The sequence below is a fragment of the Aquirufa lenticrescens genome (assembly GCF_019916085.1).
In the GTDB taxonomy this organism is placed as follows: Bacteria; Bacteroidota; Bacteroidia; order Cytophagales; family Spirosomataceae; genus Aquirufa; species Aquirufa lenticrescens.
On record NZ_CP049834.1, the window covers coordinates 1,023,033 to 1,080,703 of the forward strand.

Below are 57,671 nucleotides of genomic sequence, written 5' to 3' on the forward strand. Positions count from 1 at the left end.
CGTGGGAATTTATAGCCCCAGGTCACACTTAATAAGTGTTGGTTATCCCAGCTGGAGGCGATTAAATTGCCATCAAAACCGCTGTACATACTGCGGTAGTAGGTGTAAGACAAAATTCCGAAGGACTTGTCGGTCAATTTCTTTTGAGCAAATAACTCAAATCCGTAGGCACGACCTTTACCAGATGTGGTCACATCTTCGTTCCCTAGAATGTTGAAGTCCCCTCCCAAATTAGCCAATGAAATAGCCTTAGCATTTGAAATAGGCACATTCGCATATTCCTTCACGAAGGCTTCCGCTGTGAAACGCAAGGATTCGTCGTATAAGTATTCTAGTCCTGCAACGTAGTGATCACTTTGCTGATATTTCGCGTCTTGATTCATCAACACGGGTGTAACAGGAGCGAAACTGGAATAGGTCGGATAAGGGAATGCCGATGAAGCATAGCCCAAAATCGTATACGGTGCTAACTTAAAGTAGCGACCCACGGAAGCATTGGCTGTCCATTTTTCTGATAATACGTAACTAGCAGATACGCGGGGAGAGATCGTTTCCAATGGATCCATACCTGTGGTTGTGAAGCTATTCATATCCGTGCGCAGGCCGGCACTTAGACCTAATTTGGAGTCAAAAAAGGTCTTCGAAACTTGCGCAAACGCCCCGTATTTCCAAAGCGAATTTAGGGGACTCGTGTAAGAAATAGTCGTTGTTGGATAAGCTAAACGTATGGCGGGGTTTGGAATCGTATTATTCAAAACTTGGTAGGTACTATTCGCATATTCCACGAATTGCGCAGAAAGGCCATAATTGATCTTCCAGCCATTTGTATTTTTGTTCACATCCACGCGCAACTTATTTTCCGTCTCGCGAGACGAATAATCAAAGTTTAATTCTGAAGGATCTTTCTTTAAATTGTCCTCATAACGCAAGAAATTGTTGTCAAAGACGTTTCTAGAAAGCGCCACATTCACATAGCCATTATCCAGCAATTTCTTTAATGACATTCCCAGCGTATAATTCCATTGATTGATCAATGGGTTTGAGTTATAAATGTATAATTTTTCTGGTGTGGCTTTCTTTAGTGTCCCAAAGGAGAAGTCATCAATCGCCCCCAATCCCATCAATGATAAGGTGGTCGTTGAGTTGATTTGTTTCGTGATTTTAAACTGTCCGTCCCAGAAATTTGGGCGAATAGGGATATCTAAAGCCTGAAAAAGGAATTGCAAATACGAACGGCGAACAGAGGCTAAAAACGTTGTTTTACCTGATTTAGAAAGTGGCCCCTCTGTTGTTAAAGCGAATTCAGTCGCACTTAGACGCGCATTACCTTGGAATTTGTTTGGGTTTCCCGTGCGCTGTTTGAACTGGAATACGGAACTTAAGGCGTTGTCATAACGGGCATCAAAGGCAGAAGAACTTAGTTTCACATCCTCAATAAAAGACACGTTTAGCATTCCTTGTGGGCCGCCGCTGCTTCCTTGGGTTTGGAAGTGATTCAATACAGGGATTTCAATTCCATCCAGGTAATAGACGTTTTCGTTCGGGCCTCCTCCGCGAATGATGATGTCGTTTCTGAAGCCTCCGCCCTGTGGGCCTCCGCCTACGCCGGGAAGGGTTTGGATAACTTTGCTGACATCGAAGTTTCCGCCTGGGTTGCTCTTGATTTCCTCCGCTGTTAAGCGTTGAACGCTGAGTGGAGATTCAAGGGTAGCGGCTTTCGCGGTGCGGCGGTTTTGAGTGACCACCACCTCCGTTAATTCTTGGTTTGAGGGCAATAATTCAATGTTCAAGAAGTTCTCATTTCCCGCATTGATGATCACGTTGAAGGCCGTGTATTTCTCATAGCCTACTGCGGAGAAGGAAATGTTGTATGTTTTTAGGGCCAAACCTGTTAAACGGAAAGTTCCTTTATCATCTGCATTTACCCCTTTTGTAGAACCATCCAGCGTCACAGAAACCCCAGCAATCGGCTTTTGCGTTAATTGATCAACGATTTTTCCGGAGATGCGGCCGTTGTTTTGGGCCAAAACCGAAAAGGAAAACAAAAGTAATAGTAGTGTCTGTTTCATTTTTCCTAAACGCCTAAATGGCAAGAATTGTTTCAAATTAAGGCTGAATCAACACCTTTTGAGTAACAGAGCCTTTAACGGATTCATATTTCAATAGATAATTCCCAGCCCCTGGAAGAGGCGCAGGAATGCGCAAGGTTTCCCCTGCATCGACCGAAATCGCACCGCCTAAAACGCGACCTGAAAGATCAAACCAGTGCAATGTTCCTATATTTTTCACTCGAATATTAATGAGCGATGTGGCAGGATTAGGCCACACATACAATTCCTCCGAGGGAATTAAAATATCCGAGGTATTTTGGAGCAATTGAACTCCGCCAGAGGCAAGTCCGACTACGATATCGACTTTACCGTCACGATTGAAATCAGCAGTGGTGATTTGGGCATTTTGGCCTACCTGAAAAGGCAAACGCTGCACTTCCAGCCCTAAACCGGACACATATAGATAACCTGAAGCATCAATGGTGATTTGCTCTGCATTGCCATCTCCCGTGATATCTGCATAAGCAATGCCGCGTAATAGGGTTTCGATTCGCTGGTAAGGTTTGGCCAAATCCGACCAATCATACACTCGTGTGCCACCTAAATAATCCAAAACCACGAGTTCCAGCGATCCATCCTGGTCGATGTCATAAAGACGAGGCGTTTCGCGAAGACTCACGACATTCAATGGCTTTTCTTCACCCAGCTGACCACCTGAATAGATACGATAAAACACGGCTGAACCCTTTATATAATACAGCATCAGGCGACCATTCACTACTTGTAATTGTACCGAGGAAGCTCCGGCTAAAGGCAAAAAATCGCGGGTTTTCAACGTTAACGTCCCATTCGCATTTTCATAAAAAGTGACACTGCCACTTCCAATCAATAAATCCAGGTCGCCATCTCCCTCCACATCAAAGAACACAGGCGAGGCATTATCTCCCACGTCGATCATTTCTTCTTGTAAAAAGGCTTTGGTTTTTAGCACCAAAGTGCCATTTTCAGACCGGTAATAAGAGGCCGTTTCCAAAGCCGGATTCAAATCTGGCAAATGAGACGACGCGATCAAATCCAGAAAGCCATCGCCATCCAAATCGATGGGCGATCCGCTGGCAAGAGATGGAACCGTATGAGGTGCCCCAGCCGGGAAATTATAATCGGCAGCACGGAATTTAGGTTTTGCACGAGTCCCCTCGTTTTTCATCAAAAGAAAGCTAGAACAGTTTACATGCCCTATAATCAGATCATAAATGCCATTTTTATCCGGATCCCAAAGGGCTAACGTACTTCCGGCATGTTGCACTGCCGCAGTGGATTGCGTGCTTAAAACAGATTCTGGAACCACCCCAAACGTAATATCCTGGCAATCGTTTAAAAAGAAATTGCCCCAATTCAGAGACTTGGTGACATACTTCAAATCTCCCGTATTCTCATAATACGTGATAAAATGCCCAGCAGATTCAAAAGCTAAAATATCTAAATCTCCATCCCCATCGATATCCGCAATGGCAGGAATATCCGTCGCACTGACGTAGATATTGATGAGGCCATTGAGGCCGGTAGATTTGAGGGTGCCCGTTGACTTAGGGAAATTATTACCGACGTTCGGATATACCTGAATCCCACCCGGAGTGGAGGTAAACAAATCTTTGTCTCCATCCCCATCGTAATCCAATAGGTTCATCCAGTTTTCGATGAGTGGAAAACGTTTTTGATAGCCGGGGGAATACGTAAAACTACCGGAGGCGTTTCTTAAAAAAGTCTTCAAGTGTTGCGCACTGCGATCGAAAACGACGAGGTCTTCCCGGGCGCCGCCATCGAGGTCAATGGGAAAAAATTGCACCGAATTAATTCCGCCAGCCCAAGGATTTTTTAATCCGGAAACGGGGAGATTGGTGATTTGGTCAAAGGAAATCTGCTGCGCTTTCAGGTGAAATGCACAAAAAAAAACCAAAAAGACCCATCCGGATTTCCTCATAAAATCAAAGATAGCAACGGACCTAGAACAAATAACTTAAATGGGTAGAAAATCGGCCAATTACTACTTTTTTGATTTTAAGTCTGCCTCATACATTTCTTGGCAATGTGCAGAGCAAAAAGAAACTGATTGATTTCCATATACTTTGGTGATGAAAATATCTTCAGGTGTTAATTTCATTTTACAAATAGGATCTAAGACCTTATGTGTTTTTGGACTGACCTTAGCTATCGATTTCCCTACAATAAACCCGGCAGATGGATCCCATTTATCATATTCGATTGCTCTTGCAATTTTCTGCGCTTCTGCAGAACCTCGCAACTCATTGACTAAAAACAAGGCTCCATCCAGGCCTGCGGAAACACCTGCGGTTGTTAGTAACTTCCCATCCAATACATACCGAGCATTGTCTAGAATAGTAGATTTAGGAGCATACTCCTGCAACATATGAGTCGCCCCCCAGTGCGTAGTCGCTTTTTTTCCATCTAAGATTCCCGCTTTGGCAAAAAAAGCGGCACCGGTACAAATCGACATAGCCATTTTAGACGTAGCATAGACTGAATTAATCCAAGCAATATTCTCGGGCTTATTGACTGCCGTCATTAAAGATTCGCCTGCACCAGGAATGACTAATATATCTACTTTGGGAACTGTTTTGAAGTTATAATCAGGAAGTATAGTAAGCGATTTACGCATGGAATAAAGCTTCCCTGTATCTGCTGCAACGGTAAAAACCTGCATATCTTTTGCATTAGCAAGCACTTCCAATGGACCCGCAAAATCCAACAGCTCTACTCCTGGATACAAGAAAATAGCAACGTTTAATTTTGTCGTATCCTTTTGTGCCTGTAACAAAAAAGAATGAATGAATAGAAATAATACGATTAAGACTCTCATATGTTTATTTTGAAATAACTTGAACCACTTGATTTACCTCCTCTTTAACCGCCTCATAAGCAATGATCCAGGATTTTCCACCCCAAATAATCGCTGGATAAGAGCAATCAAAGGCAGGGTCTGAAACATAGGATTTGGTCAGTTTTCCAGACAAATCCTTTACGACGAAGCCAATTTGCTTGTAATAACGATCGCCATCTTGCTTGATTTCGGCGAAAACGAGTGCCGTTTCACCTTTCGGATTCGAGGCTAACTGAGGCATCCTGATTTTATCACCAGGTAAATGGAGAATCATCTTTTTAGATCCTTGATACGCCCATTTTACGCCAGAAGAACCCTCTGCGCCGGTATACCAAGCGGCTTCTAGGCCTTTTGACCCACGAACTAAAGACGGTCCTGCGTGAGGACACGCATTTACTTTCCAGTGATCTTCATACAAGGGCACTGATTCTGAATAGGTTTTGCCAAAATCATTAGAATGAATGTACCCCATATCGCGTTCTCCTTTGTCGTTCAGATCGCGGTAAATCACATCAACATTTCCTTTTGTATCAGCTAAGGCATCGATCCGGCAACATTCGCAGGTTTGTTTGTCGAGAATTTTCATGTCCCCAAAACCTAAACCAGGCGCAGTAGAAGCCGTAACGAGCGTCCGGCCTTTTGGCCCTACTTTCACATCTAACCAATACGCACCCACCTGACCATTCGGCAGAGAAATGATCTTCCCAAACGAGTGGCTCAGTCCTGCCGCGGTATCTTGGTGAATGTGTTGTGGTTTTTGCCAAACCCCATTCACCTCCATTGCATATAGCAAATCTCCATTAAATCGAGACGCTGCTGTAGGGCGATTCATCTCATACAAAAGGATACACGTGCCATCCGCTTTATAGGCCAGTTTAGGCATACCCTCTGCATGAGTTGACGCTTTTTTATCAATAGGGACCTGCTCAGCAGGCCCCTGATTGACTTTTCGAAAGAACAAAACCCCATTGGCTGATTTCTCTACCCAAGATAGAACGACATCGCCGTTTGATTTCAGTGCAAAAGAGGGGTCTAACGCCTGATTACCAGGATTAGACACCGTTTGCGCGAAAGAGATCTGCGCAAAGAAAACGAGCAAAAGGATTAATTTTTTCATTTTTTGAATAGTTGGAATACGTCGATTTGTACACCGGCAACCACTGTACGAGGAGCCGCTGGCGTATAGGTTGATTTATCTGTAGCGTTATTTCCACGAGTCGCCGTTGTGGCATATAAAGCATCACCTAGATTCAAGATGTTAGTGAAGAATTGATATGCTTTGTAGTTATAACCCATTCTTAGATTGAAAACAGATACGCCTTCGAAGCTTACTTTGTTTACTTGATCTTGGAACCAAGGCCCAATTTTTTGCCATTCTAAGGCAATACGCGCTCCTTTGTACTTGTACGTTACTTCTGAGTTTGCAATGAAGTTAGGCGCTTGTGGCATCTCTTTTCCATTCACATTTTTCAATGCGTCTGATGCACGCGTACTTAACACAAAATCCACAAACGTATGTTTTGCATTCGTTCCTCCAAAGCGGAAGTTCCACGAATCGTTCGGTCGGATCGTAATTTGGTACTCAATCCCCTCGTGCAAAGTCTTACCCGCCGATTGATAATCCGTCGTGTTATCCGGTTGGCGGATTCCTAAAAGCTCATTATTACCCTCTAAACGATAGAATGTGTAATCAAAGAAGACTTTATTTTTCCAAAGTGAAGCCCAACCTCCCACTTCGTAATTCGAAAACACAGCTGGGTCAATGCTTAAATAGAATTTCTCCCCAGTTGCTGCCGCTTGTGCCGCTGGTCTAGCGCGGAATACAGCTGAAAGGGCAGGTGGCGAGAAGCCTTTGGAGAAATTACCATAGAAACCTAGAGCGGAGGAAGCCTCATACGTGACCCCTAACTTAGGCGAGAATTGTTCGTAGCTTTTTGTGCCCGTCGAATTGTCGATGAAGTTCGTATAGTCAAAGGACATTTGATCGAAACGGCCGCCTAAAGAAAGACGCAATTTCTCTACTGGATGCAGGTCAAACTGCGCGTAAGCCGCTTTATTCCAAATCACCGCCGAATAATTGCCTAAGAACGTCGATGGTAAGACTTGGGTGATCGTGAATTTCTCCACCGATTTCTTGTCTGGGCAAAGCGTCGCAGCTAAGTTAATTTTGTAAGCCCAATAATCATTAGGCGAGCGATCTAACAAAAATCCAGCTACTAATTTTGAGTTCAGGAATTCAAAATTTTGCGAGTGCTGCCCCATCAAGCCAAAGCTTTTGAAACTGTTTTGATTCACTTGTCCTGAACCCGTAACCGCTGGACTTGTCCAAGAAATTGAATAGGATGGGTTTTGGCCTAAGGCATTATCCCGATAAAAAGCAGTCAAACTAGAATTCGCATTATCCGACCATTTGTGCTCTAATGTCAAACGAGAACGAGACGAGAACGATGAGCGGTAAGTGAAATCTGCCGGGCTTTTGTAGCTACGAGAATAATAGCCCGTACTGTCGATGTTTCCACCTGTCTGAGAGAAGTAATCATTGTAGGCAAAAGAGCCCCAAAGTTTCGTCTTAGGCGTCAATTGATAATCTAAGCGTACGTTTATCGAAGACTTGTCGAAATCGGAATTAGAGGCCCAAGAACCTTTTTGGCGCGCTACATAACCGCCCGTCATAATCGACCATTTCTTACCAATTTGTGCCCCAGCAGTAAACTGCACTCGGTTGTAGCCCCACTCATCTACTTGTAAACCCACTTGTGCCGTCGGAATACCTGGTGCCGTCTTCGTGATCAAGTTTATCGCTCCACCCACGGCCTCAGGCCCATAAAGGGAGGACGCTGGGCCCTTAATTACTTCCACTGAATTCAATCCTTGTAGATTCGATTCAATTAAGGCGTTGTGATTAAATACCCCCAAAGGACGCAATGGAAGCCCATCTTCCATGTACAAGAAATAAGCAGATGTTCCAAAAGGCTGGCGAATACCCATCCCGTGTTGTTCATTTCGGTAATCCAACATCACCACACCTGGAACTTTATTGATAATCTCCGTTAATTGAAGCGCCTTCGTATCTTGAATCAACGCAGATCCAATTTTATGAATAGCTACGGGCGTCTCCGCACGCGTCGCCGCTTGGCGAGAAGCAGTAACCACGACTGATTCTAACGTTTGAGTAGATTCCTCTAGAAAAATAGGGCTTGTTTCCCCAGTCGTTTTCGTCGCTTTAAAACCTAAAGCCGTTACCGTGAATTCTCCCTTTTCTTTAACTTGGAATTCCCCTCTTTCATTTGAAATGGAAATTGTTTTATCGCCTTTTTTCAGGCTAGCGCCTACGATAGGCTCGTTTGTAATCGAATTAAGTACTTTAATTTTTTGCGCTTGCGCCAGTGATGTTATACCTAATAACACCGCTATGAATAGCTGTTTCATGTATAATTAATTAAAATGAGAAATGCCCATGACTTCAAGCCACGGGTAAAGCGTCAAGAAAATTAATTAGACTTGTGGAGGGTGGAAAAAGCCTTTAGCAGCTGAATTAGGGAAGAATTCCGTCGATGTGAAATGATTTTCAACGAGTTCTGATGCGGTGAAACGCGCTGTAAAGACAGGTTGAATGGCTTGAAAACTCAACACCACTTCTGGCATTTTTTCTAAACGCTCCGAATTCGATTTCTGCTCTTTTTCTTCCGCAGCCTTTAGCTTTTTTGCTAAATAACATTGACCATTACAGTTCAACATCGGTTTATCGCGGTTCACACAAAGGTTTTCTGCAATGTAGTCGCGATTAATGCGGTAGTAGGCCACGGCACCCCATTGATTCATCAAGGGAACCTGCATAGCTAGGAACAATAAAAGAGCGACGATGCGTTTCACGACGCAAAGGTAAGACAGAAATTGAAAAATAATTATTAATTTACAGGGAATAAATACGACAAAAACGAGTAAAAATGACGAAAATCACAATAATCGGCAGTTCAAATACGGATATGGTGATCAAATCGGCTCATTTGCCGGCGCCGGGCGAAACCGTTTTAGGCGGGGACTTCTTCATGAATCCAGGCGGCAAAGGTGCGAACCAGGCGGTGGCTGCGGCTCGGCTGGGTGGCGAGGTTCATTTTGTGTGCAAGGTGGGAAAGGATGTATTTGGGGAGACGGCACTGCAACAATTTAAGAACGAGGGAATTCACACGCGATTTGTGACGCAAGACCCTTTGGCTCCCTCTGGTATAGCATTGATTAATGTAGATGCCAAAGGAGAGAACTGCATCACTGTGGCTACAGGCGCGAACAACTCTCTTTTACCTGCGGATATTGATGCGGCCTCGGAAATTTTCGAAGCGGGCGATTTTGTCTTGATTCAATTAGAAACTCCTCTAGAGACGGTGGTATATGCAGCCGCGAAAGCCGCGAAAAAAGGCCTGAAGGTCGTATTAAATCCCGCACCTGCAGCGGAACTGCCCGTCGAATTATTTCCGCATTTATACGCCATCACGCCTAATGAGACGGAGGCAGAAATCCTGACGGGAGTTGCTGTGACGGATTTGCTAACTGCGGAGAAAGCAGCGAACATATTACTTAATAAAGGAGTTCATCATGTGATTATTACCTTGGGCGCCGAAGGCGCCCTCTACAAAACTGCCTACGAAACGCAACACATTCCAGTCGCGAAAGTCGTGGCACAAGATACGACCGCCGCGGGGGATTGCTTTAATGGAGCGCTTGTCGTGGGTTTATCCGAAGGAATGAGCTGGCCAGACGCGATCGCTTTTGCCTGCAAAGCAGCCTCCATATCTGTTACTCGATTAGGGGCACAAGCTTCGATGCCTAGACTAAATGAACTATGAAAAAACTGATCCTACTACTTCTTATCAGTTTTTCAATGGCCGCCCAAAACCGCCAGAAAGTTATTTTCGATTGTGACCTCGGTGATGACATCGACGACGCCTATGCCTTGGGTTATTTGTTGACGCTCCAGGATCGTTATGAGATTTTAGGAATCACGACTTGCTATGGCCGCACAGAAGATCGCGCCATTTTAGCGCAGAAATTTCTAGCTGTTACCGGAGAAAATCACATCCCTGTTTATGTAGGTAAAAACACCTCGAAAAGTTCGGATCGCGCGAATTGGTACGCGGATCAGTTTTATTGGGCGAAAGGTTCTGGTTTGACAAAAAAACCTCAAGGCGCCACCGATTTTATTCGATCACAACTGAAAAAATACCCAGGAGAAGTCATTATTTTCTCGGTGGGACCGGTGACGAATTTGGCCCCCTTAGGAGCCGAATTGCAAAAAGCGAAAGCGATCTATGCGATGTTTGGTTCGTTTAAAATCGGTTATGACGGCAGTACGAAAGTAGATGCCGAATGGAATGTGACTTGCGATATTCCCTCCGCAAAGGCATTTGTTCAATCTGGCGCGAATATCATTTATGCAGGATTGGATGTGACGGCGATGGTCAAATTGTCCGCTGAAAATCGCTTGAAATTATTGATGCGTCAATCGCCATTGACGAGTGCGATGCAAGGGCTTTATGTTTTGTGGGGGCAAGAAACCCCTACCCTTTTTGACCCGGTAGCCATCGGAATGGAAACGAATCCGGAATTATTTACAACCGAAAAAGTGCACGTCTACGTGGATGATAAGGGTTTTACTAGACTAGATCCAACGAAGCCTGCCAATGCCACGATAGGCACCAGTATTAAGCACACAGAATTCATCCAAAAACTGATGCACCAGTATGTGTATCAAAACCTACAACCATGAAAAAATTACTTTTCTTCTGTTTCATCACATTAGCTGCACAAGCGCAAAATATTTCGATGAGCAAAGCCGTCTTGAAAGATAAAATCAAGGGGGGCTGGGCTGGTCAAACAATCGGCGTGACTTTTGGCGGACCTGTCGAGTTTCGCTATAACGGGACAATGATCAATTCCTACCACCCGATTCCGTGGTATGATGGCTATCTAAAAAATACGATGATTAATAATCCGGGATTGTACGATGATTTGTACATGGATTTGACATTCGTGGAAGTATTCGAGAAAGAGGGATTGAATGCGCCTATCGAATCACACGCGAAGGCGTATGCGAATGCGGGTTATGCACTTTGGCACGCGAATCAGGCAGGTCGTTACAATATTCTGAACGGAATGATGCCTCCAGCGTCTGGGTACTGGGAAAATAATCCCCATGCGGATTGTATTGATTACCAAATCGAATGTGACTTTGCTGGCTTGATGTCGCCAGGCATGCCCAATGCGGCATCGAAAATCTCCGATAAAATCGGGCACATCATGAACTATGGCGATGGCTATTATGGTGGGGTTTATTTAGGTGCCTGCTATACGTTGGCATTCATCAATAACGACATCAACAAAGTGGTTTCCGAGGCTTTGAAAACCATTCCAGCGAATAGCCAATATTACAAATGCATCTCAGATGTCATCAAATGGCACAAACAATACCCGAACGACTGGACAAAAACCTGGTTAGAAGTCCAAAACAAATGGGCGAACGACATCGGTTGTCCAGACGGCGTTTTCGCTCCGTTTAACATCGATGCGACCGTGAATTCAGCTTATGTCGTAATGGGATTATTGTACGGCAACGGGGATTTCACCAAAACCCTAGAAATTTCCACACGTTGTGGACAAGATGCAGACTGCAATCCATCGTCTGCGGGCGGCATTTTGGGTGCCATGATTGGCTACGATAAAATACCAGCCTATTGGAAATTAGGCTTAAAAGAGGCGGAAGACATCGACTTCAAATACACGTCCACTTCTCTGAATGACGTCTATGAAATCGGTTTCAAACACGCTTTGCAAAACATCAAAAACAACGGTGGAACTGTTTCCGAAAACGCAGTAAACATCCCTTACACTGCCCCTAAAGCAGTAGCTTTCGAACAAAGCTTCGATCATTCATTCCCTACCGAAAAGATCAACATCGGAAAAAATTTGACCGATGAATATGACTTAGATTTCGAAGGAAATGGCTTCGTGGTGCGCGGCGAAACAGCGAAATGGGCCTCATTAGATCCTGGAACTTTTGACTTGGAAGTCTATTTAGATGGCAAGCTTTTTGAAAAAGTAAAACTTCCAGTGGCATTCACAACGCGACGCCACGAGATCACCTGGAAATATAAATTAGCGACCGGAAAACACCACGTGAAGCTGAAAGTGTTAAACAAAGTGGCCGGCTACGACTGCAAATTATTTGATGCCATCGTCTATGCAGAAAAGCCATTTATGGCTACTAATGATAAATATTACCGTTTAGGTAACCTAAAATAAGCGCTATGTTCATTATCGAAACCTATTCATCTGCCGTTTTATTGTGCATCGTAACGATGCTTTGCTGGGGCTCTTGGGCAAACACCCAAAAACTTTCGTCCTCCTCCTGGCGCTTCGAACTATTCTATTGGGATTATGCCATCGGGATCGTATTGGCATCCCTGATTCTTGCCTTTACGCTCGGCTCCAACGGAACGCAGGGGCGTGGATTCCTAGCGGATTATGCGCAAGCAAGTGGCGATAACCTACAATCTGCTTTTATAGGCGGAGTTTTATTTAATGCCGCGAACATTCTCTTAGTCGCTGCCATTGGTATCGCGGGGATGTCTGTGGCCTTTCCGGTGGGCATCGGGATTGCCTTGGTATTAGGGGTTTTAGTGAATTATTTAGCGGATCCGCAGGGAAATCCACTGTTGATTTTTGGGGGAGTTGCTTTGATTGCCATTGCGATTATTTTAAATGCGAGAGCCTATAAATCGATCTCAAACGCTGCTGCATCGAATAAAGGATTAGTACTTTCTGTTCTTGCAGGATGCCTAATGGGCCTTTTCTACAAGTATGTGGCGACCTCGATGGCCGTGAATTTCGCCGCGCCAGAAGTGGGAAAATTGACACCTTATACGGCTTTGGTTGTTTTCGCTGTAGGCGTTTTTGCCAGTTCTTTGGTCTTTAATACCTTCCAAATGAAGAAGCCATTCTCCGGTGCTCCCTTGAATTTCGCTCACTATTTAGTGGGTTCGACGAAAGACCATTTAGTGGGTATTCTAGGCGGTGCTATCTGGTTCGTAGGAATGGCCTTGTCTATTCTTGCCTCTGAAAAAGCAGGTGCTGCCGTTTCATATGGCCTAGGCCAGGGAGCAACCGTGGTGGCGGCGGTTTGGGGGATCTTTATTTGGAAAGAGTTCAAAAATGCCTCGCCAGAGACGCACAAATTGCTCAACATCATGTTGCTTTTGTATGTCGTGGGATTAGGCTTGTTGATTGGATCGAAATAGTTATTTCACCGCCAATGGCAACATTTCGCCATTCGTGACGGCCACAGGCTTTTGCATTGTGGTGTAATATTTCGCGAGGCTGGTGTTGTAGAATTGGACTTGGGCTTTTTGGGACGTACTCAAATCATAGCCCAGATAAACACGCACCGGACTACCTGGCGCACCAATAAACGAGGAAACTACCGTTCCGAAACGGCTTAAACCGCCTGTGAGCGTACTTTGCTTTTTGCCAAATAGGGTAACAAACGAAGTGGATGTACCAACGAAAGCCCCATACATATTCAAACCCAAATCCGCCACCGACCCATCACCCATCACAAAGGTCAACATTTTAGTAGCTGACAACGACCCTAAATTCGTGAATTTCAACTCATGGGCTGTATTTCCTAAGGTAATCGTAGCATTATTATACACATACAGCGTCCCTAACGTAGAGCTAAAGCCTCCATCATTCAGATGGCCTCCTGAAAAATTGATGGTACTGTAGGATGGAATGGCACCCGCTAATCCTATTTGTAAAATTCCTCCATACAGATAAGTGTCCGAAACCTGATTCGCTGCGCTGAGCTGGAGTGTTCCTGTACCTGATTTGGAAAGCGTACGGCCTATCATCACGCGCGTGATTCCATCATTTACCCCATTACCCGTCGTCACCACATTATTTCCGGTACTAAAAGTTAAATTACCATATGTTCGTCCTGTTGCCGTTAGCGTGTTATACACACTAATCCCACCTGCACCCGTGATGGAAATCGTCCCCCCGACTCCTGAATTAGACGAAGCATTCGTCGTACTAACTGCCCCACTCGTGTTAATAGCCGCGTTGACAAAAACAGAACCGGCCGTTGAATTCAAATACACACTCCCGCCATCCGTCAATGGAATAGTCGAACTTCGAGAAAGCGGAATGTTCGTATTTATCGCTGCATTCACGTAGATATTCCCCACCGTATTCAAATAAAAACTCAAAACCCCCTTATCTCCATAAGCATCCGTAGCGTAGCGCAAGGCGATAGGTGACAAAATGTTCGCCTCTGATCCAGCATTAATGGTCAACAACTTGTTAAAAGTAGGTCCATGATCATTCCAGGTTTCGATGGGTGTATTTACGTTAATAATTCCCGATTGGGAACAAGAAACACAGGCCGTATTGATCGTAGCATGGCTATATCGGGTGCGCAAAATTAGGTCTATGTCCGTAGGATTTATATTCGCGTGATTCGCAGAGGGGGTGAATGTATACGTCGTATTCGTGGCGCCGCTTGAAAGTACAGGGGACCAGGTTCCATTCACCGTAATCCCGGTCGTAAAACGAATATTCGCATTCCCACTTTGAGCTATCGCGTTCGGGACCAGTTCTCCCGATATCAATTGTATCGCATTAGCCGTACTAAATTTCACCTGCTCTAACTCCGTTAACGAAAGTAAAGGGCTATTTTCCACGTAAATACGTCCATCCGTACCAGAAATGCCGGCGTTTCCTTGCCAGCCGCTTATGTTCAAGGTTCTAAAATCCCACGTATTTTTAGGGCCAAAACGCAACTCATGAACACCTGCCCCTAATTCAATCTCAGATCCCTCTGATAAAATCGAAATAGGACCAAAAGTCTCTGAATAACCTCCTGAACTCAATTTTCCTCCAGTAAAAAGAATCATGGCCATATTGTTAATCACTTCTGTCGCCCCTAAAGCCAGATTCCCACTGCTAATGACCGTAGCGCCTGTATAGCTATTTGCAGCATTCAAGGTCAATGATCCCGTGCCATCTTTGATCAAGCTAGTCGCAAGATTCAAGGAAACGGGACTAATCCCCCAATTAAACGCCAAACTTCCGGTTCCACTCAAGCCACCGTTGAAAATCAAGTCCCCAGAGCCGCCTACTAACAAGGTTAGCGCACTTGCCGGCAAAGGCCCATTGATAGTCAGTTGACTCGAAGCATCCGCGTTCATTCGGACATTCGTTGTGATTAAGTTAATCGCTGAATTATAGACATTATTCCCTTGTATACTTCGTAACGCACCGGAATTGGAGACACCATTTCCACTTAGCGTTAGCGGATTAGTAACCGTAATCCCACCGTCCAATACTAAACTGGCATTAGATCCAATACTGACTGCACCTGATCCTAAGCTCGTATTATTTTGTATCGTAAGAACTCCAAGAGAGGCAATAGTGCTCCCGCTGTAATTATTAGCGGAAGCTAAGGTTAACCCCGCCATACTCGTTGTAATAGACCCGGTACCTAGTGTCAAAGTTCCACTTATCGTCATCGAACCAAGGCCCGTCGTGACCAAGGAAACGTTTGTCCCAGTGACGGTTTGATGGAATGTCAAGCTTCCAGCATTGCTGTTGAGGGTGGTGCTTTGGCCTAAAACGACAAGGCCTTCCCAGCTATTGTTCCCACTTTCATTTGATAAGGTGACCCCGTAGGTATTCAGGGCTAATTCCTCCGGCCCCACCTGGATATTATTGTATAAGGCTAATTTCCCCGTTCCCCTAACGATGGTCCCTGCGCTGGTGCTTCCTAAGGAACGGCTGTTATAAATGGCTAAGGTTCCCGCGTAGATCGTGGTCAAACCGGTGTAGGTGTTCACTTGGCTGTGGGTGGCATTTCCAAGGGAGAAGGATTCTCCGTATTTGGCCAAAGACAAAACTCCCAATCCATCTTCCATCAAACCGGTATACACCGTATTCAAATTACTCAATCCCAAGGTCAACGTGATATTCCCCGCCACGCTACTGGTCACTTTCCCGTATCCATTTACACTGGCAATCGAACCAATCGATTCCGAAAATCCGTTTAAATCCAAGGTCGTGTTTGCCCCAGTAAAAGATAGCGTATTGTAGTCAGGTAAAGCCGTGCCCCCCGCTAATTGCAACGTTCCGTCCGCCAGCTCAGAAGAGGATACGGCATTATTCGTTGCGCTCAACTTCAGAATTCCTGCCCCCATTTTTTTAAAGGCTCCTCCGTTCATAACTCCGCTTATTCCATCATTCGCACCGCCCGTGGTAACACTCGTGTTCCCATCCAAAATAGTAATAGCTCCCGCAGAATACACCCGACTCGTAGAAAACAAGGTCCCGGAAACACTCACGCCAGCCGCCCCTTTGATAGTGATGGAACCACCCGTACCGTTGTAAAGACCTGAATTTATGGCATTAGTAGACCCACTGCAATTGATATTCCCAGTCACTTTCACGGCCCCATCAGTCGAATTGAGCGTAACAGAACCGCCCTCGTTTATAATGGCAGAAGCATAGGATGGAGCTAAATTCGTCATCGAAATATCTGCCGTAACCGAAATATTTCCAGGGGTATTAATCACTAAACTTAATGACCCTTTGTTTGTATTATTCGTAGTGGTACTACGCATCGCAATGGCATTAGGTACTGTTACGTCTGAGGCCGCGTTGAAAGTAATCGTTTTGTTGTAGGTAGGACCATTTTGGTTGTACGAGGAGAAAGAAGTGCTAAAGGTAACTTGACCTGCTTGAGTGCAGCTTGCACAAGCCGTATTAATGATGACATGGCTGTATTTCACCCGCAACAAATCATCTATTTCCGTCACGCTGACTGTCGCATCGTCAGCATTAGGGGTGAAGGTATACGTCGTTTGTGTGGTGGCGGAGGATAATAGCGGCGACCAGGTTCCTCTACTCGTGGCGCCAGCGATGATGGTGAGATTGCTATTTTGGGCGTATAGTTGCCCCGCAAAAAATAGGAGTACGAATAAGAGCTTCTTCATCTTAGTACGAGTAAACAAATTGAATGCGATCTCCTAGTGCAATCACATAGGAGCCATTGTTTGCTGTATTGTAGGCCAAATAAGGCGTAGGCGCCGTGGCATTCGTCGAAAATGCGCTTGTGGTCTTGTAGCTGTAGGCGTTTTGGCTGATCAAAATACCATTCACATACATCTTGAGTTTCGCCGTTGTGTGCGGCGTTTGCGTGAGGGTAAAGTTCGTTTGACCAGCTGTTACGGCTACTAAATTCCCCGTGGAACCGGTAGCTGTCGTTTCGTCAAAGCCATCTCTTAAGGTGCTTGTCCAGCTAGCCACACCGGAGGAGGTTAAACTCAAGACTTGACCCGTGGCACCCGGATTGGATGGGAATGTCGTTCCACCCAGCGTTAACGTTCCGGTTAAACTCGAATTCACAAAGGTCTTGTTCGTGAGTGTTTCCGTGCCAGCTAGCGTGGCCATCGTACCAGAGGTGGGAAACGTAATGTTCGTGACACCCGTGGTGTTGATCGTCGTGGAATAATTCCCGGAAGTCACGAGGTCGCCCGCTAAACTTATCGTTTTGCTACCATTGTTTATTCCCGTTCCGCCGTAAGTGGGCGAAAGGATTCCTATAATCGCGGCGCTTCCGTCGAAGGGATAGCCGAAGATAGTTTGGGGGGAGGAAAGGGTGGTGGCGGTGGTGGCGGCAGTCGCGAAAGTTGCGCTTGCCGCGATGGCAGCTGTGTTAGAAGTTAAGGCTGTTGTGGCGAAAGTGGCTGAAATTGCCGTAGATGCTGAGTTAGCTGTTACAGCAGTCAAAGCCGTCGTGGCTGACGCAGCAGTAACTGCAGTCAAAGCCGCTGTTGCCGTACTCGCATTACCCGTTAATTCCCCCACAAAATTCGTTGCACTAATAGAGTTGAATCCAGACATACTGGAAAAGGTTCCTCCTAAAATAGCAATCGTAGAGCCTAAAGTAATTTGATTGTTAGCTAATTGGCCGTTGGTGATGCTAGCGGTGGCGGAAAGGTTAGCAGTTGTTAAGCCAGTGGCTTGGATGGCGTTTCCAGTAAGGGAAATGCCTGAACCGGCGGTTAAGGGGGCTTGATAATCTGTCCCAGCGATAAGTGGTATTTGGTAATTGATCCCGGCTACTAATGGAACCTGAAAATCCGTTCCTGCAATAAGCGGCCTCTGATAATCAGTCCCCGCAATTAATGGTATTTGATAGTCGACCCCAGAAACTAACGGTACTTGCACATCTATCCCGGGCCGTAAAGGCCTTTGAAAATCGACACCTGCAATAAGAGGACGCTGGTAATCAGTACCTGCCATTAAGGGCTGCTGATAATCAATCCCAGCCACCAGTGGAACCTGATAATCCGTCCCAGCCATAAGCCGCGCCTGTACATCCAATCCAATCCGCAACCCTAAATTCGCTCGCGCCGAAGCCGCGGTCGTAGCTCCCGTTCCACCCTTTTCCAACGGAATAACTCCCGTTAATACGGAGGCGTCTATTGGTATGGAAATATTTGTAGACCCATCAAAAGGCACTCCATTGATTGTGCGCGCGGTTTCTAAGGCCGTGGCCTTGGTTGCTAAATTTGCCGAACTCGCCTGGCTTGCGACGCTTGCATTCGCCGTACGACTATCTACATACTCTTTCACCGCTTTCACGGACGGATATTTTACCTGAGACGCAGAGTCTGAAAGAATCGAATTAGATTTATTAGCCAGGGATTCTTTGGTATTTAATTGGGCCAAAACCAAGCCAGACACCGGCTTGTCCACATCCGCCGTATTGTCTACATTGCCTAGCCCTAAATTCGCACGCGCGGCAACAGCGGTGGTAGCACCCGTCCCTCCGAAGGTAAGTGTCAAAGTACCACTCAGCTTTCCCGCCTCCTCCGCAAAATGCGCATAAGGCAAGTAATTTAGGCCGCGATTGCTGACCTCGGTGTATTTGGCACCTAAATCAAAACTCACCTGCGTCACCAATTTCTTCACCGGACCGCCCCAGTTCAAACTGGCAAAAGTCCCGGCTGCACTTGAATTCTCCCCTGCCCCTATCTCCAAATTAATCAGCCCATACGCATCCGTCTTCGTCTTATGCAACTCCTCAAACTGCAACGTGCTCCCCGCATAAATCCCAAACTTCACCCAAATATCCTTGTTCAAATACAGTTGCGCCTGAACCCCATTTCCGGGCAATTCAATGGCAGCCGGATCTACGATCAGGGCCTGGTAATTAATCGACTTCAGAGGAGTTTGCGCGTGCGCACAATAGAAACTGCACAGCAAGGCTGTGAGAATGAAATAGTTTTTCATAAGCAATCTTTTAAACAGAACAGATTGCTTATTAGTGGTTAAGAAGCAATACGAATATAAATTGAGGGTATTGTGTTGATAACAAAGGTACTAGGATTTTGCAGAGGGCAATGGGGGAGGGATTTTTTAATTTAGGGGTGGGGCAAAAAAATCCCCAGTTGTTAGCTGGGGACCAATTAGTTGCATTCGTTTTATTTTATGTAGTATCTTTTTTGGCCAGCAGTTGTAATAACATACATATTCACAGCCGCGCCTGGGTTAATCGAAAAAGTTGAAACTCCGCCGTTACCACTAGTACTAGTATAGTATAAAGTTGTTGCGGGGGTGTTAGACGTCCAGGTACCATTACTATAATTACAAATTGTCAATGTAAATCCATCAGGCAAATTATCTGGAATATTAGGCATACCCGTATGTTGTGTCGATATGATATATCCTGAATATTGATATAAATCTGAAGCTGCAATAAAAGGCCAATCATCATATGTCTTTGTGGCTATTGACTGCCAAGAAGATGTCCCATTCGCATTTGCGGTTAATACTTGCCCCTGAGTACCATTAGTATTAGGGTAAGTAACAGCCCCTGCCGTAATTGAGCCACTTGTTTTCACATTTGTGACAGATGTATTTCCTAATTGAATCGTATTGCTTGCCGTCACTTGAGCCCCATATCCAACAGCCGTTGCATTGTTCAATGTAGCGGAAGACGCATCGGCATCTGTACCCAAGATCGTATTTTGACTTCCGGATGTAATTGTTTGACCTGAACGTTTACCTACACCCACGTTACTATTCCCTGTCACACTAATCAATGATTGATTACCGATGGATGTATTTTCTTGGCCAGTCACTAAAGACATCATTGACTCCGCTCCTACAGAAGTATTTCCAGAACCTGAAGTCATACTAGGTAAGTTATTGTAACCAATACTAGTATTATTATCCCAAGCGGTACCATTATAACGAGCCATTGCAAAAGCACCTAGGGCTGTGTTACGTTTACCATTAACATTGGAAGACCCCATCGCGCCTTGTCCAATGGCTACGCTCTCATCATTATTACCTGCTCCACGACCCAATGAAACACCATTAGCAGAAATATTTGAACTAAAAGTTTTAACTCCAGCAATTGTTTGAGCTGTTGTTAAATCAACAAATCCTCCTGTCGAGGTAGTCACTTCTTTCGTTCCGGCATTATAATACAACAAATTGGAAGTTGCGGAAGCGCTACGAATGGGATTCACATAAAAACCGGCATTGCTCGGATTCAATGGGCTACTACTACCTGCAGCGTTCAAGGCGATACTGTTCGCCGCTTGATTGCTTTGGCCAGCAAAAGTTCCAATGGCGATAGCGCCTGTTCCTTGATTATTTTGACCGGCAGCAAAACCAATCGCAACTGATTCTCCTGCTTGATTTGCCTGGGCCGCGTTACCCCCTATTGAAATACTATTTGCCCCTTGATTTTGGTCTCCAGAAACGTAACCGATAGCGATCGAACTTTGACCTTGATTCCCTCTTCCTGCGCCTCCACCAATGGCTACGGTGTTCTTATTAACGCCTTGATTCGGAGTTCCAGCTTGTGAGCCGATGGCGATATTATTATTTGCCAAACCAAGTGTAGTCAGTATTCCTGCTACCGTCGTTTGGCCCGTTCCTCCAGCTGCTACTGGAATCACACCTGTGATTTTAGATCCTGCTACCGAGGTAATTTTCGCGTCAGTTACCGCACCGTTCGCAATTTTAACCGTGGAGATTGAATTATCAGCAACTCCTGCAGAAGCCATAGCTACAGATACGGCAGCATCCGTATAGGCGGTTGTCGCTAGTTGTGTTGAATTTGTTCGTGGACTTGCTGTGGGGGCTGTAGGAACTCCAGTTAAAATAGGAGAAGCAAGTGGTGCTTTGGTACTTAGAGCCGCTTGCGTTGCTGTTGAAATCGGCTTTGCCGCATCAGTCGTATTATCCACTGAACCTAAACCGACCATTGATTTCGTAATACCAGAAACGGTCCCAGTAAACGTAGGGGAAGCAATCGGTGCATAATTATTCAAATCCGTCAATGCCGCCTTCGTCGCTAACATACTGGTATCTACCGTGATCGCCATGTGAGCCGCTAATGCCGCTGCACTCGCTTTTAAGTCTAGCGCTGCATTTACATCCGCCACATTTGCTTTAAAGTTCAAAGCCGCCTGCGTTGCTGCAGAAATTGGCTTATCAGCATCTGAAGTATTATCGACATTCCCTAGACCTAGGTTAGCACGAGCCCCTACGGCCGTTGTTGCACCCGTTCCACCACCAGTAATTCCTAGCGTTCCTCCTAGTTTTCCTGCCGTTTCTGCAAATAAGGCATAAGGACTATAAGTTAGTTTTTGGTCTGATACTTTCGTGTATGAGGTTCCGTTATCAAAACTTACGAATACCTGCAATGATTTTTGATTCGCGTCCCAATTTACCGCATTGAATGCCGTGCTTGCCACAGAACCAATGGTAAGGTTCACTAAACCATAAGCGTCCGTTTTCGATTGTTGCACTTCTTCGAATTGAATGTTAGTACCTGAAACGATAACAAATTTCACTGTGACATTCCCGTTGACTAAAGGTTGGCCTGTAATGTCAGCTCCGGGTAATTCGATTTTTGCAGGATCTAATATAACCGCTTGGTAAGAAATCCCTTTTTGGGCTTTCGCCACAACAGAAATAAATAATAGAACAAAGAGTAACAGTTTTTTCATGGTAGTAGAACAAATGAATGAGTAATTATTTCGTAGCTATTTTAAGGCCAAAACTGAAGGTAGACGGAACGAAATTCAGCGTGGATGAACCGAAAGTGTTCGTATCTAGGTGTTGAAAAGAAGTGTAAACAGACATCTGATCGTTGACTTTTTTAGTGATCGATAAGGTAAAACCTACCGAGAATTTCAGGCCGTTAAATTGGTCGTCATCTGCTAAATCCAGGTACCTGTTTTGTAAAAACTGAGTGCCGTTAATAAGGGTTTGGACGGCTGCTGAAGCTTTGGCAGAAACAGTTAAACCATGAAGGCCGGTATAAGAAGGTCCGATGCCACCGGTCAAGCCCATAAAATCTGCCTGATAAGAAAAAGGAATGTTTTGCACATCGCCCACATTGTTGTATTGATTATAGGCTAAACCCAAATCATACACAAAAGCTTTTGATATTTTATTCTCGCGGGATAAAGCCAAATGAAGACCAGAACTAGACTTCAAGAAGTCAGGATTGTTTCCAGCAGAATTGGTAAAAACATAACGGGTGATGTTATTGCCGGTTTCGAAATTCCAGGTTTGCGCTTGTAGCGACGAAACGAAAAATAGGGCAATCAGGAGGGTAAAAATTGATCTCATAGAACAGAATTAAATCTTGAAGACCAATATTAGTTCAATGGAGTTCGGAAAAGAATTTTTAGAACATTCAGCTTGTTTCGATTCGCCGAATTGAATCAAATCACTAGGAAAGATTTTTTAAATAGACCGAAGGTGATTCCCCCGTTTGCGTTTTAAATGCTTGAATAAAATTAGAGCGAGATTTGTATCCACAAGCCTTACCTACACTTTCTAAGGTATTGGTTTCGGCTTTACCCGCTTTTAAAAGCATGACCGCTTCCTCGATGCGAAGCTGATTTTTCCACTTTAGAAAAGTAATGCCTTTGTAGGTATTAAAGTAATAGGTTAATACATGTTCCGGCGTAGCAAGATCTTTAACTAAATCCGACATCGCGAATCCAGGCACTAAAAACTTCTTCACTAGAACATATTCATTGAGCTGCTTTTCCACTCGTTTAATCCTTATTTTACTGAGTTCAAATGTCTTCGCATTAGTAGCTATTTCCTCGTTTAATTTCACCACAGCTAACAAACTCGCATCCGATTTTCCTTCTAAACCATATAATACAGATGGGAAAAAATAGATAGATACCATCAATCCAAACATAATGATACTAGCAACAGATCTTCCTCTACCCTGCTCATCTAATACAATCATAAGGTCATTCGCAAAATAGGAATGGGTACTTAGTGCAATCAAACTTATATTAAAGATTAAACCCAAAATCAGATATACTTGTAACCACTTCCTTAATACGGCGGCAGATTTCAATTTTCCCTCTTGAATAGATCTAAATAAAATTACCGCTGCGAATACCATATAGCAAAACGATACCACCGAACGCGAGATGAAATAAAATGAAAAGGGGACTAACGGAAAATATACCTGGTAGATGATACGAGAATTATGATGAATCCTTTCTGCTAGATCTAACTTAAACGCCCAAGAATGGAAAGTATAGGGCAAAATATTAAGCACAATAATAAAAAAGGGGATGAAATGTAGATAATCCCAACCTCGAATGATTTTTTTCTCCGTTAAAATAGCTCGAACATAAAAATACAAGAAAGGTGTATTCAATAAATAAAAGGGAAAATAATGAATGGCCGAAATCGCGCGTAATGTTTCATTATCAGACACAATAGACGACCAATGCGCAAAACTAAATAAACTATTCAGTATAAAATGATAGGCCAAATAACGATTTGCCACATTAACCCGATCGGTAAAATGTAGGAGGAGAAAAGCGCTTAAAAACCCAACAAGGCTAATGGCAGGAAGCATATTTTTTTGAACACTGAGTTAGTGACAATTTACAAAATTTTAGCTGCGATGCTATCTGGACAGGGAATTTATTAAGGGTTTAAAAACAAAAAAGCCTTCCCAAAGGAAGGCTTTTTTAGACGCTTGAATTGTACTTGGGATGGGAATCGAACCCACACGAGCGTTACGGCTCACGGGATTTTAAGTCCCGCGTGTCTACCAGTTCCACCACCCAAGCGTCCTAGTAAAACTAAAAGCACCGATGGTGCTTTTTCGTTTTGAGCGAAAGACGGGGTTCGAACCCGCGACCTCGACCTTGGCAAGGTCGCGCTCTACCAGCTGAGCTACTTTCGCGTTTTGTGGATGCAAAAATAAGGCCTCCTATTGAATTATGCAAGTCGAAATCAAATTTTAGTGAAAATATTCTCTAAATTTATGCTTTCGAAAAAAATATGAGCATCAACAAACTCGACCAAACTGATCACAAATTACTAGAGATTCTTCAGCAAAATGCGAAGATCACAAACGCCCAATTATCGAAAGAGATTGGTCTTTCTCCGGCTCCTACTTTAGAGCGCGTGAAGAAATTAGAGACTTTGGGAATTATCCAAAGCTATCACGCTCAGGTGGATAGAGAAAAAGTAGGCTTAGGTGTGAGTACGTTTGTGACGGTGACTTTGACGGGTCACAAGAAGCAAGTAACGGAGTCGTTCGTGAAACAAATCAACCAAATTCCAGAGGTAATCGAGTGCCACCACGTGACGGGTTCTGGCGATTTTATGTTGAAAATAATTTCGAAAGATATTTCCACTTATCAGAAATTAATGCTCGAAAAAATCAACGAAATCGAAGAAGTGGCTGCCACTTCCACGATGGTGATCTTGTCTTCGTTCAAAGAAAGTAAGGTTTTGCCTATACCTTGATAAAACGTTTCGCGTCTTGCGAAACTTTACAATCGGTGCATAAACTGCGGGATCATTCGGTTTTTCCAAGCCGTAAAAGTTCCCGCTTGAATTTCCTTGCGTGCCTCGCCTACCATCCACAGATAGAATCGCAGGTTGCATACACTCGCGATCATTGCGCCCAGCATTTCCTCACATCTAACCAAGTGTCGTAGGTAAGACTTCGTGTATTGCCCATGCACATCATTCACGAAATGTGGATCGATGACCGAAAAGTCAGACTCCCATTTCTTATTCTTGATATTAATAATTCCCTGCGTTGTAAAAATCATCCCATTACGGGCGTTTCGCGTAGGCATCACGCAATCGAACATATCGATTCCGAGTGCTATCCCTTCTAAAATATTGGCCGGAGTCCCCACGCCCATTAGGTAACGCGGCTTGTCTTTGGGCAAAATATCTGTCACCTCATCCGCCATCGCGTACATATCTTCAACTGGCTCGCCCACAGATAAACCGCCGATGGCATTACCGAATGCACCTTTGGAGGCGATATATTCCGCAGACACCTTACGTAAATCGGAGTAAACACTTCCCTGAACAATTGGAAATAAGGTCTGATTATAGCCGTATTTAGGATCTGTTTCATCAAAACGCTTGATGCAACGATCTAACCAACGGTGCGTCATGTCCATCGATTTGCGCGCGTATTCGTAGGTACACGGATAAGGCGTGCATTCGTCGAAAGCCATCATAATATCCGCCCCGATCGTGCGCTGAATATCCATCACCCCTTCCGGCGTGAAATAGTGGATACTTCCGTCGATATGTGATTTGAATTTGACTCCTTCTTCCTGAATTTTGCGGCCGGTTCCTGCCAAAGAGTACACTTGGTAGCCTCCCGAGTCCGTCAAAATAGGCCCCTGCCAGCCATTGAATTTATGCAATCCCCCCGCCTTTTCGATCACCTCTAAACCCGGACGCAAGTACAGGTGGTAGGTGTTACCTAGGATAATTTGGGCCTTAATAGGATCCGTTAATTCAGAAATATGAACGCCTTTAACGGTCCCCGCAGTGCCTACAGGCATGAAAATGGGCGTTTGAATCGTCCCGTGATCTGTGGTAATTTCCCCTGCGCGCGCCTTCGAGCTAGGATCCGTGTGGCTAATTGAGAATTTCATAGCGCAAAACTAACCATTAAATGGTAAATGGTGAATGATAAATGGTGAATGATGGACAGTAATTTAATTTTCATTTACCATCTACCATTCACCATTCACCATTTTGAAAGCCGCATTATTCCACTTTCATCACCCCATTCATAATCCTCCAGTGTCCTGGGAACGTACACAAGAAGGGATAATTACCAGGAACGCTAGGCGCTTTGAAGACCACTTTTACGCGGCCATCAGATTCCACTAATGGCGTATAGGCTAACACTTCTGGCATCGCAGGAATGTAGTTTTTCGCTGCACCATCTGCCGCCGTAATCATTTTGTCTGCCGCAAAGCCGATTTTTTCTTGGCTTCCTAAAGCCCCTAAAACCCAGTTATGCTGCATCGCATCTACGTTTTCGAAGATCAACTCTACCGTCGCGCCTGCTGGAACGTTGAATTCCGCTGGGCTGTATTTCATCGCTTCTTTGATCGTCATAATCGTACGTTTCACGACTACTCCTTTCACTTCGGCAGTTGGTATTTCAACTTTCCAAAGACCCGCCAAGCGCTCATAGGCCTCCACATCCTGCGGACGTAATTGCTTCCCTAAGCCTTTTAAGAAGTCCGTATTTTCAGTGGATAAATCTGCCGCACGTTTCGCATTCCAAGTCGCTGAAGCGCCTTTCAAGGCAGCGCCCATGGTAGGGCTAGCCACTTGTTTGATCGAACGCAATAAAGCGACGATATCGTTAGCTGAATCATCTGAAGTCATTCCGCGGAACGATTTCTCTACGATGTACGATCCTAAATCGGCAGGTAGGGAAACCACGATGGGTTGTCTGAAGATATTGTTGTTACGATTTGATTCGCCTAATATGGCTTTCGTGTCTAAGGCAATTTCCATCACGTAATTGCCTGCTTCGTCAGCTGTCCAGCCTAAGTTTCCTGTCCAAGGACCATTGTTATTTTTGACTACAGAAACTGTTTCACCTGGAGCCGCTCCGTCTGTGAACGTGTAAGATTCCAAATCCGTACGACGGCCCATTCCTTCGATTTTGACGGTTAAAGGAAGTGGGGTGCCTTTTGGCAAGGCTTTATCGCCTCTATTTTTCACGCGGATCACGAAACTAGCGCCTTCACGTAAACGGAAGTTTCCGCCTTTAATTTGAACTTCTTCCACGACTAGGTCGAGGCCTGATTCGGTTCCAGCTGTTGTAGGATTTTTAGCCTCTTTCGCTAATTTCTCTGCTACCACCGCGCTTGATTGAGCGCCTTGTTTCGCGATAAATGCGTTACGACGTGCAGGACCACCCGCCATTACGTAAGCCGTTAAAGCATCTGGGATCCAGCGATCGGTTGTTTTTTGAGAGACAGCGATTTTGCGCGCCATCGCCGCTTCTACCGCAGGGGAAGATGGGGATTCGATTAAAGCTAAAATAGAATGCAACACAACTAAGGAATCTTTGTCGTTCAGCATTTTTTGGTCCAAAATCAATTTCGCCGAAGCCGCTGTACGAGGTAATACTTGCACCGCTTGCTTGCGCACCGCCGCAGATGCATGTTTCATCGCACGCGCTAAAGCATCCATTGGTAAAACGCCTAAACCTTCTAAGGTTCTTAGCGCGTGGATAGCACCTGGAGCGAGACCGATTTCATCTGTTTTGGCAGAACTAATTAAAGCTACCAAAGCAGGAACCACGTCTTTATTTCCGCGTTCCACTAATAAACGCTGCGCCTGTAAACGCCAAAACAAGTTCGAATTACTCAACGCCGCCACACATTCCGCCGGCGTTTTCAACGAAACTGGCGTGTATTCTGGCGCTTTATTATAGCCCACGCGGTAAATACGACCGTGGGTAAAATCACGCAAATCCGTGTCATAGGCATTCCCGCCACCGTTCTTAAATCCTTGCGGAACCGGGTTGTGCTGAATAATGTACGAATACCAATCCGCTACCCAAACAGCTCCATCCGGACCCACCTGCGCAAATACCGGGGATACCCATTCGTCAGCACCAGCTAAGAAATTAAATGCTTCTTTGTCGTTGAAATCAGAGCCCGTCGGCACTTGGCGATTCTGGTGAATCACGTGACCTGTTGGTTCTGAAACGAAAGCGATTTGGTTCCAATATTCTTTCGGGAACGAGCGTGCAGAATAGAAATTATGTCCAGCTGCTGCCGTAAATCCACCAAAAACATCCACCTGACGCACTTTCTTCGTGATCGTCCGCATGTCCTTGTGTGTATCCGTATTTTTGGAACCATTCAAGGTCATAGGCGCATGCCAAATATTACGGTGCGGAATAGCCATATACCAGCCGTGCGCGTTATTTGCCGTCGAACCGAACACATCACCTGCCTCATTGAAGTCGAAGCCCCAGGTATTGTTCGAAGTGGTCGTCATGTGTTCCATCTTCGAACCATCTGGCTTGAAGCGGAAGAATGCCTGCGCAAATTGAAGCGAATCCGCTCCCACTTTGCCCTTATATCCGGAATAACCCACACAACCCCAGATCCAGTTATCAAATCCATAATGCAAATTCGAAGGTCCAGCATGGGTATCACCTGTTCCAAAACCGGTGAATAAAATCTTCTTCTCATCCGCCACATCATCGCCATTCGTGTCTTTCAACAAGATCATGTGAGGCGCCTGAGAAATAATCAAGCCGCCATTCGCGAACACCATCCCCGTAGGAATGCTTAGGCCTTCCGCCCATTTCGTGAATTTATCTGCTTTGCCATCTTTATTCGTGTCTTCACACAATAAGATGTAATCGCTACCTCCCGTTTCTTTGCGTTCGTTTGGATAGTCTTTCGTGATCAACACGTACAAACGTCCGCGCTCATCCCAAGCCATGGCAATCGGGTGCATCACGTTTGGTTCAGAAGCGAAAACTTGCAAATTAAAGTCCACCGGAACCTGAATAAACTTCACCGATTCCTCAGGACTTAAAGGTAATTGCTGTAGTTGAGCGCCTTCGCGTTTCTCGTAGTTAGGCAATTTCGCTTCGCGGTATTTCAAAACCGGGATGTCCAATGCCGTTAATAAGGCTCTTTTCTCTGCTCCTACAGCATGCAAAATTCCTTGTGTCACTAGATCCTGAAATCCTTCCGTTTCCCAAGTACGCTCGTCGTGACCATAAGCTGTGTAAAACACATTTCCTTTTCCGTACGTACGCGTCCAAGTATAGGGTTCGGTGGTGGCACCTGGCTTATCTTTGGCCTGCTCAGGTCCTAGAATTCGTGATTGCCAAATCTGGTTATCCGGCTGCAATTGGCTATGCAAATAGGTCTCGTCGACCGTCTTGATTTTCACGTAGGTATTCGCCTCGTTTTTCACGCGGATCGAATCCATCCCGTGACGCCAAAACTGACCGCCCACCATCTTCACAAATTCCCTCGAATTGCGGAAGTTGAACGAAGCACAGTGAATCGCCACCAAACCGTGACCTGAAGCCACATAATTCAAGAGCGCTTTCTCCTGTGGCGCCGCGATCGAATCGTGGTTCGCATAGATCACCAAGGCATCGAATTTATTCAAATACGCCTCATTCAAATCCTTCAAGGATTCCGTGTAGGTGATATTCATCCCTTTGATTCCCACCGCGGATTGCAATGCAGGATATCTGTCAAAGGGTTTGTGGTGGCCTTTATCGCCTAAAAATAATAATTCGAGACGTCTACCAGGAGCAGCCGAAACCGAAAATTGAAACAAGAATGCCGCAGCAAATAAGAGAAAACGCATGGCTTAGAATTTAGGAATTTCAATGATTTTTCCGCCTTGAAGAGCAGATTCGTGAGCTAGTATACCTACCGACGTCCAGTTAGCGGACTGCGGAGCATTCGGGAATGGATCGCGATCTGCGACCAATGCCTGCAAGAATTCGTTTACCAAATGGGGATGTGATCCCCCGTGTCCACCCCCTTGGGTAAACGAAAGGTGGGTGTTATCCTCCTCATCGTACACGCCTTTGGTCGTGAAACGTTGAATTTCTTCCGGTAAATAATGGGCAAAATCAGGTGTAGGAACCTTCGACGGAATCTCTGGCTCCGGTTTTTTAGCCGTGTGCACCACTAATTCTTCTCCTTCAATTAAAGGCCATTCTACCGATTTCTTCGATCCATACACCTCAAAACTTTCGCGGTATTGACGCGCCACATCGAAAAGTGAACGGTATACCATTGCGCTCAAATCCGAATCACGGAACTTAATGTGCGCTGATTCCACCGCAAATGGAGAGTTATAATGCTGAATCAATTCTTCGCGAATCGTACCTGAACCGAAGCAAGAAACATATTCCGCTTCTAAACGCAACAATCCAGCCACCGGACCTACGCAGTGTGTCGCATAGTGCATGGGAGGCAAGCCTGGCCAATAATCCGGCCATCCGTCCATATCTTGTTGATGCGACGCTTTCAAGAATTGAATCTTGCCTAGCTCGCCCTTTTCGTATAATTCTTTGATGTACAAAAACTCGCGCGCATAGACCACGGTCTCCATCATCATGTATTTTTTACCCATGCGCTTGCTCGCCTCCACGATCGCTTTGCATTCCTCTACGGTCGTCGCCATAGGCACCGTACAAGCCACGTGTTTGCCTGCATTCAGCGCTTTCAGCGTCTGTTCTGCGTGCAAGTGAATAGGAGAATTGATGTGAACGACATCTACATTCGGGTCTTGGATTAGCTTCTCAAAATCCGTGTAGCGCGTCTCGATCCCATAAGCATCCCCGATGGAGTTGAGTTTTTCTTCATTTCTTTGGCAAATCGCATACATGTTCGCCAACGGATGCTTCAAATAAATAGGAATAAATTCTGCGCCGAAACCTAGTCCGACAATCGCAACGTTATATTTTTTCATAGTTTAAAAGATTTCAATTCAACCAACATATACCATTCACCACTTACCATTCACCATGGATAAATCTGAAAGATTTATCCACAAGCTCGCGCTCTGAATTAAACATTTTTCGCCAAATATGGGCCGCCGGTAATTTCTCGCTAAAGGCCTCTACCACGAGCCAGCCAGCATAATTTACCTCCTTAATCGACTGCAATACAGACGGCCAGTTCACCTGTCCCTCGCCCAAAATCCCCCGTGTACTCTCCGACAATTGAATGTGAGGAGTCAGCTTCGCGATCCGACGAATCGCCTCTGCCGTACTCACTTCCTCGATATTCGCATGGAATGTGTCAAACATAATCTCCACATACGTATGATTTATCTGCTCTACCAGGTTATATAATTCATCCGCACAAGAGACCAAATAGCTCTCGAAACGGTTTAAATATTCTAAACAAAGGGTAATGTTTTTCGTAGCTGCGTGATCCGCTACCTCCCGAATGCCGGCGATGGACCAGTCGATTTCTTGTTGAGTGGCTTTGGCCCCTGTAAAAACTCCTAAAGCCGAATGAAATGGCCCAGACAAATAGGGCGATCCTAAAAAAGCCGCCACATCTACTGCTCCTTTTAAATACGCAATCCCCGCCGCTCTGATAGCTGGATCCGGTGAAATCAAATTCTCCGCAGGCCCCGCAATCGCACAAGCGAAAGGTTGTAAACCCAGCCGATCGACCTCCTTTTTCCAAGCAGACCAATGCGCTAAATCAACATTAAATACCGGAATTTCAACGCCTTGATAACCCACCTCTTGAATAAAGGCAAGCTCTGATAATACAGATTCATTCATATCTGGCCCGTAAACGAGCAGATTCATGGCGATTGGGTTCATAGGTTTAGTCATTAGTCGCTGCTTCGCAGCTTAGTCGCCTTCGGCTTAGTCGTCACTTCGTGACTTAGTCATTTCGCGACGAAGTCGCGAGGTCATCGCTGCGCGATTTAGTCGCTGCTTCGCAGCTTAGTCAAAACAGTTTAACAGCTAAATATAAAAGAAATAATTGAAGATATCTACCCGGAATGAACAACATAGACTGAGACGCAGGCGACTAAGCGACTCCGTCGCGACTAAATCGCACAGCGATGACCAAGCTGCGAAGCAGCGACTAAGGCGAAGCCGACTAAATCGCGCAGCGATGACTCAGTCCGCAGGACGTCGCGACAAAAAAGGATGCGCCATCACCGTCAGCACCAACAGACCTGTTCCCCAATAGAAGGCGGGTTGCATGACTTCTTTTTGGCCAAAAATAAAGACCGCCAACAATATCCCATATACGGGCTCGAGCGTGATCACGAGATTGATCGAAAAAACGGAGAAAACCTTGTACAAATGGATGGTCTCGGTGTAAGCGTAAACGGTACAAACAACGGCCAAAATCCCGATCCAAAGCCAATCTAGCCCGGCCGGAACGAAACCAGGCGAACCGCCTAACAGGCCGCTCAGCCAGACGGCGCCGGTGATAATTCCAGCGGCCACCATCTCGTAAACGGTAATCAATTTTGGGTCGTGGGTGTGGGTATAATTTCCGTTTATGACAGAGAATAATGCTCCGAAAAATCCAGCCCCAATGCCCATCACCAAACCGATCCACTGGCCTGGTTCTACCGAGAAAATAATACCCAGGGCAATCACGACTAAGATTCCGAGAAATACTTCAATCTTCGCGATAGGTTTTTTCTTCGCGATGGGCTCTAATATAGAGGTCCAAAAAGTCTGTGTAGAAAGACCAGCAAGGCACATGGCGACCGTAGAGACTTTGGCAGCACCAAAAAACAATAGCCAGTGAAGCGCAACAAACGCACCATTCAACAGCCAAATCTTCACAACCGATGCGGGGACCTGAAAAGACTTTTTAGATGCTGCAAGCATCAGCCCTAATCCGGCAGCTGCAATCACACAGCGAAAGAAGACAATCGTCAGCGCATTCGCCTCTGTTGCGTTGCCTAGAATAGCGGTAAACGCATACAAAATGACGATAAAATGTATCTTAAAATAGTCGAGAAGCCGAGGAGCCTGTCTCATTTTAGCGTGGGATAGTGTAATAAAGTCCCACACCCACGGCGGAGAACACGATATTAGGCAGCCAAACCGCTAACAACGGAGGCATTCCCCCACCCTCCGCGATTCCCTTACTCATCATAAAGAAGAGGATATAGATGAAGGCCAAACTAAAGCCCAACGCAATTTGGAATCCAACGCCGCCACGTGCTTTTCGAGCCGAAACCAAGAAGCCAATAATGGTCAAAATCATCACAGAAAAAGGATTAGCGAAGCGAAGGTATTTCTCGATTTGAAAGACTTCGATCCCGTCCGCACCGCGCGATTGCACTAAGTCAATGTGGCGATTTAGCTCTGGGAGGGTAAATGTTTCGTGCAATAAGTGTTTGTTCTCGAAGTCTTTGGGAAACAAATTAAGCGTCGTATCAATCTTCGCGCCAAACTTCAACGAGGTTGCCCCTGTCGTCCGAATGCGGTAATCATGAATCGTCCATTTCTTCGAAGTCGAGTCCCAGGTGATGCGATCCGACATCAATTTCTGCTGAATTTCCGTCCCCACAATACGCTCCAAACTGAAGCGATAGCCCGTATTCGTCGTATTATCGTAAGTCTCTAAATAGGCGTAAGTCTCCGGTCCAATCTTAATATGGACGTCCCGTTTGTCGAAATAATAGGTATTGTTGATGTACTTATGCTCGAAAGGGACACGAATCTTGTTCGCGTTTGGCACTACCCAACCGATCATAATAAAAGTGCCCACCGCTAAGATGCCTGAGCCGATTAAATAGGGACGCATCAAACGCGTGAAACTAACGCCAGAACTCAGAATGGCAATAATTTCCGTCTTGGCTGCAAGGTTTGCGGTAAAGAAAACGGTCGCGATAAAGACCATTAAAGGACTAATATACGAGGCCCAATAGGGAATGAAATTCAGGTAATAATCGAAGAGAATCTCACGTAATGGCGCCTCTTTGCGAATAAAATCATCAATTTTCTCCGTGTAGTCGATCACCATCACGATAAGAACGATGATGAAAACGGCGAAAACGTAGGTCTTCAGAAATTTCTTTAAAATGTAATAATCAAGAATTTTCATGCTTAGCAGCAGCGCTTGGGTCGTAATTTAAACCAGAGAACCAATGTATAAATAATACACGAGCAGTCCTAAAATTAGCCGGCACTAACAGCAGCGAAACGGTCGTGATAGGCACCACGTAGCCCTCAGCCGGAGGATCGTTTAGGAAATTAAAGACCAGTATTCCCCCTACTAACATGATCCCCACCGTAAACGCATAGGAGATGTACATCGCGCCGTAGAAAAATCCCGGTTCTACCTCGTAGCGAACGTCACAAGATGGACAGTGTTCGTGCATTTGAGCAAAATTAAGGACATTCCACCATTTGTATTTGAACAGACGGCCTTCGTGGCAATGCGGGCAACGAGCGTTAAACATAGCCGTTAGCTTGCTGGGATTTGACATAGAATCGGGTAATTTGTGCCCAAAGGTAAAGAAAATTAGACGATTAAACGTAACAAAGGTCACGTTACGGAGGCTTTTTGTATCTTTGCTAAAATTAAACACACTCTTATGTATTCAACTTTCGTTACCATTCACTCGATCTTGTTTCTAGTGGTTTTAGCCCTAGGAATTTTATCTATTTTCAAAGGCTTGACAGGCAAAACTTTCACAGAATCTGATCGCAAAGTAGGCTTGTTTTACATGATCTCCTTGCACACGCAATTATTGATCGGATTAGTGCTTTATGTAGCGCTTAGCCCGGTTACGACGGCTGCCTTTGCTGATTTTGGTGCAGCTATGAAAGATTCAGCGACTCGCTTGATCTTAGTAGAACACGTTACGGTTAATATTATCGCGATCGTTTTAGCGACGGTGGTGAATGCCAAAAACAAAAAAGCCATCACTGATGCCGCGAAGTTCAAAAACATGTGGTTATTGAACGGCCTTGGTCTAGTTTTGATTTTGAGCCGTATCCCTTGGAGCCGCTTAGCTGCTTTATTTGCCTAAATTGAATTGAATGAATAAGTGTATTTTTTTAGATCGCGATGGCGTTCTAAATGTGGATCGCGTTGATTACGTGTACCATTTAGGCCACTTTGTGATCCCACCCGGCGTGAAGGAAGGCTTACAGGCTTTAAAGAACGCAGGATATTTGTTGATTATTATTACAAACCAAAGTGGTATCGCAAAAGGCGTTTACAAACGCGAAGACGTGTACTTAATTCACGACGCGATCCAAGAGGGAACGGGCGTGAAATTAGATGACATCTACTTCTGCCCTTACCACGAGAATTTTGACAGTCATTCGCTGACGCGCAAACCCGGATCATTAATGATCGAGAAAGCTGCTGCGAAATACGATATCGATATGGGTGCCTCATGGATGGTGGGCGACCACGAACGTGATATTACCGCTGGAACTCGGGCTGGCTTGCGCACCATTCGGTTAGCGCCTGCTGGAACAGAAACCAAAGCCACGCATTTAGTGGATGATTTATTAGCCGCATCTAAAATTATTGTAGCATGAAAAAAGTATACTTAAGTGACGCCGGTCCCAAAGTTTCACCTGCCATCTATGGCTTTTGGCGTTGGGAAAAAGAAGACAAGAAAATGGACGAAATCGTTCATTTCTGTTTAGACAAAGGCATTAACACTTTTGACCATTCGGATCGTTATGGCGAATACACGGCGGAGAAGACTTTTGGAGAGCTTTTGGCGAAAAAATCCATCCAGCGTTCTGACATTGTTTTGTTCTCCAAATGTGGGGTTAACATCCCATCTGCCGCAAGACCGGACATCCGCGTTGCACACGTGAATACCTCAGCAGCCCACATCACGGCTTCCGTTGAAAACTCGCTTCGCAACTTACAAACGGACTATTTGGACGTGTTTTTATTAGACCAATTAGATCCTTTATCAGATATTGAAACGACGGCTTTGGCGCTCGAGAAATTAAAGAGCTCCGGAAAAGTGAAGAACATCGGTGTTTCGAACTTCTCGGTTTACCAACACCAATTGTTAGTTTCCTTCCTGAACATCCCAGTTGTTTCGAACCACATCGACTTGAACTTGTTGAATACAAGCGCATTAGATAACGGAATCGTAGATTATATCAAGCAAAAATACATGCGCCCACTAGCGGTTTCGCCATTAGCGGGTGGTCGCATCGAGCACGGCACTGATGAGCAAGCCTTGAAATTGCGCAAGAAATTGAATGAGATGGCCACGAAATACGATAGCAATATCGAATCAGTTGCCGTGGCGTGGTTGATCAAATTAGGCGCTTTGCCATTAATCGGCACCTTGGAAGAGAAACGCATCCAAAACATCGTAGACGCATTCGAAATCGAGATGGATCACCAGGATTGGTATGAGTTGTATAATACGACTAAACCGACGCAGGCGGTTTTGGATTAGAGATAATAGAGTAGAGATAAAAATCTCTTCATACATAAAAAAAGGCTTCGAATTGAAGCCTTTTTTTATTCTAAGTCTACGCCTGTTACTAAGAGAGAGAGAAATTTTATGTTTCATTCGAAAATTATTGCGCAGCACAATTTTGAATGAAATATAAAATTATCTTCTCCTTTTCCCCTTCGGAATCACTCTTCCACCCCTCGGCGCTTCTCTCTTACGAGAACGGTTGTTAGCGAATTTACCTACTAGGCCAGAACGCATTCCCACTAATTCTAGGTCGATGGTACGTTTAGCTAAATTCGTGTCGCGGACCTTTACTTGCACCTTATCTCCAAACGTGAAGACACGGCCATTCGATTTACCCACGATACGGTAATTGTTTTTATCTAAATCATAGAAGTCATCATTCAAGTCGACCATGCGGACAAGGCCCTCGCAAGACGTTTCGCCAATTTCGACGAAGATTCCGAACTCAGTTACACCGGTGATGATACCATCGAAAACTTGTGGTTCGTGCAAGCTCATGTATTCCACTTGCTTGTACTTAATCGAAGCGCGTTCCGCATCAGAAGCGAGTTTTTCGCGGTCTGAGCTGTGCTTACATTGGATTTCTAAAGGCGCGCGTTCCGCTGGAGTACCTCCGTCTAGATAGTGTTGCAACAGGCGATGCGTCATGACGTCTGGGTAACGGCGAATCGGACTGGTGAAGTGCGAATAGAACGGGAATGCAAGGCCGAAGTGACCGACAGGATCGGTGCTGTAACGGGCTTTGGACATCGTACGCACGGCTAAACTCTGCAATACGTGCTCTTCGCCTTTGCCCTCGATGTTCTCCATCAAGGCGTTGAACGATTTGCTTACGTGCTGTGGATCAGTCGTTACTTGGTAGCCAAATTTCTTCGCGAACGAAGAAAATACCTGTAATTTCTCTGGATCCGGTGCTTCGTGGATACGATACACCATCGTGTTTTTAGGCTCGTCTTTTTTCTTATTGAAGACGAATTCGGCCACTTTTTTGTTAGCCAACAGCATAAACTCCTCAATCAATTTGTGCGCATCCTTGCGAATACGTGGGTAAACGCCGATTGGCTTTCCGTCCTCATCTAATTCGAAGCGGACTTCGGCTGTTTCAAAGTTCACGGAACCGTGATCGAAACGGGCTTTGCGGTAAGTTTTAGCAATGCGGTTCAAATCACGAATGACCGGAACTAAGGCATCGTCTGAATCATTTTCGATTAATTCCTGCGCCTGTTCGTAAGCGAAACGACGGTCCGAATGAATAACCGTACGACCAAACCACTCTTTAACGATGGTGTCGTTCGCGTCTAGTTCGAAAACGGCAGAAAACGTTAATTTATCTTCATTTGGACGAAGAGAACAAAGTCCGTTTGATAGTTTTTCCGGCAACATAGGCACCACGCGGTCTACTAGGTAAACCGACGTTGCACGCTTGTAAGCTTCGATATCGAGTACACTGCCGGGTTTCACATAGTGGGAAACGTCAGCGATGTGAACACCGATTTCGGTGTTGCCGTTCTTTAGTTTTTGGTAAGAGATGGCATCGTCAAAATCCTTCGCATCGATCGGGTCAATCGTGAAAGTTAAGACCTTGCGCATGTCCTTACGCTTCTTGATTTCAGTGGCAGGAATCTGCACCAAGATCGAGGCAGCAGCTTTTTCTACTTCTTCCGGGAAGTCGTAGGGCAAGCCGTATTCCGCTAAAATCGAGTGCATTTCGGTGTCGTTCTCTCCGGCTTTACCTAGCACTTTGATGACACGACCTTCGGCCTTTTTGCCGTCCGTTCCCCAGCGAGTGACTTCTACGATCACTTTGTCTAGGTGCTTTGCGTCCTTGATTTCGAACTTAGGCAAGTAGACATCTTCGTAAATTTTCTTCGAATCCGGGATTAAAAACGAGTAGTGCGGAGTCACTTGAATGACACCCACTAGTTCAACGGAACGACGTTCCAATATCTGTACGACCTCTCCTTCCGGACGGTCATTTTTTCTTTTTTCTGATGGGCGACGTGCTTGGACGATGACTTTATCCCCGTCTTTGGCATTATTTAAATCGCCAGTAGCCACCCAAATATCCTTCGCCCCGTCTTCCGGAATCACGAACGCAAAACGCGCATTTACGTGATCCACGCGTCCTGTCACCTGGAAAGATTCATTGTCAAAACGAACATTCCCCTCCTCATTCTTGATCAAGCGATTTTCGGCAATCAACTTACCGACTAGGTCAGAATAAATCTCCTTCGTCTTGCGATCGCGAATGGCAAAAGCCTTGTGTAATTGGTTCAAAGAATACGAACGGTAGTCGTTCAATTCAAAAAACTCCAATATTTCAGCTTTTAAGCCGCTCAAAAATTTCAGTTCCTTAGGGGAAGGCATGGTATTTCAATTCAAATTATCCTGCAAGGTACACATTATTGATTTCTTAATTCCTAATTCGGCATTGTATTGCTATCTTTGAGCTTGTTTTTCAGCATTTCTTAGATGAACCGTTCCCGCATTGCCCTCTTTTTACTGCTTGTTTTCGCCCTCACCGGCGCTTACTTTGTTTGGAAGCCGGCGGCGGAGGTACCAGCTGCGGAAGTTAACCTCGTGGAAACGCCTGATTTCAAAGCGGATTCGGCCTATCAGTATATTGCGCAACAAGTGGCTTTTGGCCCGCGTGTTCCCGGTTCAGAAGCGAGCGCAAATACCCTGAAGTTTTTAGTTGCCAAATTAAAATCCTACGGCTGGACCGTAACAGAACAGCCTTTTACGGCTTTCCGCTACGACGGCAAGAAATTACAAGGCACGAACATCATCGCGCAATTCCAACCAGCCATAGCTAAACGTATTTTGTTGTCGTCCCACTGGGATGCCCGCAGCATTGCGGACAAAGATTCGGTGCGTAAAGACGAGCCAATCGACGCTGCAAATGACGGCGCAAGTGGTGTGGGGGTCTTATTAGAAATCGCGCGCAATTTGCACGAGGCTAAGACTAAACCTGCGGTGGGTGTCGATATTGTCCTTTTTGACCTAGAAGATCACGGGGAACCGGAAGATTATACCGGAGAACACAAACCCAACAGTTGGGCTTTGGGCTCACAGCATTGGGCTGCGAACCTTGTTCCAGCGAACTACCGCCCCTATTATGGTATCTTGTTAGATATGGTGGGTGGAAAAGGCGCGATGTTCCCGCACGAGGGGACTTCGATGCAATATGCGCCGGGAATTGTGCGCTCGGTTTGGGCGACGGCGGCGGATTTAGGATACAGTAATCTATTCGTGGATCAGGATGCCTTCGGAATTTCAGATGATCATACGGCGGTAAATGAGATTGCCAAAATCCAAATGATTGATTTAATCGATTTACGCGCGTCGAATGGCGGCTTCGAGTTTGGAAGCTTCCACCACACGCATGCAGATAATTTAGCTAACATCGACAAATCGACCCTGAAAGCGGTCGGCCAAACACTTTTACAAGTTCTATACCGAGAATAATCCATGGAAGAAACAAACTTACAACAGGTTCATTTAAATGACCTTCACGTATCGCTAGGCGCGAAAATGGTGCCCTTTGCTGGCTTTAATATGCCCGTATTGTACACGAACCTAATTGAAGAGCACCTGTGCGTGCGCAATTCAGTAGGGGTTTTCGACGTGAGTCACATGGGCGAATTCTTCTTGAAAGGGGACCGCGTTTTGGACTTTATACAATACGTGACGTCGAACGACGCGTCTAAATTAGTGGACGGAAAAGTGCAGTACAGCTGTTTGCCAAACAATGAGGGCGGCATCGTCGATGACTTATTAGTCTATCGTGTGAACGCAACCGAGTACATCTTGGTTGTGAACGCCTCCAACATTGAGAAAGATTGGAACTGGATTTCCTCACACAATACCTTCGGGGTGGAGATGGTGAATCGCAGCGACGAATATAGTTTGTTAGCGGTGCAGGGGCCGAAGGCGATTTTAGCACTACAAAAATTAACGTCTGTCGTTTTAGCAGACATGCCGTATTATACCTTCAAAATAGGTGAAATGGCCGGTTTCTCAGACATCATCATCTCCAATACGGGCTATACCGGCGCGGGCGGATTCGAGATTTATGTGAAAAACGAAAACGCCTTAGCCATGTGGAATGCGATCTTCGAAGCAGGTGCAGAATTCGACATCAAACCGATCGGTCTAGGTGCGCGCGATACACTTCGTACGGAGAAAGGCTATTGCTTGTACGGACACGACATCGATGACACAACGTCACCGATCGAGGCTGGCCTAGGCTGGATCACGTCATTCAACAAAGATTTCATTATGAAAGACCACCACGCCGCCATCAAGGCGAATGGTCCTTCGAAAAAATTAGTGGGCTTTGAAATGATTGACCGAGGTATCCCTCGTCAACATTACCCGATTTTAAATGCGGCAGGTGAGACAATTGGTGAAGTAACGTCTGGCACCCAATCGCCATCTTTATCAAAAGGAATCGGTATGGGCTATGTGAGCACGAAGCACGTGGGATCTGAAATCTTTATCTCGATCCGTGACAAAGCCATCAAAGCCGAAATCGTCAAATTACCGTTCTTATAAAATGAAGAAAATCGACGTCTGTTTATCGCCGGACTTGATCCATTTATATGATTTATCCTCCGTAGCGGTAGTTGTGGTGGATATTTTCCGGGCGACTTCCTGCATGGTGACTGCTTTTGCGAGTGGTGCATCGGAGATTGTTCCCGTAGAAGAAGTGGAACTTTGCCAGCAATATGGCGCTAAAGGGTATTTGACGGCGGCGGAACGCAACGGGATTACCCCAGCAGGATTCGATTTCGATAATTCCCCTTTTTCGTATCAAGTAGATAAAGTGAAAGGGGGCAAAATTTGCGTCACTACCACGAACGGTACCGTAGCTATTCGTCGGTCCAGCAGTGCGCCTGCCGTTTATGTGGGAGCATTCTTGAATATTTCCCGAGTAGCGGACGCTTTAAAAGCCTGGAACGGAAATGCCTTAGTGGTATGTGCAGGCTGGAAAGGGAAACCAAATTTAGAAGACACCTTGTTTGCGGGTGCCTTGATTGATGCCTTGACGGGTGAATATGAAGTGGCAGACGATGCCGCTTTGATGGCTTGGAAACAATATAACCTGGCATCTAATGACTTATTGACAGCGGTGAAGAACTCTTCACACGTAAACCGCTTGTTAGGTTTAGGCATTGAAAAAGATATCGCGTTTTGCCTTGAATTTGATCGGTATTCTGTACTTCCTACACTGGAAGGAGATGCCTTAAGATTAGTATGATATTATATAGCACCGAACACAAAAGTCCTAATGTAAGCCTAGAAGAGGCTATTTTCCGTGGTCTTCCCCCGGACAATGGCTTGTATATGCCTACTGAAATTAAACCATTGCCGGCTTCGTTTTTCGAAACGATTCAGGACCGTACCTTGCCAGAAATTGCAATGGCAGTGTGTGAAAATTTGCTTGGGGATAGCTTGAGTTCGGCGGATATTAAAAAAATCATCGATCAATCGATGACATTCGAGGCGCCTATTGTCTCCTTAGAACCGGGTACGGAAGTGTTGGAATTATTCCACGGGCCATCGATGGCGTTTAAGGATTTTGGAGCGCGCTTTATGGCGGCGATTATGTCGCACTATTTGTTGCAATCGAAGCGGGAAATCCGCATTTTGGTGGCCACTTCTGGGGACACGGGTGGTGCAGTAGCGCAGGGTTTTTTCAACACTCCGGGGATCTCAGTCACCATTTTATATCCGACTGGAAAGGTATCCGATATTCAGGAGAAACAATTGACGACCTTGGGTGGAAATGTGACCGCTTTAGAAATAGACGGAACATTTGATGATTGCCAAAGACTCGTCAAACAAGCTTTCCTCGACGAAGAACTACGCGCCGCTTTCGATTTAGCCTCTGCTAATTCTATCAATATTTCCCGCTTAATTCCACAGTCCTTCTACTACTTCGCGGCCTATGCGCAAGCGAAAAATAAAGGATTGAATGCCCCCTTGGTATTCAGTGTGCCTTCGGGGAATTTTGGAAACCTGAGCGCTGGATTAATGGCCTACCGAATGGGTCTTCCGGTAAAAGCGTTCATTGCTTCTTGTAATGAGAACCACCCGGTGGCTGATTATTTACGTACCGGCGAATACAATCCGGTTGCCTCAGTCGAAACATTATCCAATGCGATGGATGTGGGTAGCCCGTCGAACTTCATTCGCATGCGTTTACTAGCAGGTGACGAATGGTCTCAGGTGCGCGAGATCATCAAAGGCTATTATACAAACGACCAGAAAACGCAGGAAATCATGGCTGACGTGTTCGCACGCACAGGTTATGTGATGTGTCCACACACGGCTGTTGCCTACGATGGTTTGCAACAATATGCGGCTGAATATCCGGGCGAAATCACGGGAATTCTATTATCTACAGCCCATTATGCCAAGTTCTTACCTACCGTGGAGGGAACGTTAGGCGTTTCTGTTCCGGTTCCTGCACGCTTAGCGGAGCTTTTGGATAAAACAAAAAAGTCCATCCCCATGGGGACGGACTTCGCTGAGTTCAAGGCATATTTATTACAATAAAGCCTTGAATTTATCTCTTTCTTGGTAAGCGATAATCGCTGATAATACCACTAAGGCGATACTTGCGCCCAATCCGCCTACAAAGCACAATTCAAATAACAAGATATTCACTGAAATGGGTGCTAAGATGGTTAAACCTAAAGCGCGCATGCTTGGGAAAAGAATTAAAGCTCCACCTATAATTTCAAGCACTTTCACTACCTTCATAGTGCCTGAAGATTCTAACAACTTCATATAAGAAACTGCATCTGCAGGGAGAGGAGGTGTCTCGCCGAAATGTAAAAAATAACTAATTCCTCCGAACAAGAACAAGGCTCCTACGAGAATTGAAGGCAATAAATCGAGTACTTTTTTCATATGTAGTTTTTTGATTATGGCTAAAATTATAATTTTTAATTAAAAGATGCAAAATCTAGCACCCGTAATTGTAAGGTGCGATTCCCTAAATATTCATTCACTTCCAGATGGTAAACCAGTTTGATGGGCAAGCGCTGTTCATAGGCAGCACATAATCCGTCATAGAAATCAGCCTTCATCCCAAATCCAACCACCTCTAATCCTCGCTCATCAGGCGTGGAACCCACGTAAATTTTCAGATGCTCTTCCTTCATGACAAAAGGACTTTTCGTTACAAAAACAGGCCCTGAAACGAAATTTGGCAACATATTACCTGGTCCATAAGGCGATAGACGAACCAATAGTTTATCATAAAAAGACAAACTCAAGGCTTCTAAAGGAACCTGTAAATCGACCGGCAAATCCGCCTTAGGCGATATATTCGCTAACCCTTCCTGCGCGATTCGCTCAAATTTTTCAATGAATGCCTGCAAATTCTCCGGTTTCAAATGCAAACCTGCCGCGTGCGTGTGCCCACCGAATTGCTCTAGTAAATCCGCACATTCCTCCAAAGCGTGATGCACATCAAAACCTCGAACGGAACGGGCAGAACCCACTAGTTGACCGTGTGATTCCGTTAAAATAATCGTGGGTCTGAAATATTGGTCTTGGATCTTGCTCGCTACAATTCCCACCACTCCTTTATGCCAAGCCGGATTAAATAACACCGTACTGCGTGCTGAGAGTAGAAAATCATTCCCTTCAAACATCGCCAAAGCCTGCGCCACAATCTCCTTCTCCACCACACGGCGATCCAGATTTTGTTGAATCACTGCCTCCGCCAGCGCCTCCGCCTCCTGATCATCTGCGGCTAGCATCAATTTCACCGCTCCATGCGCATGGTCCATTCGGCCGGCTGCATTAATGATAGGAGAAATAGAGAATACGATATCAGAGATTTGAATGGGCGCTTTTTTCTTCGCCTTTTTCAATAGGTAAGCAAGTCCGGGACTTGGATTGGAACCTAATTTAGCTAAGCCAAAAAAGGCCAAAACTCGGTTCTCCCCGTTCATTGGTACAATATCCGCTGCGATACTGCAGGCCAAAAGATCCACAGATTCCCATAAAGGATCTTGTTCTAAGTCATTCGCAATGGCAAAGGCTATCATCAATTTAAATCCAACGCCAGCACCGGTTAATTCTTTAAATGGATAAGGACAATCTTTTCTTTTAGGATCTAAAACCGCAACCGCAGCTGGAATAGTTGCCTCCGGTAAGTGGTGATCACAGATGATAAAATCAATTCCATTTTCGTTGCACCAAGCCACGCGATCGTGGGCTTTAATACCGCAGTCAAGAGAGATGATTAAAGTATAATCATTGTCTTTCGCATATTGAATTCCTGCCTGCGATACGCCATAGCCTTCCGCATAGCGATCCGGAATATAATAGTCGCAATCCGCGCCTAAAATACCTGCGAGATAACTATAAACGAGGGTAACAGCCGTCGTACCATCCACGTCATAATCGCCGTAAATCAGGATTTTTTCTCCAGATTCTAGTGCCAGACCAAGACGTTCCACCGCTTTGTCCATATCCTTCATCAGGAATGGGTCGTGTAGTTGGCTAATTTCTGGAACCATGAAGTCCTTTACTTCTTGGAAAGTCTTAATTCCTCGTGATACGAGTAAGGACAAAAAATAGGGATTCTTTAAGCCCAAAGCCTCCCCTAATGCCTCCACCTCCGCTGCCGGCGGTGCGGGCACGTATTTCCAATTCTTTTTTGGCTCCATCTTATAAAATTTCTATTTCTACGCGGCGGTTGATTTGGCGTCCTTCCTCGGTGGCATTATCCGCCTTTGGTTTCGACTTACCATAGCCTTTCGCTTTAATTCTCGCTTGATCAATTCCCCCTTTCAGTAGGTTTTCCTTCACCGCATTCGCCCGCTCTAATGACAATTTATTATTGATCTCATCTGATCCCGTGTTATCCGTGTGCCCACTAATTTCGATGACCAAAGCTGTATTCTCTTTCATCACCTGAAGGATCCGCTTCAATTCAGGCTCGGATTCAGGCTTTAAAGTCGCCTTTCCTAGGTCAAAGAATAAGTTATTAATCGTCGCCGTATTTCCTTTTACAAGTGGTACCATCGACAGGTCGCGGTCATCTAATTCCAAATAGCGCCCGCGGGCCGTACTCAAATCGAGATTAATAGAAGTGGGAATTAGACCTTTAGCCTTCGCCGTAATCCCGTAGTTCTTTCCATAGGGAAGGACTAGTTTGTATTTACCCGTCGTAGGATCCGGCTTTGCTTGACCTAACACTTTTCCGTTTGATAGGTCTTCGTATGTCACCGAAGCATCCTCCGGTACCTTACCTGTTTGCTGATTTAGCACTGTCCCAGACAATAAAACCACCGGGTCAGATTCTTGGGAGGTTACTGAACGCGTAGATGAAGGGCCAAAACGAGTATCAGCCATCGAGGCATCTGCAGGCGCATTGCCTATTTTCCCACCGGACGTATTTCCTCCGGACTCATTGACTGAGCCGGGGCCTCCCGGCGACTCTTTGACTGAGCCTCCGGAAGCTTCGCTGCCCGGAGGCGACTCGACTGAAAGTCGAAATATATCCTTCTTCCCCAGTGACCCCTTCCCAGACATAAAATAAGCATAATCGCCCTTTGCCGCGATGGAATAATAGGCATCGTATTCATCTGTGTTGATGGGAGAGCCTAAGTTTTGAGGTTTACGCCAGTGTTGCCAAGTATCATCTAGACGGCGAGTTAAGTAAATATCTTGACTCCCTTGACCACCCGGTCGGTCCGATGAAAAATAGAGTGTCTTCCCATCAGCGGATAAAAAGGGGGTAGTCTCTGAGTATTTCGTATTAATCTCATCGCCTAATTCAAGCGGTCGCGTCCAGCGCCCATCCTCGAAAAAACTGATGTATAAATCGTCATCTTCGCTGTTCTTCTTACGGGCAAAAGCCAGTAAAATCGCCTTGCCATCCATGGTCAAATAACCATATTCATTCTTCCCCTTACTCATTTGTTCGTAGCCCGGGATGTCGACTTTGACGGGAACGGTCCAGCCGGCAGTCGTTTTATTCGAGATGGAGAACCCACGTGTTTCATAGGTGCCATTGACATAGGCGCCTTTTAAGAGGATTGTTTGGCCGTCTGGCGAAATCGATAAAATGGTGTTGTATTGGTCGCGATTTAGAACCTCGGAAAGTCGTCTTGCGGTGCTCCAGGTATCTCCTACTTTCTCCGAGAACCAAATATCCTGGGAACCCGAAATAGTTTCAGAGCCTTTCACTCCGTAGCGATTAGCGGGATGGTTTTTACGTCCGAAATACAGCGTTCTTCCATCCGGTGAAATCACCGGATTCAATTCGGAAAATTCTGAATTCACGGCAGAACCTAAGTTCTCCGGGGCTTTTTGGGCCATCAGAGATCCCGACATCAACAAGAAGAACAACAGCTTTCTCATCCCACGTAAATCCACTTCTTTTCCATCTTCTCTGGCTCATAGGCCATGATCCAATCCGCTAATTTTTCTGGATCTGATTCTACTTGCATGGCATCCATATTAGGCTGCTTTAAGAATCCTTCATCCACCATGTGTTGAATTTGTTTCAATTGGTGGTCAAAATACCCATTGATATTAAACACCGAAACCGGCATCTCGTGCAAATCTAATTGCTTCCAAGTAAGGATTTCGAACAATTCGTCCAACGTCCCAAAGCCGCCCGGCATCGCAATCACGCCATCCGCCATGTCAGCCATCAAAGCCTTACGCGTGTGCATCGTATCAGTCACGTGCAGTTCTGGCAAGCCCTTGTGCTTCACTTCCCAAGGCTCCATGAATTGAGGAATCACCCCAATCGCGTGACCGCCTAAACGTAAGAACTCATCGGCTAATACACCCATCAATCCCACACTTCCTGCGCCAAAAATCACTTGGCAACCATGGGCATGCAAAGCCTGCGCTAATTTCACTACTTGTTCCGCATAAACGGGGTTGTGGCCTTTCGAAGACCCACAATAAATCAATATTTTTTTAGACATGTACTAGTTCTTTTAATGCTTCCTCGAAGCGGACAAAGGTAAAGGAAAAGGCTGCGTCTTTTTCTATTTTGGCCGAAGACACGCGGCTCCCTCCCAGCACTAAACACGCCATCTCGCCTAAAACCAGGCGAAGTAAAAACCCTGGAATAGCAGGTAAGAAAAAGGGTCTGTGTAATGCTTTGGCAATTTGTTTATTCATATCTCCTGCCCTAATAGGCTCCGGAGCTACGCCATTATAGACGCCTGATAGACTCGAATTTATCAGTAACTCGTTAAATATTCTCACAAGGTCGGTAATGTGAATCCAGGATTGCCATTGCTTTCCTGAACCTAAATTAGCGCCTACGTAATACCGAATCGGTTTTGAAATAACCGGGAAAATCCCCCCTGCTGCACCCATAACTAAGCCAATGCGGACTTTAGCTAGGCGAATACCTAAGGTGGCGATTAAATCGACTGCTTCCTCCCATTGTTTGGTACAGTCCGCTAGAAAATCCGATCCTGCAGGTGAGGTTTCCACACATTCCTGCTCGCCCGTATCCGCTCCGTAAAAGCCGATGGCAGAAGCAGAAACGACCGTTTTAATCGAGTGGGGAATCGTCGATAAAGCCTGGTATAAAACCGCGGTGCTTCGCACGCGGCTGTTAATTAATTCTCTTTTGCGCGCGGCAGACCAACGCTCATCCGCGATGCCCGCCCCGGCTAAATGCACGATCGCATCTACGCCTTCGAATGCTGCTGGATCGATGTAGCCATAGGAAACATCCCATTGGAAGTCTCCGCCAGATCGCGATAAAATCACCACCTCGTGGCCCTGAGTCAACAAAAATTGCTTCAGAGCACCACCCACAAATCCTGTACCCCCCGTGATGAGAATGCGCATATTAGTTTCCTTTTTTAATCGCTTGGTAAATCACTTCATTGATTCCTGTGCGAATGTTCATATCCGAAATTTTGGAATTATTCCGCGTCGGATACACTCGATTCGATAAGAATACGTAGACTAAATCCTGCGTAGGATCAATCCACGTGTACGTTCCCGTAAAACCTGAGTGGCCGAAGCTCTCCGGACTCGCCGAAGCAGCCGCCGAAATACCCGCTTTATTGCGATCCACTTTGTCAAATCCTACCCCACGACGCGCATTTTCACTAGCACTAAATGGATAGGAAGTCCACTGTTTGATGGTGGATTCTTGAATGAATTGCTGGCCACCGTAATAGCCTTTTTGGAGGTACATCTGCATTAATTTCGCTAAGTCATTCGCATTCCCGAACAAACCCGCGTGACCTGAAATACCATCTAATAAGGCAGCGCCCTCATCGTGCACCTTGCCGTGAATCAACGTCTTGCGGAAAAGGGAATCATATTCCGATGGCACGATACGCGCTAAAGGGAAATGTTTCTCTGCTTGATAAACTAAGGTCGACGCACCTAAAGGTTTGTAAAACGAATCCGCTAAAAAGTCCGTCCAAGGCTTTCCGGACATACGTGGCGATTCAGCTGGCAACAAATAATAAGACAAATCCGAATACACATATTCTTTCTTCTCGCGCAATGGACTCTCCTTAATTGCTGTCATTATCTGCTCTTTCAAGGTCTTGTGTGCCCATAAAGTAGGCGCCACCTGCGTAGGGTATTCTTCTGATTGTGCATAAGATAAGGTAAATGGCTTCCATCGCGTCACGTCTTTCGTAATGTCCACGAATTCTTTCCACATGGCCTTCTGGTCTGTAATATTTTTCTTCAAACGCGCTTCCCCAGAGGCTGGGCTCAAGAAACGTTCAATGTATTTGTACTTCACATCGTCCTGCGTGTATTTAGCTTGGAATTTCTTGCTGTGGAAAATCATATCGGTACTATCGATATAGTCCATCCAGAATGGAATCCAGGCTTTCAAACGAGCCTGGTGAGTCAATACATCTTCGTATAGAAGTCCTGCTTTATTCGATTTAGCAAAAGAAGGAACGAGTTGTCCCATCGTCGTTTTCAAGGAGAATTTCCCCTCATCTTGCCATTTCATCAAGGCCGGAACCGAAGTGGAAATCTTCGTAATAGAAGCTAAATCGAAGATATCAGACGTCTTTAATGGAACAGGCGTTTCATAGATCTGGTTGCCAAAAGCCTTGTGGTAAATAACCTTCCCTTCTTTGGCAATCAACACTACCACACCCGGAGCGCCCTTCACTGCGATCGCTAATTTCGCCATCGAATCCACTTTTGCATTCAAATACGCAGACGAAATGCCCACCGCTTCCGGAAGCAAATTGTATTGCAAACGCGCTAAGGAAGTCGTTGTTACTCCCATTCCCTGCTTATAAATCGCATTCAAACTAACCGGTAATTTCCCCGTCGCCGGAATCGCCCCAAACACAATCTCCGCCGCCGCTTCCTGTTGCGTTATTCCATCCTGATAAGCCGTCATCAAAGCTCCAGCGTTCTTTAAGCTGTCAAATTGTGTCAAGGTATTCACGTTCGCAAAGTGAATCGCCACCGTTTTAGGCGTGGCAAAACGGTTCACTAACGTCTTAATCGCGGGCTTCAAACTGTAATTATTCGCCGGGCGAATCGAAATGCTATGAATCCCCATCAACACTACATCGTAGTTTTTCAGGGTATTTTCGATGCGCGCAATCGTCGTATCTGCGCTCGTCTCATCTAGGTAGAAATGAGGCATTTCGACGTAGTTGTTGGCCATTTTTTGGAACTCCGTAGGGAAAGCGGAGCCGTAAGATGGCTTCCCGATCGCTAAAGTCGCGATGCGTGTTTTGTCCAAAGCTTTAATAGGAACTAACTCCCCCGGATTCTTAATTAAGGTGATCGACTTCTCCGCTAATTCACGATTCAATACTTCGCTCTTAATCGGATTCAAATCCTTGAGTAAGTTCTCCACGACGATAGGCTCGTAGTGGGCAAGTCCCGCCCAGGCTTTGGCATGTAAAATACGTTTTACACGCTGATCGATATCCTCCTGCGAGATTTCGCCGTTCGTTAACGCCTTTTTAATCGCGTCAAAAGCCGCCGGAACGTCCACAAATGTTTCTAATATATCGTTGCCAGCCAGGATCGCCTTCACGTTCGCCGTGCCTTCTGGGAACATCTTCGTCGCCCCTTTCATGTCCATCGCATCCGTAAACACGAGGCCTTGGAATTTCAATTCATCGCGCAATAAACCGGTCACAATCGGCTTAGAAAGCGTCGAAGCTAAAGACTTCGTCGTATCTAACGCCGGTAAATTCAGGTGAGCCACCATCACGCCCTGCAAACCATTCGAGATCAATTCTCGATACGGGTACAATTCCAAACTATCCAAACGAGCACGCGAGTGATTCAAGACCGGAATATCAAAATGAGAATCCACGCCTGTATCGCCGTGGCCTGGAAAATGTTTCGCTGAGGTAATGATTCCGGCTTTTTGGAGCCCTCTCATATAGGCCAAAGACTTCGCCGTCACATCCTCCCGGTTCTCCCCAAACGAGCGGAAATTAATCACCGGGTTCAACGGATTATTGTTCACATCCACCACCGGCGCATAATTAATGTGCACACCCATTCGTCTACATTGCTCCCCAATTTGAAGGCCCATCTTCTCGATCAAGGCCGTATTTCCTTGCATCGCGCCTAAGGTCATTTGGTATGGAAAACGGAACGTCGAATCCAAACGCATCGCCAATCCCCACTCTAAATCCATCCCGATAAACAGCGGAACTTTTGTTCTATTTTGTAATTCATTCACTAACACTGCCTGCTTCACCGGATGTCCTTTAAACAGCACAAAGCCTCCCACATGGTAATCTTTCACAATCGAATACAAACGCGTCGTATCGTAAGTGTCCGCCACATTCCCACGGGGCATTAACATTTGACCGATTTTCTCGTCTACACTCAAGGAATTGAAAACGGAATCCACCCATTTTTGCTGGGTATGCGGGAATAAATCCTGTGAAAAGGCCTGAAAACTTAAAAGGAAAAGCAGTAATCCGGTGCTGATTTTTTTCATAGCAAGGTTAACATTCATATAAGGTGTGAAAATACGCTAAATGTGGGAATCTTCTGAAATATCCGGCCTAATTTTTCGTGCTAATTTTCATTCCACGGAAAGCATTCGTAATTTTAGGACTTAAATGATGAACGTATGAGAAAAAAAATTGTTGCAGGTAACTGGAAAATGAACAAAACGGCGCAAGAAGCATTCGTTTTGGCTACTGAAGTAGCAGAATTAGTGAAGTCTAGCGTTTCCGCGGATGTTCAGGTGATTATGTCGACACCGGCATTGTATTTGACAGGTGTAAATCAAGTAATTGAGGGCATTCCAAATTTAGCCGTTGCAGCTCAAAACTGCCACGAAAAAGCCTCTGGCGCTTACACAGGAGAGATTTCTGCTCCCATGTTAGCTTCTGCTGGCGTACAATATGTCATCTTAGGACACTCAGAGCGTCGTCAATATTTTGCAGAAACCAACGAGCAATTAGCGGCTAAAACGGACGCGGCTTTGGCAAACGGCTTAACGCCTTTATTCTGCTGCGGCGAAAGCTTAGAAACGCGCGAAGGCGCAGATTTCTTAGGCCACGTAGCTCAACAATTAACAGAAAGCTTATTCCACCTTTCAGCGGAGGAATTCAGCAAAGTGGTGATCGCTTACGAACCTATCTGGGCGATCGGAACCGGTTTAACTGCTTCTTCAGATCAAGCACAAGAAATGCATGCTTATTTACGTGCACATATCGCTAAGAAATATGGCCAAAGCGTAGCCGACAGCATCTCTATCCTATACGGTGGAAGCTGCAACGCGAAAAACGCGAAAGAATTGTTCGCTTGCCCAGACGTAGATGGTGGTTTAATCGGTGGCGCATCTTTGGTTGCGGCTGATTTTATTACGATTGCGACTTCATATTAAGAATTAGAGATAATAGAGTAGAGAGTATAGATTGTAGATAGAGATTAACCCATCTCTACTCTATGCTCTATAATCTCTACTCTTTTTTTATTTTAGCATCATGGAACATGTAATCGCATTCGACGCAGACGACACCCTTTGGGTGAACGAACCCTATTTTAGAGAGACAGAAGACAAGTTCTGTGCGCTCTTAGAAGACTATTTACCCGTCCACACCACCGGTCAAGAGCTTTTCAAAGTCGAGATGAATAACCTCGCACTGTATGGTTATGGGGTCAAAGGATTTATGCTCTCCATGGTCGAAACAGCCATTCAAGTTTCTGGCGGAACAATGGGCTTAGATGGGATAGAAAAGATTCTCAACCTAGGCAAAGAATTACTTGAAAGAGAAATTGAAATCTTGCCCGGCGTGGTCGAAGTTCTACAATCCTTACAAGGCAAATATCGATTAGTCGTGGCCACCAAAGGTGACCTATTAGATCAACAACGAAAACTCGCTAAATCTGGCTTAGAGCAATATTTCCACCACATCGAAATTATGTCGGATAAGCAAGAAAGCGATTATTTAAAACTGATCAAACACCTCGATGTCGATCCAGCGCATTTCACGATGATTGGGAATTCATTGAAATCAGATATCCTTCCTGTCCTTGCTGTGGGCGGTCACGGAATCCATGTTCCCTATCACACAACATGGGCGCACGAAGTGGTTTCTCACAAGGTGGAGCATGAGCATTTTAGAGAGGTGGAGGATTTGAGGGAGGTGCTGCAATATTTAGATTAGAGATTATAGAGTAGAGAGTATAGAGTAAAGAGAGGAGATAAAAATTCTCTACTCTATCATCTACTATCTATACTCTCTACTCTCAAAATTTCCTCCGGAAATTTTAAACCCCTTCCGCCACCACTTCCTTCACACCCGGAACCATACGCGTTAATAACGCTTCGATTCCCTGTTTTAGGGTCATGGTTGAAGATGGGCAGCCAGAGCAAGAACCTTGCAATAATACCTTTACTTGGCCTGTTGCTTCGTCAAATGAGTGGAAGGTGATCGCGCCGCCGTCGGATTCTACCGCTGGGCGAACGTATTCGTCTAGGGCTTGCTTGATTTGTTTGATGGCTGGCGTGTCGTTAGACTGATCGTCAGCAATCGTCGCTTCTGGTAAAGAGAAAACGGGGCGTTTCTCCTCGAAATATTTCTTTAAATAAGTCTTGATCCCGAATAACTCATCTTCCCAAGCCACTGACTCGGATTTTGTTAAGGTGATGAAATTGTTCGTGATGAAAACGCGGGATACGAAATCAAATCCAAAAAGAGCGACCGCTAGTGGAGAGTTTTTCTCCTTCGTTAATCCGTCTGCTGGTTGGGTGTAATCGAATGACATGCCTTCCGGTAGTAATTCCATATTGAAGACAAACTTCATGGAATGTGGATTAGGCGTAGATTCGGTGTAAATATGGATAGTTGAAACTGTATTCATGAGGGGTATTTTAATATCTAGAACAAAGGTACAGCCTATTTGGTTTCCAAAAAACAAAAAAACCCGGCATTTTCATGCCGGGTTTTCTATGTCTAACGAATGAAATTACTCCGCCTTAGCTGCTTTCTTTGCGGCTGTTGTGGCTGGTGCTTTTTTCTCTGCTGCTGGAGCTGCTGCTTTTTTCGCAGGAGCTTTCTTAGCTGGAGCCTCAGCTGCTGGAGCTGCTTCTACTGCTGTTTCTGCTACTGGAGCTGGAGCTGCTTTCTTAGCTGGAGCTTTCGCTGGTGCATCTGCAGGAGCTGCATCAGCTGAAATAGGTAATACGTGAACGAATGAACGTCCTTTGAAACCTTTTTGGAACTTAACAACACCATCAGCTAAAGCGAATAATGTGTGATCTTTTCCGATTCCTACGTTTAAGCCAGGATTGTGAGCAGTACCACGTTGACGAACGATGATATTTCCTGCAATGATTGCTTGACCTCCAAATAACTTAACGCCTAATCGTTTTGAATGTGATTCGCGACCGTTTTTGGATGACCCGGCGCCTTTCTTATGTGCCATGTTATTATTTATTTATGCGTTCCGAAGAATCGCTTAGTTTAAGACTTATTTTACGTTAATTGACTCAATCAATACTTTCGTCAAATCTTGACGGTGACCATTCATTTTTTGGTAGGTCTTTCTACGCTTTTTCTTGAAAACTAAAACTTTCTCGCCACGAACGTGTGCAACAATTTTAGCTGTAACAGTGGCTCCAGCTACTGTGGGAGCTCCTACGGAAATTTTTCCGTCATTGTCAACAAGTAATACCTTGTCGATAACCAGTGCAGCGCCTTCTGCTCCCGCTAAACGGTGAGTGTATACAGAACGGTCTTTTTCTACTTTAAATTGCTGCCCGGCAATTTCTACGATTGCGTACATTTTTACTGTATTTAAGTGAAACAATCCCACGAGGCTAGTGATTCAAGACAAATGAAAAACTTTTAAAAGCCTTTTAAATGGGGGTGCAAATCTAAAAATTAATTCGCTTAATAGCAAACACTATTCATAAATAAATTCTCCGCAAGGGCTGCTGATGGTCAGCTTCTTAGTCGCTGAGGCTTCTACGCGGCCCACGATTTGGGCAGGAATACCAAAGGACTGGGAGATGCGGATGATTTCATCCGCGTGTGCTGGATTCGCATAGACTTCTAAGCGATGGCCCATGTTGAATACTTGGTACATCTCTTTGAAGCTGGTTCCGCTCTCTTTTTGAATCAAATCAAACAGCGGTGGAATCGAGAACAAATTATCCTTAATCACATGGACATTATTCACAAAGTGCATCACTTTCGTCTGCGCTCCACCGGAACAATGCACCATTCCGTGCAAATGAGGACGTAATTCAGTTAATAAAGCCTTCACGACCGGCGCGTAGGTACGCGTAGGGGAAAGGATCAATTGACCTACATTTAAAGGAGTTCCAGGAACCGCTTCCGTTAAGTTGCGTGAACCGGAATACACTAAATCCGAAGGAACGGATGGGTCAAAGCTTTCTGGGTATTTGTTCGCCAAATATTTTCCTAACACGTCGTGGCGTGCGGAAGTCAGGCCATTGCTGCCCATTCCGCCGTTATAAGTCGTTTCGTAATTTGCTTGGCCATCTGAGGCTAAGCCGATGATCACGTCGCCTGCTTGGATATTACCGTTTGAAATGACGTCTGAGCGCTTCATACGACCGATGACCGTGCTGTCCACGATGATTGTGCGCACTAAATCGCCCACGTCTGCGGTTTCGCCGCCGGTGGAATAAATGCCGATGCCGTTATCGCGTAGCATTTGTAGGACTTCTTCGGTCCCGTTGATGATTTCGGCGATGACCTCGCCTGGAATTAAGTTCTTATTGCGACCAATGGTGCTGGAAAGCAACATTTGGTCTGTCGCGCCCACGCAGATTAAATCGTCCGTGTTCATCACTACGGCGTCTTGCGCGATGCCGCGCCAGACGGAGATGTCACCCGTTTCTTTCCAGTATAAGTAGGCCAAAGAAGACTTCGTCCCCGCCCCATCCGCGTGCATAATGTTGCAATAGTCCGCATCACCACCCAAGATATCTGGGGAGATTTTGCAGAATGCCTGCGGGAAAAGACCTTTGTCTAAGTTCGCAATGGCTTTGTGAACATCTTCTTTCGAGGCAGAAACACCTCGTTGCATGTAACGGTCTGACGACATCGTAGGATCTATTTTAGGATAGTTTTAATTGGGCAAATTCTTTAGCAAAATAGGTCAAAATGACCTGAGCTCCGGCGCGCTTCATCGAAAGCAAACTTTCTAACATCGCTTTTTCGCCATCGATCCAGCCGTTTGCTGCGGCTGCTTTGACCATCGCATATTCACCTGAAACGTTGTAGGCGGCGATCGGTAAATTGGTATTGTCGCGGAGTAAAGAAATGATGTCTAAATAGGCCAAAGCCGGTTTGACCATCAAGAAATCCGCTCCTTCTAATTCATCTAGTTCCGCTTCACGAAGGGCTTCGCGGCTGTTTGCGGGGTTCATTTGGTAGGTCTTTTTATCGCCAAATTTGGGCGCAGACTCCAGCGCATCGCGGAATGGTCCGTAAAAAGCAGACGCATATTTCGCGCTGTAGGCCATAATACCCACATTCGTGAAACCGGCATCGTCTAAGGATTCGCGTAAATAACCCACGCGGCCATCCATCATATCCGATGGACCTATCAGTTTTGATCCGGCTTGGGCTTGTGCAACGGCCATTTTGGCTAACACCTCTAATGTCTCGTCGTTCAAAATCTCACCATTCTTAACGATCCCGTCGTGACCATCTGAACTGTAAGGGTCCATCGCCACGTCCGTTAACATCGAAATCTCCGGAAAACGGCTCGTCACAGCGTGAATGGCTTCTAAATACAAACTTCCTTTGCGGTGAGATTCAGTCGCTAGCGAATCCTTGCGGTCCTCTGCTACTTGAGGGAAAAGGGCGTAAGAGGTAATTCCTAGGTTCAAACACTCCTCGATTTCTTTCAATAAAAGGTCGGTAGTGTAGCGGTAAATGCCCGGCATCGACTTGATTTCGGTTTTAGTGGCGAACCCATCCATCACAAAAAGAGGGAAGAGTAAATCCTTCACCGAAAGGCGATTTTCCTCCACCATCGTGCGGATAGCGGCACTGGAACGGTTACGACGCGGTCTATTCAACATAGGAATTGATTTTGAACCTGCAATTTAGGCATAAGCCCTGATTCCGCAATAAAAAAAGGGGGATTAAAGGCGGCGATTCGATAAATCCCGCACTTGCTCTTGGAGATCACGAACGAGGCCCACGTAGGCTTCGAATTCATAACGGGAAACGGGAGCGGTCGAACCTCCGGGATCGGCGACGCCGGAGAAATGAGGATAGTCTTTGGGCTTAAAAAGCAAGGATAAATCTACTTCAAGTACGGCCGCAATTTGCTTCATGCGACTTAAAGATGGGTCAGTTAGGCCGCGTTCAATTTTAGAATAGGCCGATAAAGTGATTCCTATCTCCGTGGAAACGTAATCTTGGCTGTAGCCTTTGTCTAACCGAGCCTTTCGAATTAAAGTAGGAAATTCTATCATTGCAGTAAAATTCCTAAACTATCAGGAAAAATAGTAGTCACTAAAATGACAAAATATATACTTGAAATATAATACACGCAATTAAATTGCGTTATAATCCATTAATGTCCAGCCTTTCTCTTGATCTTGCTCGAATTTCATGCCTAATTTTGCAATAATCGTCTGTAAATCTGCAGTAATATCCGTGGATTTTTCGACATAGTTTTGGAAGAATTCCTGTAAAGATCCGCCGTAAACCTGCTCGCAGATGCGGATGAAATCAGCTTTCGTGTAACCTTTTTTCAAAGTGCCGAATTCCGCGTTCATAGCTTGCATAACTTGACGGAGCGAGCTGCCGTTTTTTGCCTGTAATTGTAGGTCCAAAGCCAAAGCGACCACCGCCCCCTTGTAATAAATCGATGAGCGCTTG

Annotated in this window: 45 protein-coding genes, 2 tRNA genes and 1 pseudogene (2 of these 48 cut by a window edge); 14 read left to right on the forward strand and 34 right to left on the reverse strand. The window is 45.4% G+C overall.

Annotated features, from left to right (window positions below):
* The 6 genes from G9X62_RS04760 to G9X62_RS04785 all read right to left on the reverse strand — a co-directional run.
* Nucleotides 1–2,069: the 5' portion of a TonB-dependent receptor gene (locus G9X62_RS04760; RefSeq protein WP_223131630.1), read on the reverse strand. 409 nt of this gene lie to the left of the window's left edge; only the first 2,069 of its 2,478 coding nucleotides appear in the window; its start codon is at nucleotides 2,067–2,069; its stop codon lies beyond the left edge, outside the window.
* A 37-nt stretch (nucleotides 2,070–2,106) separates the two neighbouring features.
* Nucleotides 2,107–4,032, reverse strand: a complete 1,926-nt coding sequence (locus G9X62_RS04765; protein ID WP_223131631.1) for an FG-GAP-like repeat-containing protein — start codon at nucleotides 4,030–4,032, stop codon at nucleotides 2,107–2,109.
* A gap of 63 nt (nucleotides 4,033–4,095) precedes the next feature.
* Entirely contained in the window at nucleotides 4,096–4,929 is an 834-nt protein-coding gene (locus G9X62_RS04770; RefSeq protein WP_223131632.1) for a DJ-1/PfpI family protein, read from the reverse strand.
* 4 nt (nucleotides 4,930–4,933) lie between these two features.
* On the reverse strand, nucleotides 4,934–6,067 hold the full coding sequence (locus tag G9X62_RS04775; RefSeq protein WP_223131633.1) for a hypothetical protein: 1,134 nt from the start codon (nucleotides 6,065–6,067) through the stop codon (nucleotides 4,934–4,936).
* Nucleotides 6,064–8,379 (reverse strand): TonB-dependent receptor domain-containing protein, encoded by a 2,316-nt coding sequence (locus G9X62_RS04780; protein WP_223131634.1) that lies wholly within the window; start codon nucleotides 8,377–8,379, stop codon nucleotides 6,064–6,066. The genes G9X62_RS04775 and G9X62_RS04780 overlap by 4 nt, the downstream gene beginning before the upstream one ends.
* A 66-nt stretch (nucleotides 8,380–8,445) precedes the next feature.
* Nucleotides 8,446–8,823, reverse strand: a complete 378-nt coding sequence (locus tag G9X62_RS04785; protein WP_223131635.1) for a hypothetical protein — start codon at nucleotides 8,821–8,823, stop codon at nucleotides 8,446–8,448.
* Between the two features lie 74 nt (nucleotides 8,824–8,897).
* Here G9X62_RS04785 and rbsK point away from each other — a divergent pair, with 74 nt between their 5' ends.
* The 4 genes from rbsK to G9X62_RS04805 are packed head-to-tail and all read left to right on the forward strand — an operon-like array spanning nucleotide 8,898 to nucleotide 13,241.
* Nucleotides 8,898–9,794, forward strand: a complete 897-nt coding sequence (rbsK, locus tag G9X62_RS04790; RefSeq protein ID WP_223131636.1) for a ribokinase — start codon at nucleotides 8,898–8,900, stop codon at nucleotides 9,792–9,794.
* Entirely contained in the window at nucleotides 9,791–10,714 is a 924-nt protein-coding gene (locus G9X62_RS04795; protein ID WP_223131637.1) for a nucleoside hydrolase, read from the forward strand. The genes rbsK and G9X62_RS04795 overlap by 4 nt, the downstream gene beginning before the upstream one ends.
* Nucleotides 10,711–12,246, forward strand: a complete 1,536-nt coding sequence (locus G9X62_RS04800) for an ADP-ribosylglycohydrolase family protein (protein WP_223131638.1) — start codon at nucleotides 10,711–10,713, stop codon at nucleotides 12,244–12,246. Before G9X62_RS04795 ends, G9X62_RS04800 begins: the two co-directional genes overlap by 4 nt.
* Before the next feature lie 5 nt (nucleotides 12,247–12,251).
* Nucleotides 12,252–13,241, forward strand: coding sequence for a GRP family sugar transporter (locus G9X62_RS04805; RefSeq protein WP_223131639.1), 990 nt, complete (start codon nucleotides 12,252–12,254; stop codon nucleotides 13,239–13,241).
* On the opposite strand, the gene G9X62_RS04810 is transcribed toward G9X62_RS04805, so the two are convergent.
* From G9X62_RS04810 to G9X62_RS04840, 7 genes are all read right to left on the reverse strand, one after another.
* Nucleotides 13,242–16,988, reverse strand: a complete 3,747-nt coding sequence (locus tag G9X62_RS04810; RefSeq protein ID WP_223131640.1) for a beta strand repeat-containing protein — start codon at nucleotides 16,986–16,988, stop codon at nucleotides 13,242–13,244.
* A gap of 1 nt (nucleotide 16,989) precedes the next feature.
* Nucleotides 16,990–19,293 (reverse strand): hypothetical protein, encoded by a 2,304-nt coding sequence (locus tag G9X62_RS04815; protein WP_223131641.1) that lies wholly within the window; start codon nucleotides 19,291–19,293, stop codon nucleotides 16,990–16,992.
* A gap of 191 nt (nucleotides 19,294–19,484) precedes the next feature.
* Nucleotides 19,485–22,028 (reverse strand): beta strand repeat-containing protein, encoded by a 2,544-nt coding sequence (locus G9X62_RS04820; protein WP_223131642.1) that lies wholly within the window; start codon nucleotides 22,026–22,028, stop codon nucleotides 19,485–19,487.
* A 25-nt stretch (nucleotides 22,029–22,053) separates the two neighbouring features.
* Nucleotides 22,054–22,656 carry a hypothetical protein gene (locus G9X62_RS04825; protein ID WP_223131643.1) on the reverse strand — a complete coding sequence of 201 codons (603 nt, stop codon included), beginning with the start codon at nucleotides 22,654–22,656 and terminating at the stop codon, nucleotides 22,054–22,056.
* A 103-nt stretch (nucleotides 22,657–22,759) separates the two neighbouring features.
* Nucleotides 22,760–23,848, reverse strand: a complete 1,089-nt coding sequence (locus tag G9X62_RS04830) for a helix-turn-helix domain-containing protein (RefSeq protein ID WP_223131644.1) — start codon at nucleotides 23,846–23,848, stop codon at nucleotides 22,760–22,762.
* Between the two features lie 203 nt (nucleotides 23,849–24,051).
* Nucleotides 24,052–24,137: transfer RNA gene (locus G9X62_RS04835), tRNA-Leu, on the reverse strand.
* A 43-nt stretch (nucleotides 24,138–24,180) separates the two neighbouring features.
* Nucleotides 24,181–24,253, reverse strand: a tRNA-Gly gene (locus G9X62_RS04840).
* A 98-nt stretch (nucleotides 24,254–24,351) separates the two neighbouring features.
* On the opposite strand from G9X62_RS04840, the gene G9X62_RS04845 reads away from it, so the two are divergent.
* Nucleotides 24,352–24,822: an Lrp/AsnC family transcriptional regulator gene (locus G9X62_RS04845; protein ID WP_223131645.1), complete on the forward strand. Its 471-nt coding sequence runs from the start codon at nucleotides 24,352–24,354 to the stop codon at nucleotides 24,820–24,822.
* A 26-nt stretch (nucleotides 24,823–24,848) separates the two neighbouring features.
* Here G9X62_RS04845 and tgt read toward each other — a convergent pair whose 3' ends face one another.
* The 7 genes from tgt to G9X62_RS04880 all read right to left on the reverse strand — a co-directional run bounded on the left by tgt (nucleotide 24,849) and on the right by G9X62_RS04880 (nucleotide 34,335).
* A complete protein-coding gene (gene tgt, locus G9X62_RS04850; RefSeq protein WP_223131646.1) occupies nucleotides 24,849–25,982 on the reverse strand; it encodes a tRNA guanosine(34) transglycosylase Tgt in 1,134 nt (377 codons plus the stop codon).
* 115 nt (nucleotides 25,983–26,097) lie between these two features.
* Nucleotides 26,098–29,703 (reverse strand): PVC-type heme-binding CxxCH protein, encoded by a 3,606-nt coding sequence (locus G9X62_RS04855; RefSeq protein ID WP_223131647.1) that lies wholly within the window; start codon nucleotides 29,701–29,703, stop codon nucleotides 26,098–26,100.
* A 3-nt stretch (nucleotides 29,704–29,706) separates the two neighbouring features.
* Nucleotides 29,707–30,819: a Gfo/Idh/MocA family protein gene (locus tag G9X62_RS04860; RefSeq protein ID WP_223131648.1), complete on the reverse strand. Its 1,113-nt coding sequence runs from the start codon at nucleotides 30,817–30,819 to the stop codon at nucleotides 29,707–29,709.
* A gap of 43 nt (nucleotides 30,820–30,862) precedes the next feature.
* Nucleotides 30,863–31,690: a sugar phosphate isomerase/epimerase family protein gene (locus G9X62_RS04865; RefSeq protein ID WP_261345553.1), complete on the reverse strand. Its 828-nt coding sequence runs from the start codon at nucleotides 31,688–31,690 to the stop codon at nucleotides 30,863–30,865.
* A 306-nt stretch (nucleotides 31,691–31,996) separates the two neighbouring features.
* Nucleotides 31,997–32,878: a DMT family transporter gene (locus tag G9X62_RS04870; RefSeq protein WP_223131649.1), complete on the reverse strand. Its 882-nt coding sequence runs from the start codon at nucleotides 32,876–32,878 to the stop codon at nucleotides 31,997–31,999.
* Between the two features lies 1 nt (nucleotide 32,879).
* On the reverse strand, nucleotides 32,880–33,950 hold the full coding sequence (locus G9X62_RS04875; RefSeq protein ID WP_223131650.1) for an LptF/LptG family permease: 1,071 nt from the start codon (nucleotides 33,948–33,950) through the stop codon (nucleotides 32,880–32,882).
* On the reverse strand, nucleotides 33,937–34,335 hold the full coding sequence (locus tag G9X62_RS04880) for a DUF983 domain-containing protein (protein ID WP_261345554.1): 399 nt from the start codon (nucleotides 34,333–34,335) through the stop codon (nucleotides 33,937–33,939). The genes G9X62_RS04875 and G9X62_RS04880 overlap by 14 nt, the downstream gene beginning before the upstream one ends.
* Nucleotides 34,336–34,443: 108 nt before the next feature.
* Between G9X62_RS04880 and G9X62_RS04885 the strand changes: the two genes are divergently transcribed.
* From G9X62_RS04885 to G9X62_RS04895, 3 genes are read left to right on the forward strand one after another with little or no spacing between them, the layout of a single operon-like run.
* Nucleotides 34,444–34,881, forward strand: a complete 438-nt coding sequence (locus G9X62_RS04885; protein ID WP_130895503.1) for a hypothetical protein — start codon at nucleotides 34,444–34,446, stop codon at nucleotides 34,879–34,881.
* A 10-nt stretch (nucleotides 34,882–34,891) separates the two neighbouring features.
* Nucleotides 34,892–35,401, forward strand: coding sequence for a D-glycero-alpha-D-manno-heptose-1,7-bisphosphate 7-phosphatase (locus G9X62_RS04890; protein WP_223131651.1), 510 nt, complete (start codon nucleotides 34,892–34,894; stop codon nucleotides 35,399–35,401).
* Nucleotides 35,398–36,291, forward strand: coding sequence for an aldo/keto reductase (locus G9X62_RS04895; RefSeq protein ID WP_223131652.1), 894 nt, complete (start codon nucleotides 35,398–35,400; stop codon nucleotides 36,289–36,291). The genes G9X62_RS04890 and G9X62_RS04895 overlap by 4 nt, the downstream gene beginning before the upstream one ends.
* 159 nt (nucleotides 36,292–36,450) lie before the next feature.
* Here the strand turns inward: G9X62_RS04895 and rnr are convergent, their stop codons facing one another.
* Nucleotides 36,451–38,685, reverse strand: a complete 2,235-nt coding sequence (rnr, locus tag G9X62_RS04900; RefSeq protein ID WP_223131653.1) for a ribonuclease R — start codon at nucleotides 38,683–38,685, stop codon at nucleotides 36,451–36,453.
* Between the two features lie 105 nt (nucleotides 38,686–38,790).
* Between rnr and G9X62_RS04905 the strand changes: the two genes are divergently transcribed.
* The 4 genes from G9X62_RS04905 to thrC are packed head-to-tail and all read left to right on the forward strand — an operon-like array spanning nucleotide 38,791 to nucleotide 42,882.
* Nucleotides 38,791–39,786: a M28 family peptidase gene (locus tag G9X62_RS04905; protein WP_223131654.1), complete on the forward strand. Its 996-nt coding sequence runs from the start codon at nucleotides 38,791–38,793 to the stop codon at nucleotides 39,784–39,786.
* A gap of 3 nt (nucleotides 39,787–39,789) precedes the next feature.
* Nucleotides 39,790–40,875, forward strand: coding sequence for a glycine cleavage system aminomethyltransferase GcvT (gcvT, locus tag G9X62_RS04910; RefSeq protein WP_223131655.1), 1,086 nt, complete (start codon nucleotides 39,790–39,792; stop codon nucleotides 40,873–40,875).
* Nucleotide 40,876: 1 nt separating this feature from the next.
* On the forward strand, nucleotides 40,877–41,581 hold the full coding sequence (locus G9X62_RS04915; RefSeq protein ID WP_223131656.1) for a 2-phosphosulfolactate phosphatase: 705 nt from the start codon (nucleotides 40,877–40,879) through the stop codon (nucleotides 41,579–41,581).
* The gene (thrC, locus tag G9X62_RS04920; RefSeq protein ID WP_223131657.1) at nucleotides 41,578–42,882 is read left to right on the forward strand and encodes a threonine synthase; all 1,305 of its coding nucleotides are present in this window, start codon (nucleotides 41,578–41,580) and stop codon (nucleotides 42,880–42,882) included. The genes G9X62_RS04915 and thrC overlap by 4 nt, the downstream gene beginning before the upstream one ends.
* Here thrC and G9X62_RS04925 read toward each other — a convergent pair.
* The 6 genes from G9X62_RS04925 to G9X62_RS04950 are packed head-to-tail and all read right to left on the reverse strand — an operon-like array spanning nucleotide 42,874 to nucleotide 51,286.
* Complete coding sequence (locus G9X62_RS04925) at nucleotides 42,874–43,239, reverse strand: hypothetical protein (protein ID WP_223131658.1); 366 nt, start codon at nucleotides 43,237–43,239, stop codon at nucleotides 42,874–42,876. The two genes, thrC and G9X62_RS04925, sit on opposite strands and share 9 nt — an antisense overlap.
* Before the next feature lie 35 nt (nucleotides 43,240–43,274).
* Nucleotides 43,275–45,011 carry a single-stranded-DNA-specific exonuclease RecJ gene (gene recJ / locus G9X62_RS04930; RefSeq protein ID WP_223131659.1) on the reverse strand — a complete coding sequence of 579 codons (1,737 nt, stop codon included), beginning with the start codon at nucleotides 45,009–45,011 and terminating at the stop codon, nucleotides 43,275–43,277.
* A gap of 1 nt (nucleotide 45,012) precedes the next feature.
* The gene (locus G9X62_RS04935; protein WP_223131660.1) at nucleotides 45,013–46,710 is read right to left on the reverse strand and encodes an OmpA family protein; all 1,698 of its coding nucleotides are present in this window, start codon (nucleotides 46,708–46,710) and stop codon (nucleotides 45,013–45,015) included.
* Entirely contained in the window at nucleotides 46,707–47,288 is a 582-nt protein-coding gene (locus G9X62_RS04940) for an LOG family protein (protein ID WP_223131661.1), read from the reverse strand. The genes G9X62_RS04935 and G9X62_RS04940 overlap by 4 nt, the downstream gene beginning before the upstream one ends.
* Nucleotides 47,281–48,171, reverse strand: a complete 891-nt coding sequence (locus tag G9X62_RS04945; protein ID WP_223131662.1) for a TIGR01777 family oxidoreductase — start codon at nucleotides 48,169–48,171, stop codon at nucleotides 47,281–47,283. Before G9X62_RS04945 ends, G9X62_RS04940 begins: the two co-directional genes overlap by 8 nt.
* A gap of 1 nt (nucleotide 48,172) precedes the next feature.
* The gene (locus tag G9X62_RS04950) at nucleotides 48,173–51,286 is read right to left on the reverse strand and encodes a glycoside hydrolase family 3 N-terminal domain-containing protein (RefSeq protein ID WP_223131663.1); all 3,114 of its coding nucleotides are present in this window, start codon (nucleotides 51,284–51,286) and stop codon (nucleotides 48,173–48,175) included.
* Nucleotides 51,287–51,421: 135 nt separating this feature from the next.
* Between G9X62_RS04950 and tpiA the strand changes: the two genes are divergently transcribed.
* Together tpiA and G9X62_RS04960 are read left to right on the forward strand one after the other, a co-directional pair.
* Nucleotides 51,422–52,183 (forward strand): triose-phosphate isomerase, encoded by a 762-nt coding sequence (gene tpiA, locus G9X62_RS04955; RefSeq protein ID WP_223131664.1) that lies wholly within the window; start codon nucleotides 51,422–51,424, stop codon nucleotides 52,181–52,183.
* Between the two features lie 100 nt (nucleotides 52,184–52,283).
* Complete coding sequence (locus tag G9X62_RS04960; RefSeq protein WP_223131665.1) at nucleotides 52,284–52,967, forward strand: HAD family hydrolase; 684 nt, start codon at nucleotides 52,284–52,286, stop codon at nucleotides 52,965–52,967.
* Between the two features lie 103 nt (nucleotides 52,968–53,070).
* Here G9X62_RS04960 and G9X62_RS04965 read toward each other — a convergent pair whose 3' ends face one another.
* The 7 genes and pseudogenes from G9X62_RS04965 to G9X62_RS04995 all read right to left on the reverse strand — a co-directional run.
* On the reverse strand, nucleotides 53,071–53,664 hold the full coding sequence (locus tag G9X62_RS04965) for a NifU family protein (RefSeq protein ID WP_223131666.1): 594 nt from the start codon (nucleotides 53,662–53,664) through the stop codon (nucleotides 53,071–53,073).
* Between the two features lie 306 nt (nucleotides 53,665–53,970).
* Nucleotides 53,971–54,228 (reverse strand): annotated as a pseudogene (rpmA, locus tag G9X62_RS04970) (50S ribosomal protein L27); the annotation flags it as partial.
* Between the two features lie 45 nt (nucleotides 54,229–54,273).
* Nucleotides 54,274–54,588: a 50S ribosomal protein L21 gene (rplU, locus tag G9X62_RS04975; protein ID WP_130922523.1), complete on the reverse strand. Its 315-nt coding sequence runs from the start codon at nucleotides 54,586–54,588 to the stop codon at nucleotides 54,274–54,276.
* Nucleotides 54,589–54,708: 120 nt separating this feature from the next.
* Nucleotides 54,709–55,878 (reverse strand): AIR synthase related protein, encoded by a 1,170-nt coding sequence (locus G9X62_RS04980; RefSeq protein WP_223131667.1) that lies wholly within the window; start codon nucleotides 55,876–55,878, stop codon nucleotides 54,709–54,711.
* Nucleotides 55,879–55,891: 13 nt separating this feature from the next.
* Nucleotides 55,892–56,863, reverse strand: coding sequence for a porphobilinogen synthase (hemB, locus tag G9X62_RS04985; protein ID WP_223131668.1), 972 nt, complete (start codon nucleotides 56,861–56,863; stop codon nucleotides 55,892–55,894).
* 63 nt (nucleotides 56,864–56,926) lie between these two features.
* On the reverse strand, nucleotides 56,927–57,262 hold the full coding sequence (locus G9X62_RS04990) for a helix-turn-helix domain-containing protein (protein ID WP_223131669.1): 336 nt from the start codon (nucleotides 57,260–57,262) through the stop codon (nucleotides 56,927–56,929).
* A gap of 81 nt (nucleotides 57,263–57,343) precedes the next feature.
* A protein-coding gene (locus G9X62_RS04995; RefSeq protein WP_223131670.1) for a M61 family metallopeptidase crosses the window boundary here: on the reverse strand, nucleotides 57,344–57,671 show its 3' end. It continues 1,040 nt past the right edge of the window; 328 of the gene's 1,368 nt are visible here — the last part of the coding sequence; its start codon lies off the right edge, out of view — the gene reads right to left on this strand; its stop codon occupies nucleotides 57,344–57,346.

What these genes read in the sequence shown, in the direction of transcription:
- G9X62_RS04890 (WP_223131651.1), top strand. Translation starts at nt 34,892, where the DNA reads ATGAATAAGTGTATTTTTTTAGATCGCGATGGCGTTCTAAATGTGGAT.
- G9X62_RS04780 (WP_223131634.1), bottom strand. Translation starts at nt 8,379, where the DNA reads ATGAAACAGCTATTCATAGCGGTGTTATTAGGTATAACATCACTGGCG.
- G9X62_RS04905 (WP_223131654.1), top strand. Translation starts at nt 38,791, where the DNA reads ATGAACCGTTCCCGCATTGCCCTCTTTTTACTGCTTGTTTTCGCCCTC.
- G9X62_RS04935 (WP_223131660.1), bottom strand. Translation starts at nt 46,710, where the DNA reads ATGAGAAAGCTGTTGTTCTTCTTGTTGATGTCGGGATCTCTGATGGCC.
- G9X62_RS04965 (WP_223131666.1), bottom strand. Translation starts at nt 53,664, where the DNA reads ATGAATACAGTTTCAACTATCCATATTTACACCGAATCTACGCCTAAT.
- G9X62_RS04915 (WP_223131656.1), top strand. Translation starts at nt 40,877, where the DNA reads ATGAAGAAAATCGACGTCTGTTTATCGCCGGACTTGATCCATTTATAT.
- recJ (WP_223131659.1), bottom strand. Translation starts at nt 45,011, where the DNA reads ATGGAGCCAAAAAAGAATTGGAAATACGTGCCCGCACCGCCGGCAGCG.
- G9X62_RS04810 (WP_223131640.1), bottom strand. Translation starts at nt 16,988, where the DNA reads ATGAAGAAGCTCTTATTCGTACTCCTATTTTTTGCGGGGCAACTATAC.
- gcvT (WP_223131655.1), top strand. Translation starts at nt 39,790, where the DNA reads ATGGAAGAAACAAACTTACAACAGGTTCATTTAAATGACCTTCACGTA.
- G9X62_RS04980 (WP_223131667.1), bottom strand. Translation starts at nt 55,878, where the DNA reads ATGTCGTCAGACCGTTACATGCAACGAGGTGTTTCTGCCTCGAAAGAA.
- rbsK (WP_223131636.1), top strand. Translation starts at nt 8,898, where the DNA reads ATGACGAAAATCACAATAATCGGCAGTTCAAATACGGATATGGTGATC.
- G9X62_RS04860 (WP_223131648.1), bottom strand. Translation starts at nt 30,819, where the DNA reads ATGAAAAAATATAACGTTGCGATTGTCGGACTAGGTTTCGGCGCAGAA.
- G9X62_RS04895 (WP_223131652.1), top strand. Translation starts at nt 35,398, where the DNA reads ATGAAAAAAGTATACTTAAGTGACGCCGGTCCCAAAGTTTCACCTGCC.
- hemB (WP_223131668.1), bottom strand. Translation starts at nt 56,863, where the DNA reads ATGTTGAATAGACCGCGTCGTAACCGTTCCAGTGCCGCTATCCGCACG.
- G9X62_RS04885 (WP_130895503.1), top strand. Translation starts at nt 34,444, where the DNA reads ATGTATTCAACTTTCGTTACCATTCACTCGATCTTGTTTCTAGTGGTT.
- thrC (WP_223131657.1), top strand. Translation starts at nt 41,578, where the DNA reads ATGATATTATATAGCACCGAACACAAAAGTCCTAATGTAAGCCTAGAA.
- G9X62_RS04820 (WP_223131642.1), bottom strand. Translation starts at nt 22,028, where the DNA reads ATGAAAAAACTGTTACTCTTTGTTCTATTATTTATTTCTGTTGTGGCG.
- G9X62_RS04770 (WP_223131632.1), bottom strand. Translation starts at nt 4,929, where the DNA reads ATGAGAGTCTTAATCGTATTATTTCTATTCATTCATTCTTTTTTGTTA.
- G9X62_RS04795 (WP_223131637.1), top strand. Translation starts at nt 9,791, where the DNA reads ATGAAAAAACTGATCCTACTACTTCTTATCAGTTTTTCAATGGCCGCC.
- G9X62_RS04845 (WP_223131645.1), top strand. Translation starts at nt 24,352, where the DNA reads ATGAGCATCAACAAACTCGACCAAACTGATCACAAATTACTAGAGATT.
- G9X62_RS04960 (WP_223131665.1), top strand. Translation starts at nt 52,284, where the DNA reads ATGGAACATGTAATCGCATTCGACGCAGACGACACCCTTTGGGTGAAC.
- G9X62_RS04765 (WP_223131631.1), bottom strand. Translation starts at nt 4,032, where the DNA reads ATGAGGAAATCCGGATGGGTCTTTTTGGTTTTTTTTTGTGCATTTCAC.
- G9X62_RS04800 (WP_223131638.1), top strand. Translation starts at nt 10,711, where the DNA reads ATGAAAAAATTACTTTTCTTCTGTTTCATCACATTAGCTGCACAAGCG.
- rnr (WP_223131653.1), bottom strand. Translation starts at nt 38,685, where the DNA reads ATGCCTTCCCCTAAGGAACTGAAATTTTTGAGCGGCTTAAAAGCTGAA.
- G9X62_RS04870 (WP_223131649.1), bottom strand. Translation starts at nt 32,878, where the DNA reads ATGAGACAGGCTCCTCGGCTTCTCGACTATTTTAAGATACATTTTATC.
- G9X62_RS04880 (WP_261345554.1), bottom strand. Translation starts at nt 34,335, where the DNA reads ATGTCAAATCCCAGCAAGCTAACGGCTATGTTTAACGCTCGTTGCCCG.
- G9X62_RS04775 (WP_223131633.1), bottom strand. Translation starts at nt 6,067, where the DNA reads ATGAAAAAATTAATCCTTTTGCTCGTTTTCTTTGCGCAGATCTCTTTC.
- rplU (WP_130922523.1), bottom strand. Translation starts at nt 54,588, where the DNA reads ATGTACGCAATCGTAGAAATTGCCGGGCAGCAATTTAAAGTAGAAAAA.
- G9X62_RS04825 (WP_223131643.1), bottom strand. Translation starts at nt 22,656, where the DNA reads ATGAGATCAATTTTTACCCTCCTGATTGCCCTATTTTTCGTTTCGTCG.
- tgt (WP_223131646.1), bottom strand. Translation starts at nt 25,982, where the DNA reads ATGAAATTCTCAATTAGCCACACGGATCCTAGCTCGAAGGCGCGCGCA.
- G9X62_RS04950 (WP_223131663.1), bottom strand. Translation starts at nt 51,286, where the DNA reads ATGAAAAAAATCAGCACCGGATTACTGCTTTTCCTTTTAAGTTTTCAG.
- G9X62_RS04990 (WP_223131669.1), bottom strand. Translation starts at nt 57,262, where the DNA reads ATGATAGAATTTCCTACTTTAATTCGAAAGGCTCGGTTAGACAAAGGC.
- G9X62_RS04945 (WP_223131662.1), bottom strand. Translation starts at nt 48,171, where the DNA reads ATGCGCATTCTCATCACGGGGGGTACAGGATTTGTGGGTGGTGCTCTG.
- G9X62_RS04815 (WP_223131641.1), bottom strand. Translation starts at nt 19,293, where the DNA reads ATGAAAAACTATTTCATTCTCACAGCCTTGCTGTGCAGTTTCTATTGT.
- G9X62_RS04865 (WP_261345553.1), bottom strand. Translation starts at nt 31,690, where the DNA reads ATGAACCCAATCGCCATGAATCTGCTCGTTTACGGGCCAGATATGAAT.
- G9X62_RS04940 (WP_223131661.1), bottom strand. Translation starts at nt 47,288, where the DNA reads ATGTCTAAAAAAATATTGATTTATTGTGGGTCTTCGAAAGGCCACAAC.
- tpiA (WP_223131664.1), top strand. Translation starts at nt 51,422, where the DNA reads ATGAGAAAAAAAATTGTTGCAGGTAACTGGAAAATGAACAAAACGGCG.
- G9X62_RS04875 (WP_223131650.1), bottom strand. Translation starts at nt 33,950, where the DNA reads ATGAAAATTCTTGATTATTACATTTTAAAGAAATTTCTGAAGACCTAC.
- G9X62_RS04855 (WP_223131647.1), bottom strand. Translation starts at nt 29,703, where the DNA reads ATGCGTTTTCTCTTATTTGCTGCGGCATTCTTGTTTCAATTTTCGGTT.
- G9X62_RS04925 (WP_223131658.1), bottom strand. Translation starts at nt 43,239, where the DNA reads ATGAAAAAAGTACTCGATTTATTGCCTTCAATTCTCGTAGGAGCCTTG.
- G9X62_RS04805 (WP_223131639.1), top strand. Translation starts at nt 12,252, where the DNA reads ATGTTCATTATCGAAACCTATTCATCTGCCGTTTTATTGTGCATCGTA.